Here is a 42,328-nt window from a genome sequence, read left to right on the forward strand (position 1 = left end):
GACGATCCCGGCCTCGTGCTGTCCGATGCAGAGGACGCCCGACGACACGGATTCGGAGGTAAGCTCTGCATCCACCCGGCTCAGCTCTCCACCGTGACAGAGGCTTTCAGCCCGACGGACGAGGAGCTCCGGTGGGCCCTCAGCGTTGCTTCCACCGGCGATGGCGTCAGCAGCGTAGACGGGATCATGGTGGATGCACCCGTCAAGGCCAGAGCTGAACGCCTGCTGCTTCGCGCGGGTCTGGACATCTCTGGGCACCCTGACCCTCAGTAATTCTCCTATACTGTCCTAATGGATTTGGACGATGACACCCTTGCCACGCTCCGCACCCTGAGCGACCGCCAACAGATCATGGACTGCCTGCACCGGTACACCAGAGGTGTCGATCGGCTCGACCGGGAAATGCTGTTATCGGCCTTCCATGCGGACGCCATCGACGACCACGGGATCTTCCGCGGGACCGCAGCCGAGTTCGCCGACTGGGCGTTCGACCTTCATCGCACACGGCACCGAGGCCACCAGCACTACATCACCAATCACACCTGCGACCTCGATGGCGACACCGCGCACACGGAGACCTACTTCATGATGGTCGGCCAGAACGTCGACGGAACGCCGGTCACCTTGCACGGCGGACGTTATGTCGACCGCCTTGAGCGGCGAGCTGGACGATGGGCCATCGCCTACCGACTCTCATTGGTCGAATGGGTGGGTGGCATCACACCGCCTGATCTGCCCGCGGCGAAGCGTGTACAAGGCGGGGTGATCGCGCGTGACCGTAGCGATGTCTCCTACATTCGCCCGCTGCTGCCCTGAACGTATCGGGTCAGATGACACCCGTGGCCCTGAAGCCCTCGATGTCCTCGTCTGAGTACCCCAGTTCGACAAGGATCGCCTGCGCGTCCTCGCCGATGCTCGGCACCCTCCCCATCCGCGGTTCGACACCGCCGAGCCGCGCCGGTGGCAACAGGCTGTCGACAGTGGTCGTCGGTGTCTCGACCGGCACCCAGGCCCCTCGCTCCTCCAGGACCGGATGATCCAGGAAGTCGGTGACGGTGTTGATGGCCGAGTTCGCGATCCCCGCCGCGTCGAGTGCCACTTGGATCTCCCGGCTGGGATGCGCCGCGAAATGCCGGGCGATCACAGGATCGAGTTCCGCGCGGTGAGCCACCCGAACGCTCGACGTAGCGAAGCGAGGATCCTCCACGAGCTCGGGAGCCGCGAGGATCTGCTCGCAGAAGCCCCGCCATTCCCGATCGTTCTGGATCGAGAAGAGCACCTCGCAACCATCCGACGCCTCGTAGGCACCATAGGGAGCGATGGTTGCATGGTGAGTTCCCAGCCGCGGCGGCTGCTGCCCTGAGTACCGGGTGTAATAGGCGGGCTGGCTCATCCACTCAGACAGCGCATCGAAGAGCGAGACCTGCACTGCCCTGGCAGTTCCCGTCGTGGCCCGCGTGAACAGAGCGGCCAGTACGCCGCTGTAGGCATACATGCCGCCGGCGATGTCCGCGACCGAGATCCCCACTCGAGCGCCCGATTCCGGCGTACCGGTGATCGATACCAGACCGGTCTGGCATTGAATGAGCAGATCATAGGCCTTGCGGTCGGCCCATGCGCCGTCCGAGCCAAAGCCGGTGATCGCGCAGTCGATGAGGTCGGGGTTCAACGTCGCGAGCTCGTCCGGCCCGAACCCCAGGCGTTCGACGGCCCCCGGACCGAGGTTGTGAACGAAGACATCAGCGCTCGACAACAGACGCGCGAGCACCGTACGACCCTGAGCCGACTTCACATCGAGTGTCAAGGAGCGCTTCGAGCGGTTCAGCCAGACGAAGTAGCTCGACATGCCATCGACCACGTCGTCGTAGTCTCGCGCGAAATCGCCCTTGCCCGGCCGCTCGATCTTGATGACCTCCGCGCCGAGATCCGCGAGTTGACGCGACGCGAAAGGTGCGGCCACCGCCTGCTCCAGGCTGATCACGCGAATACCTGCGAGCGGAAGATTCTGATCCATCACTGAACTCCTCTGTCACGACTACGTTCTCCTGCCGGGCCCTCTAACCACATATGTCTCACTGACCCGGCCTGCCCAGCCTTCGTCGTTGCGCTAGCGGAGATGGTGCGTGCGGGGTCCACCGGCAGGCCGGGTTCAGCCCATTGCGCACTACGCCCGCAGGACATCGATCATCCGGAGGCTTGCTGCCGCGCACTCGATCGGCTTGTCCAGAAGCACATGATGGAAGGCGCCGGCGATAGCTTCGGAAGGAACCTCGCGTCCTAGCTCACGTTCGAGGAACCGGACCGTGTCCGGTCCTCCCAGGTCGCTCTTCGTTCCATAGATATATCCGACAGGACACCTCACCGATCGGAGGTCGGCGCTCACCTCATCGTTCAGTAAGCGCCGACGAGCGGCCGGGTCGAACTTCCAGCGCCAGCCGTCACGTGTCTCCCGCAGTCCTCTCTCGGCGATGGCTCTCAGAAGTCCCGGCTCTGCCGACGTCTGCGGTGGGGCGAGCCGGAACCGGCTGAGCGCCTCTTGCCGAGAGGCGAAGTAGCGCGGCTGCGAGGATGGCCGAGGCAGCCCCAGCAGTGGCAATCGACTGTCGATCAACACCAGCGAGGCGACCAGGTCAGGATGACGGGCTGCGAGTGTCACCCCGATCGTGCCGCCCATGCTGTGGCCCACGACGGGCACCGGAGCGTCACCGATCCGGTCCAGTACCGCGGCCAGCTCATCAGCCCAGATCGCCGCGGAGTAGGTTTCCCGATGATCGCTGTCACCGTGCCCGCTGAGATCTGGCAGGACGACACGCCGGTCAGTGGCCACCACCGGGAGCATGGCGTCCCACCATCCTGAGTGAGCCGCGCCCCCATGGACGAGCATCACCGTCGGGTCGGACCGAGGACCGATGGTCCGGTAGGAGATGCGTGCTCCTGAGACCATCACGCTCGACGTCGTGGTGTCGTCGACCATCATGGCGTCGCCCGAAGATTCGGTCGACGGCGAGACGTCCGGGCGGTGTCGGACCACATCACGCGGTCTCCAGCGCAGAGAAGACCGGCACCGCCTGGTGCTTACCCAGGGTCTGGAAGCTGGCCGACACACGAGTGCCCATGGGGTCAGCGTCCTCGGCGAAGCCGTCCAGGGTACTGAGCAGCCGAATCCCACAGTCGAGCTCGATCAACGCCACACTGTAGGGAACGCGTTCCCTGAGGTGAGGAGCGTAGGCGCGGTGGTAGACGACATAGCTCCACACGGTGCCCACGGGCTCGACGTCCTCCCAGTTGAAGCTCCGGCTCAGGCACTCCGGGCAGACTCCTGCCGCCGGCCATCGTAGATATCGGCAGTCCGAGCAGCGCTGGAAGACCAACCGGCCGTTTTCGGCCTCGGTCCAGAAGCGCACGCCATCGTGCTCCTCGGGGGTCTCGAGGGTCATGCCGCCTCCGTGGACAAGATGGTGCTGGCAGCCTTCATGAAGCCGAAGGTGGAGCAGTACTGAGCAGTGTTTAGTCCATCGATCTGGCGTGCGCCTGCTTCTCCCCGCAGCTGTCGGACCGCTTCACACAGATGCAAGAACCCCCACATATAAGCCTCCGAGAGCTGACCGCCGTTGGTGTTGAGGGGCAGCCTCCCCCCGAACCCCACATCGCCACTACGGAAGGCATCTCCCACACCGCCGGGCTCCACGAAGCCGTAATATTCGAGCATCTGCAGTACCCAGATACTCGTCGGATCCTGAATGTAGAGCGCATCGATATCGTCGCGGTCGACCCCCGCCGCCGGGTAGATGCGATCAGCCACCTGCTGGATCCACGGTCGCATCCACTGATCGGCGTTCTGCCGATCGCGAAGTCCCGTCTGTTGAGCGATGCCCATCACGCTCACGGGGCTCTGTGTGAGGTCACGCGCGCGATCGGCACGTGCAACGATCAGGCAAGCGGCCCCGTCGGAGATCATGCACAAGTCCGGGCGGCGCAGCGGGGCCACCAGATAGGGAGCGGCGAGATAGTCGTCGACCGTCAGACGGTCGCGGAAGATCGCCAGCGGATTGTCCGCGGCGTACTTGCGCTGGGAGACCGAGATCTCCGCGAGGTCGGCCTCGGTCGTGCCGTACTCGTGCTGGTGTCGGCGAAAGGCCATGGCGGCAGGACCCGCGACGTTGAGGAATCCGTAGACCGAGGCTTCGTCGACGCGTCCCAACGCATGAGAGAACGTATTCCCCGCGCTCCGCTGGTTGGTTCCGTAGACGATCGCGACCACGGAGGCCAATCCGGCGTCGATCACCGCGCACGCCAGGTGTAGCGAGAAGTTGCAGGTGCCGTAATCGAGCGTGGCGCTGTAGGCAGGATTGAGACCCGCCAGGCGTCCGATCTCGGTGTCGATCCCGAAGCCGCCGAAGGACTTGCAGGTGATGAGGCCGTCGATCTCCGACTTGGCGATTCCGGCCTCGGCGAGGGTGATACGCAGCCCCTCCACAGCTAGCTCATCCGCGGATATGCCGGGGATAGTTCCCTGTTCGGTGTTCCCCACGGCGACGATCGCGCTTCGTCCTCGGATCGCTCCGCCCAACGCCTCCGACGCCATCAGATGGCCTCTTGCTCGGCCAGATCATCGACCTCGTCGCGAGAGAGTCCCAGCAGTTCTTCGTAGACCTCGTAATTGTGCTCGCCGTAGGTCGGAGCCCCGGCATCGACTCGCCCACCGGCATGCTGGGGGGTGTCGCTCATCCGCACCGAGGGCGCGGCCACCGGCCACCGGCCGAAGTTGGTCGCATCGAGCTCGGTGAGCCAGTCAAGCTCCCGGAGTTGCGGGTCGTTCTCGACGCGATCTTGAGCGGTCTGGGCGATGCCGGCCGCGATGCCGGCTCCCTGGAGCCGGTTCATCAGGTCGAAGCCGTCGTGCTCTCGCGTCCATTCGTCGATCAGTCGGTCGAGGTCGACGCGGTGGGCATGACGGGCCTCGGCCGTGCCGAAGGCGCTGTTCTCGGCCCACTCCGGGTGCCCGGCTTCCTTGGCCAGGACGACCCAATCGTCATCGCTCTGACAGCTGATGGCGATCCATCGGTCCTCACCCTGCACACGATAAAGCCCCTCTGGGGCAGCCGTGGCGTAAGGCGAACGATTGCCCTCCCGCTGCCAGACACGTCCGTTGACCTGATAGTCCAATGTCGGCACGGTGGTCATGAAGAGCCCCACCTCGCTCTGCGAGGCATCGATGGCCTGTCCCTGGCCGGTCACCTCGAGGTGATGCAGGGAGCTGATGATCGCCAGCGCGAAGCTGTATGCGCCGTACCAGTCAAGGTAGGAGTACCCCCAACCGGCGGGCGGGAACGGATCGGGGAGCCCGCTCATCTCCGAGGTGCCCGCGAACGCCTGAGCGACCGGGCCGATGGTACGGAAGCGTCCGTAGGCACCGAAGGTACCCATGCCCGACTGCTTGGCGTAGATGATGTCGGACTTGATCGTGCGAAGATCCTCGTAACCGAGCCCCCAGCTCTCCATGACGCCAGGTGAGAAGCCCTCTGCCACCACGGTGCTTTCGGCGACCATCCGTCGGGCCAGCTCGAGCCCCTTCGGATGCTTCACATTGAGCGAGATGCCGCGCTTTCCAGGGTTCTTGTTGTTGTACTGAGCACCGACTGGTCCGCCCAGGTCGGCCGGCCACTGCGAGGGCACGGGTCCCGTTGCCTTCTCTCGTGCCTCTCGGCCGCCGACCGGATTGCCTCCGCGGCGCGGGTCGAGGTTCTTGTGCCATTCGACCTTGATGACATCGGCACCCAGAGAGGCCAGGAACCGCGTCGCTCCCGCCGACGCCAGCATCCAGCTGAAATCGAGGACACGAACGCCTTCCAGCGCCCATGGAGTGCCGTGGACCGATAGCGTCTCATCGGCCGGGATCGTCAACCGTGGTCGTTCTGCGGCGCGTGGGCTGATCGTCAGACGCAGGTTCTTGTCCTCATCCAGCTGCGGTGCGGGGCGATCATTGGCCCAGGCCGTCTCGCTGGCGATCCACTTGCTCGTGGGATAGCGCAGGGTCGTGTCGAGCTCAGGGTGCCGCACATCGCTGTACGTGCCTCGGCGCAGCCAGTGCTCGTCGTAGGCGTTCTCATGAGGCTTACGAACCGGCACCCACATGAGCCCGGCTTCCTGCGCTTCGCGCCACGGCACATCCTCGAAGAGGTAGCGTCGGATGGTGTGCTCGACCGCGTCCATATTGCGCGCCGCGCCGCCCTCCATGCCCGGCAGCACGCGCGAGTCCTTCGAGCGCTCGTCGCTACCGTCACTGATCTCGTCACCGATGCCGTATTCCTCCAAGAACGGCCCGAGGAGCTTGGCGTTCCGTGTCGAGGCGAGGATCCATCGACCATCCTTCGTCTGGAAGATCGAGCGATGAATCGAGATATCCGGAGCCGAATGCCGGCACGTCTGACGATGGAACGGGGTCCGGAGACAGACCCAGGACATCAGATCGCCTTCGGTGTTCTTGGCCAATGCCTCGTGGATCGCACAGGAAAGGTGCTGTCCCCTGCCCGTACGACGACGTCGGATGAGCGCTGCGATGAGGGTGAAGGCGAGTTGCTCTCCCGCCACCGCGTAGGCGTGGTCCAGCTGTGGGGCGATCGGCGGCAGATCGTAGCGCCGCTTCGGGTCCGGATCGTATCCGTTGTTCATCACCTGGCCGCCGAGCGCCAGATGAACCAGGTCGGTCGCCTTCCAGTCTTTACGTGGACCCTTCTCGCCGAAGGGCGTGATCCGCCCGACGATCAACGCTGGGTCGTCTTCTCGCAGTCGATCACTGCCGAGTCCGCGTTCCTCCAGATAGCCGAGTGGGCTCGCATCGAGCAACACCTCGCTCGCCCCGACCAACTGGCGCAGGCCGTCCCGTCCCTCGTCGGTATCCAGATCCAACACCACCGAGCGCTTGCCCCGGTTGTACGCCCAGAAATGCAGTGACCGCTCGGCGTCGGGCGTGTCGCCGACGAAAGGACCCATCTGCCGGCTGCTGGCGCCACCCGGCGGTTCGACCTTGATGACCTCTGCTCCCAGGCCGGCGAGCACGAGACCGCAATACTCTCCGAGCCGATCGCCGACCTCCACGACGCGGACGCCTTCCAGCGCGCCTGGCTTGGTCGCCTCTGTGCGGTCTTCGGTTCCCTTGGTGGTGGCCACAGTCCTGGTGTCAACTTTCTCGTCGGTGTATCAGGAGTCCTAGGTCGTCGACTACGTGGGGGAGCCCGCCGGGACCCCACCGCCACGGGCCGGGTAACGCTCGAAGTCGGAGAGCGACACGGCGGCGTACTGGTCGGCGTGCTCCTGCCGGCTGAAGGGCCAGATGATCGGCGTTCCCCCCTGGTCCGTGTACCAGTTGTCACACAGGGAGTAGGTCGTCTCGGGAAGGGCCTGACGAACTCCATTGCAGAAGGCCTCGGTAGCCCGCTCTGTCGGCGCCAGAGGAAGTCCGTCGGCCTTGATGGTCTCCAGCAGTCTCATCAGGAATCCGACCTCGTCGCGCAGACATGTCGGAATGGCAACGGAGTTCACCGGAGCGAATGGACCGTTGAGCAGGAAGAAGTTCGGCATACCGGGCAGGGCGACGCCCCGATAGGAGTAGACGCCCTCGCTCCACATCTTGTCGATGGTGAGACCGTCCGGACCGATGACGTCCATGGGCCGCATGTAGGCGTGAGTGTCGAACCCCGTGGCGTAGACGATGACGTCGAGCTCGTGGAGACCGCCATCGGCGTCGACCAGCCCGCCCTCCTCCGCCCGCTGGATACCGCCGAAGACCGGCTCGACGTTCGGCAGCTGCACGACCCGGTAATAGTCGGGCGACTTAGGGATGCGCTTGCATCCGAGCGGCTCCTTCGGCGTGAGCTTCTCCCGCAACTCGGGATCGGGGATCTCCTCGACCAGCTTGTCGCGGAACCGCCTGTTCATCTCGTCGCGCTCCGGCCCGGGGGACAGCTTCCAAGCCTCGGGACCGTCCGTGGCCAGCCGCAGCTCCGCCATCTTGCGGTCCCAGTGCCCCGCCAGCACCGGTACTCGCAACAGCAGCCGCTCCACCAGCGAGATCTTCGGGTTCTCCTTCACCTGGATCCACTGTGGTGTGCGGATGAAGTGTTTGACTCGGTGTCCCTGCTTGCCGAGCTCGCTGACGATCTGGATGCCGCTGGAACCGGTGCCGACGACACCGATGCGCTTGCCTGTCAGATCCAGGTCGTGATCCCACTCCGAGGAGTGGAAGCTGGCGCCGGCGAAGGTGTCGGTGCCCGGGAAGGTGGGCTGTTTGGGTACCCGCAGGAAGCCGGTCGCGGCCACGACGACATCGAACGTCTCCGTCTCACCGCCGTCGAGGGTCAAGACCCAGGACTCGCCCTCCCAGGTCGCAGCGCGGACCTCGGTAGCGAAGCGGATATTCGGGTTGATCTTCTGTTCGCGCGCGAACTCCGTCAGGTAACGCTGGACCTCCGAGCCGGGGGCGTACCGCTTCGACCAGTAGTTCTTGCGCGCGAACGGAAACTCGTAGCTTCTCGTGATGACGTCCACGTGGAGACCGGGGTAGTTGTTGTCATGCCACGTCCCACCGGGCGCCTCGCGCTTCTCGAAGATCCGGTAGGGAATCCCAGCCTCACCCAAGTGGTAGGCAAAGTAGAGTCCCGACATGCCGGCACCGATGATACCTACCCTCACTGTCCAACCTCCAAGGCTTGAAACTATGCTCGAGGACAAATCTAACATCACTGTGGATCACCCTCACAAGTGCCCCCAGCACCGGTATTTGCATGAGCCACCATCAGGCATACTATGTTGAGTACGTATTGTCAGTTGTGTTGAAATTTTTGTCGAAGCAACGAACCAACCTTTCGGATCCATGGAGGACAAGATGACCGAAGTCGCGACCCAATCAGACACGGCGCGGACGCCCGAGGTCCGTGAGTACGATGTGGTCATCATCGGCGCCGGCCTCACCGGTATGCATCAACTGCTGACGGTGCGCGAGCTCGGCTTGTCTGTCCGCGTGATCGAGGCGGGCTCAGGCGTGGGCGGCACCTGGTACTGGAACCGCTACCCAGGTGCACGCTTGGACTCCGAGAGCTACAGCTACCAGTACGCCTTCGATAAGGAGCTGCTCGACGAGTGGCAGTGGAAGGAGATGTTCGCCAGCCAACCGGAGCTGGAGGCGTACTACAACCGGGTTGCTGACAAGCACGAGATCCGCAAGGACGTCGACTTCGACACCCGGATCGCCAGTATGGTCTTCGATGAGTCGACCGACACGTGGGACCTGGTCTCGACCGAGGGCACCCGCTACCGTGCGAAAGTCGTGGTGGCTGCGACCGGCATTCTCTCTGACCCGAATTTCCCCAACATCCCGGGGTTGGAGAACTTCAAGGGCGAATGGCATCACACCGCGATGTGGCCGAAGGAGAAAGTCGACTTCACAGGCAAGCGAGTAGCCGTCATCGGCACCGGGGCCACCGGAGTCCAAGTGATCCCGGAGGTGGCCAAGACCGCTGGACATCTCACCGTCTTCCAGCGCACCGCGAACTGGGCCGTTCCCCTACGCAACCGTCCACTCTCGGATGAGGACATGTCCGAGATCCGTGACGGCTACCCGGAGATGTTCGAGAAGCTGCGCAACTCCTTCAGCGGTTTCCTGCACAGCTGGGACCCGGTGAAGTCGACCGATGTCTCGGTTGATGAGCGGGACGCGCGGTATGAGGAAGCCTGGAACTCGCCGGGCTTCACCAAGTGGATCGGCCTCTACAACGATCTCGCCTATGACGCCGAGGCCAACAAGATCTACTGCGACTTCCTCGCCAGTAAGATCCGCGAGCGGATCAACGATCCGGCTATCGCCGACAAGGTCATCCCCGATGACCACTACTTCGGCACCAAGCGAGTTCCGTGCGAGACCAACTACTACGAGACCTACAACCGCGACAATGTCGACCTCATCCTCCTCAAGGAGAATCCCATCGAGGAGTTCACCGAGAAGGGGGTCCGCACCGCTGATGGTGAGATGGAGTTCGACATCATCGTCCTGGCCACCGGATTCGACGCCTTCACCGGGGCGCTCAATCAGATCGACATCGAGGGATTGAACGGCGCCACGCTTCGCGAAAAGTGGAAGGACGGCCCGAAGACCTACCTCGGTATCCAGGTGGCCGGCTTCCCGAACTTCTTCATCATGGGAGGTCCGCACGGCAAGGGGGGCCACGGCAACGGCCCGCGCTGCGCCGAGCCGGTGATCGAATGGATGGCCACCGTGATCAACGACATCTTCACCCACCCGTGGGGCCGAATCGAGGCGGACCCCGAGGCCGAGCGGCTGTGGACCCAGGATGTCGTGGATGCGGCGGCAGGCACCCTGCAAGCCACCGCTAAGTCGATCTTCTTCGGCGACAACATCGAGGGCAAGCCGCGCGTTTACGTCGCCTACCTCGGTTCGCTGCCCGAGTTCGTGCAGCGGCTCAACGCTGTCCGCGATGAGGGCTACCGCGGCTTCATCTTGAGCTGAGATACATCCCGCCGTGGCTTCTCCGCGCACGCTTGTCCTCGTACACGGCGCTTTTCCACGGAGCCGGGTGCTGAAGCCGGGTCACCGAGCGTCTCACGACGCTCGGTGACCCGGCGCTCGCGGAGACACGCTGACGTCCTCCCACTCGCCGGCTAGGCCTCCGCTGATCATCACGCACCGACACAAAAGGACAGTGCACCATGACTCGCCACCGTGCCCGCTCGAACTCGACCTTCGACTACATCATCGTCGGCGCCGGCGCAGCCGGATGCATCCTGGCCAATCGGCTCTCGGAGGACCCCACCACATCGGTGCTGTTGATCGAGGCGGGCGGCCGAGATTCTCATGTGATGCATCTGGTGCCGAAGGGCTTCTATTTCACGCTCTCGAACCCGAACTACGCCAAGACCTTCGCTACCACCGCCTTTGCCGACGGCCATGTCGAGAGGCTCCCGCGCGGCAGGGTCCTCGGCGGCTCCACGACCATCAACGGCCTGGTGTGGAATCGTGGCTGGGCGCCGTACTACGACGCCTGGGAGAAGGCGGGCAATCCAGGTTGGAACTGGCAGCGCTTCCTCACCGCATTCCGCGAGATCGAGCGCCACCAGCTCGGGGCCAGCGATGTGCGCGGAGGCGAAGGACCCGTCGATATCGAGATCGCGAGGCCGCCCGAAGAGACCTGCGAGGCCGTCATCGCCGCCTTCGCCGGACATGGGGTCGGGTTCCGCGAAGACATGAACGACAGCGGGGAAGAGAGAGTCTCCTATGTGGCCTCGAATACCCGCCGAGGCACCCGCATGAGTGCGGCACGGGCCTTCTTGCGGCCGATTCGATCGCGCCGCAATCTCACGGTGGCGACCCACACCGAAGCCGAAGAACTCACCTGGGACGGCGATCGAGTCACCGGGGTGTCATGCCAGTTTCGGGAGTCGACAGTGCGCTACTCAGCTCGACGCGAAGTCTTGGTGTGCGGTGGCGCCTTTGACTCGCCCTTGCTGCTGGAACGCTCCGGTATCGGCAATCCCGAGGTGCTTACAGCGGCTGGAGTCCCCGTCCGAGTGGCCAGCCCTCGCGTCGGAGAGAACTTCAAGGAGCATCGCGGGATCCTGCTTCAGTACCGACTCGCCGGCGTACGCGGCTACAACAGCAGCGCGTCGTCACGGCTGCGCTATCTGTGGACGGGATTCAAGTATCTGTTCTCACGCAGAGGCGTGATCGCTCACGGTGGTTACGCCCTGAGCGCCATCTACAAGTCAGATCCCGATTCCGAGCACCCCGACACTCAGGCCTTCTTCACCCCGATCTCCACCTCCGCCGTGAATCCGATGAGCGGGCGCATGGTCGTGGACAAGGAGCCGGGAGCGAAGTTCGTGGCTCTGCCGATGTACCCGACCAGCGCGGGATCGCTGCATATCACCGGTCCGCATCTCGACGACCCGCCTCGACTCGAACCGAACTTCCTCAGCACCGACGAGGATCGACGCATGCTGGTCAAGGCGCTCCACAAGGCACGCGAGGTGATGGCCACAGGGCCGATCGCGGAGCATGTCGTGGAGGAGCTGCAGCCAGGACCACAGCTGGTCGCCGACGATGACATCATCGAGTACGGCATCAACAGCGGGAACGCCGGTGCCCACGGTCTCGGCACCTGTGCCATGGGACCGGACCCCGATGATGTCGTCGACGCGTCGCTGAAGGTGCGGGGCACCCGGGGGCTGCGCGTGGTCGATGCATCGGTGTTCCGCGATCAGCCCTCCGGCAACAACAACGCCCCCACCATGGCACTCGCCTGGATCGCCGCCGACATCATCGAAGCGGAGGCATCCGCGGCGCCCGGAGCGCGGCCATCGACCGCACGTCACTCGACATCATGAGCCCGCGGCACACCGGCGATCAGCCTGATCGCCGGCGCTAGGCGCTCCGGCTCGGCATACGCCTCGATCTTGCGCCCCTCCCAGTACCCATGGGACAAGCTGTCGTTCACCAAGGAGTTCTCCCCTAGCGCAGCCGCGCCGGAACGCAGGAGCTCCGCGAGCGACTCGCCGTGACCGAGTTCCTCGATCAGATCGATGGTGTCGAGTCCCGGCCGTCGCGCCGAGAGATAGGTCTTCTCTTCGTCCTCGGTACAGCGTCCGAAGACCGGATGGCCGATGCCCAACGCCTTGCCGAGGCCCGGGTGCTCCATGATGGTCAGCAGGCCCCGCTCGTGCGCCGATGTATCGCTGAGAAGCTCCAGGACCGGAACATAGCGATGGGCGCCGAACCCTGCTGCGACCGCTGCCTCCACGGCGTCGGCGGCTGACCAGCCGGCGAAGAAGTCCTCGAGCCGAGCGCCGAGGAGCTCGTCGTCACCCATGATGCTCTGGTCGATACCTGGGATACGTGCCAATCGGGACGCCGCATCGCCCTCGGGGCCGGCGAGATAGAACCAGCCGTCCATAGCCCGGTAGAGCCGATCGACAGGAGACCATCCGCAGGACTCCGGGCCGCTCGGCTCCTCCCAGGTACGGCCATCGAAGCCGATGGCGAACGGCAATTGGTGCAGCGTGGCGGTTCTCGAGAGCGAAGCATTGACGTCCTGCACCGCGCCGGTCCGCTGACGCTGGAGCAAGCTGAGCATCACACCGAATGCGTTCAGATGTCCGGCCGCATGGTCGTTGACGACGACGCCCAACATGCGGGGAGATCCCTCGCCGCCGGCGCGGACCCCCATACCCGTGGCCATCTGTGCCAGCGGCTCATGTCCTCGGTACTCGCCACGGAAGCCTCCGTGCGAATGCAACGACATCGTGGAGCACACTGCCGATGGTCGGATCGCGCGCACACTGTCAGGGTCTAGACCGAGCCGGCCCGCGGCATCGGGTGTGAAGTTGTGATGCACGACATCCACGCTGCGAAGAAGGTCGGCGAGCACTCCCCCGAGGTGTTCGCTCTTGAGGTCGAGAAAGGCTGTCCGCTTTCCACTGCTGACCGTCCTGTACCCGTGGAAGGCCGAGCGGTCATCGGTGAGCGGATCGCCCGCCCCCGCAGCGAGTCCGGCGTTGTCGACCTTGATCACGTCCGCGCCGTACTGTGCCAGCACTCTGGTGGTCGTGGGGCCCGCGAGAAGCGTGGCACAGTCCAAGATCCGTACACCTGCGAGTGGCGCTTCCCTCCCATCGTGCGATATCTGCCGGGGGACGAAGCCGGACGCTTCCCAGCTGATGTCGTCACCGATCAGGAAATCCCGAGCACCCCGAGCCCAGCGGACGCGGGCAGGCGACTGCGAGAGCCTGACCGCTGCCCCGGGCTGACGCGTCGTGCCGAGTTCCGGGTCGTCCACGGTCACGACGGTCTCGCTGGCCAGCGCATGCTCGTCGGCGAGCCATTCCTGGACGCTTTGACACAGACCGAGGGCGCCTTGGGCCTCCTCCTGACCGATGCGCTCCCACTCGGCGGCCGGTCGCGTCGCGATCAGCGCGCGGACGTCACTCGCCAGACGAGCCGCTCCGGCGCCGTCGAGCTCAAGCAGCCGATACTGCGGAAGATAGCGGTCGAGGAAGACCTGCAGACCCCGCAACGGGCTGTCGAAGTAGACATGGCGACCGTCGGCGGCAGGCGCGGTCTCCAGGAGTCGGTGGATCATCGCGTACGTAGGATTATCGGTCTTGCGCGATACCGGGACCTCGGCGTAGGAACCGATCGCCTGAAAGGCCGCTTCATAGAGCGAGACCTCGATCCACTCCCCCGGTCCACCCCTGGCACGCGTTAACAGGGCCCCCGCCACCCGGTGGGCGGCCATGAACGCGGCGAACGACGACGCCATCGGCAAGGCGCTGAATACAGGGCCTCCATCGATCTCGCCGTGGCGGGCGGGATAGAGGCCGGCGGCTGATGCGACGACACCCTCCCAGGCGGGCACATCAGATCGCGGATCATCACGAGGGAAGCCCGGGAGCGAGCACCAGATGAGATGCGGCTGATCGTCGAGCGCACGCTGGGGATCGATGCCCAGTCGGCTCATCACGCCGGGCCGGAAGTTCTCGATCACGACATCAGCGGACGCTGCCAGGTCGCGAGCCTGTGCGAGCCCCGTCGGCGACTTCAGGTCGAGGCGGACCCGGCGCTTGTTCCGATCCAGGGCTGCTTCGCTCACCGTGGACTCGTGGCCGGGCGCCATGACACGGATCACATCGGCACCATGATCGGCGAGGAACATGCCCAGCATGGGTCCCGCGAGATGGTGGCCGAGATCCAGGACGCGAAGGCCCGCGAGCACGTCGGTCTCATCATGTCTCTGTCTCATGTACTCCTCCTGCTGTGAGGCACTGCGATATCTCCCGAAGCGGCCTGTCGGGCCTGCACGACCCACGAGCGCGACACCCGATCCCAGGTGTGCTCGTTCAACAGCCGCGAAGCCAGCTCAAACTTCTGGATTTTCTGCGTGGGCGTCGTCGGCAACTCTGTGATGACCTCGTAGAAGCGGGGAACCATGTGACCCGGCAGACGGTCGGCCAGCCTGTCCCCGATCGCGCCGAGGTCGATATCCGTCACCCCGTCAGCGGGCACGAGGAAGGCCTTGACCTCGATGCCCACATCATCGCGAGCTTCGACGCCGACGCAGGCTGCCATGGCCACCTCGGACTCCATGAGCAGTTCCTGCTCGACCTCGTAGGCGGAGATGTTCTCGCCCCGCCGGCGGATGGTATCCCGGTCGCGACCGACCCAGAAGTACTCACCGTCGCCATTGCGACGGAAGAGATCGCCCGTATGGAACCAACCGTCGCGCCACGCCTGCGCAGTGGCCGCCTCATCCTTGAGATAGTGCCCGGCGGCAACCGCGGAGGAGGCCGGCCGTAGAAGCAGTTCTCCGACCTCACCCGCGGCGATGTCGTCTCCATGCCCGTCGACCAACCGGTACTCGCCATAGCCTCGGCGTTCTCGTCCCACCGAGCCCGGCGATGGAAGACCCCGGTGATCGCCGGTTCCCAGGGGGCCACCCGTCTCGGTGCTTCCGAAGGAGGTGATGATCCGCTCGATGCCGAAGCGCTCGACGAACCGTGATGGATCGGGCGGCAGCGGTGCCATCACCATCAGCCGGATCCGGTGATCGCGATCGGTGGGCGACTCGGGCAGCGCCATGAGCTTGGCACCCATCGAGCCCACCAGGAAGGTCGCCGTCACCTCCAGCTCACGTGCGATCTCGATGTAGCGTGACAGGGTGGGGCGTCCTCGAAGGACTGCCAACGTCCCGGAGCGCAGACATCCGGCCATGACGCCGAGGCCAGCGGTATGGAACAGCGGAAGATCGATCAGGAACCGATCCTCGTCGGTGAGATCGCCATCGCGCACATACGCACCTGTCGTCGATGCCTGTGCGACGGTCGACGACCACACCTTGGACGGCCCGGTGGTCCCCGAGGTCATCAGCACCACGTCAGGATCGGCCAGCTCGACGGGGCGTTCCAGCCGAGGCTTCGCGAAGGATCTCTCACGCAACAAGAGGGGATCCGCGGTCCGATAAGGTGCGAGCTCGGACCGGAGGGTCGCCACCTGCTCGGGTGAGATCACGATGAGATCTGGCTCCGCCAGCCTCAGCGGGTGTTCGAGAATGCGGCCCCGCAGCGCGGGATTGACGGGCATGATCGCCGCTCCCAGGCATCGGGCCCCCCACCAGGCACGAACGAAGTCCGGGCCGTTGGGCAGCATGATCGCCACACGCGAGCCTTGCCGGACGCCGAGTGAGGCCAGCACCTCGGCTGCCCCATAGGCCTCGGCCAGAGTCTCGATACTGCTCCATGTCTCGCCGCCCTCGAACACGATCACCGATCGCTCCGGATGATGATCGGCGTTCCGCTCGATCACGGAGCGGAGCACCGCCTCATCTCGATCAAGCCACATGAGCCCCTCCACGAGGACGATAGGAGTCGGGCCCGTCGAGACTGGTGGATCGCTGGAGCATACCCCGGGTGACCAGCACATCGAGATGCGCTGCGGTCTCGGTCGAGGCGAGAAGACGGTGCCAGGGATGCAGGCTCGAGAACGACCGGTCACGACGGGTCCACCGGAGACGATGCGCGACCTCGAACGGAGTCGAGCCGCGGTCGTCGACGGCGTCGAGCGTGATCGCCAGGCGGGCCTCGTGATGCTCGAGAAGCTCCCGGGCCCGGGCATGGATCGACGGAGTGACAGGCCCATGCGCGGGCAACAGCATGCCGTCGGGGCGGTGGAGCACACGCCGCAGCGACTGCAGATAGTCGGCCAATGCCATCGCCACGGGTGCCGATTCGAAGCCCACCGCAGGCGTGATCCGTGGCAGCACGTGGTCCCCGCTGAAATAGAGACCTCGGGCACTCTCGTGGAACACCAGATGACCTCGGGTATGGCCCGGGGTGGCGATCGCGGCCAAGGTGCTCGCACCGGCGTCGAACTCCTGACCATCCGCCACCCAGACATCGGGTGCCTCGACCGCACTGCCGACACCGGGCCGGGCGAGGCGCTCTGGCTCCAACTCGTCGATCAAGACGGTGCCGCCGACACGCTTCAGATCGGCGTGGATCTGGACTTCGCGCTCACCGCGGATCAACCGGTTCAGTTCGTTGATATTGGGCTGCTCCCCTTCGCCCAGGTAGACCGTGGCGCCCGACCTGCGGCGGATCAACGGAGCAAGCGTGTAGTGGTCGGGGTGACTATGCGTGACGAAGATCCGGTGCACCTCGTCGATGCCTGAGCCGAGCGAACGTAGGACCCTGTCGAGATCGTCCGGCGTCGCGGCGCTGGCGTCCCCGGCATCGATGAGGTCCATCGCTCCGTCATGGGCACGTAGCGCATACAGGTTCACGGCGTGCAGCTCCTCGACCCCGACCGCCATCGGGATCCGAACGACACCGTCGGCTACCTGCTCAGGACCGTCCGTGTACCAGGCTCGGCTGTGGCCTCCTGGGCCCGCCATCGTCAGTAGCTCCCACCCAGTCGACGGTGGTCCCAGCTTCTGATACGTCCCGGTGTGAGGTACACGACGACACGCTTGGGAGCATGGCGCGCGATATCGATCTCCGGGGTGCCCTCGTCGGACCCGCTCATCGCCCTGTGCCTCTCACGCATGCGCGTCGTCACGTCGATGACGGTCTCGGTGTCCCGGACGATCCTTGTCTCGCCTGTCAGCATCACGCCGCGGATCTCGGCATAGGGCCAGGATGTCTCGACCAGGAAACTAGCCTTGTCGGAGCGCTCGAGATTCCTGATCTTCTGCGCCGCAGCGAAGGAGCTGACGACGATCTCCCGATCTTCGACCATGAACCCCATATGGACCAGGTGAGGGGCTCCGTCGGGCCCGATGCTTCCGAACACACCGAGCATCTGACTGTCGAGGAACTCGAAGACCTCTTGTTCGGACATGGCGATCTGGGCGCGACGCGACACGAGACTACCTACCTCACCACGGGTCGAGCGCGGCACGCTCTCGACGAAGACAATAGTAAATAGATTATTAACATAATTGTGTCGGCGTGGCCACCGTCGACCTCGCGGATGGGATGTCGTCAACGCGAGATGCGTTCGTACAGTCCTCCCGAGCGGAAGGACCGGGCCATCGGGCTGGCCAGATAGTGATGCGGGTAGTCCAGCGGCACGGCGCTCGCCTCGTCTAGTCGATTCACCTGCTCATCGCTGAGACGGATCTCGATGCTGGCCAGGTTCTCATCCATCTGCGCGATCGAGGTGGCTCCCAGGATGGGTACGACGTGGATGGGGCGATGACGTAACCACGCCAATGCCAGTTGAGCGGGAGTGACGTCGAGGTCCGCCGCGGTATCGAAGAGAACTGGGAGAACCGATTCAGCGAGATCGCCCGGGGCTGCCCAGTCGAACCTCGAGGAGTTCCACATCGGCGTGGCCAGCCGTGAACCCTGACCGCTTCCCATCGCGTACTTACCGGTGAGGATTCCGTTCTTCAATGGCGACCACGCGAGCACCGACAGACCTTGATCGGCAGCCATCGGAAAGAACTCCGCCTCCGCGGCTCTTCCGAGCAGGTGGTACTCGATCTGAAGTCCGATGTGGCACGTCCACCCCCGCAGTTCCGCCAGTGTGTTCGATTTCGCGACGACCCACGCTGGGGTGTTGGAGACTCCGATGTAGAGGATCTTGCCCGCCCGGACGAGGTCGTCGAGGGCGCGCATGACCTCGTCCACCGGGGTCAGCAGATCCCAGGAATGCACGATGTAGAGATCGACGTAGTCGGTCCGGAGGCGCCGCAACGTTCCCTCGATCGACTGGACCATGTTCTTGCGGTGGTTGCCGCCGGCATTCGCGTCACCGTTGCGAGGCGCCGAGTTGGTGTACTTGGAGGCGATGACCACCTCCTCACGGTGGCCCGTCACCAGATCCGCGACGATCTCCTCGCTACGCCCACCGGCATATTGGTTCGCCGTATCGATGTAGTTGCCACCCGCCTGACGGTAGCTCTCGTAGAGACCCCGGGCGGTCTCGGCCGACACGCCCCAGCCAGTGGTGGCGCCGAAGGTCATCGTGCCGAGACCGACATCGGATACACGCAGCCCGCTACGGCCGAGCAGTCGATAGTTCATCGCGGTCATCGTGCGCTCTCCGCGTAGCGCGGTTGACGCGGCTCGGGGACCCCCGAGAGTCGATCAAGCTCATCGGAGTCCAGACGCAGTCGCCGCGAGTCGAGGTTCTCCCACAGCCGGCTGATCCGGCGGGTGCCGGGAATCGCCACGATCGCCGGGCTCTGGGCCGACAACCACGACAACGCGACCTGACCCGCCGTCACGCGCCGCCGCTCCGCGATGGCGCGCACCTCGGCGAGCAACGACTGGTTCTCGAGTATCGCCTGCGGAGCGAACATCGGCAGTCGACTTCTGAAGTCATCCTCACCGAACCGAGTCGCGGGGCTGACCGCGCCGGTCAACCATCCCCGGCCGAGGGGTGCGTAAGCCACGAAGACCAGGCCGTTCCGCTCGCACCAGGGCACCACCTCGGCCAACTGGGCGCGACGGAAGAGCGACAGCTCCGACTGCACCGCAGCGACTGGATGCACCGCTTGAGCCCGTTCCAGCTCATCGACGCCCACCTCGCTGAGTCCTAACGCGGCGATCTTGCCGGCCGTCGCCATCTCCGCCAGAGTTCCCCAGGATTCCTCGATGGGGACGCTCGGATCGACCCGGTGGAGATAGTGCAGGTCGATCCGCTCCATCCGGAGCCGCTGCAGGCTCGCGTCCACCGCCTCCCTCAGGTGTTCGGGTCGAGCATCGATCCGGGTGCGATTGCCATCGCCGGTGGCGATCAATCCCGCCTTACTGGCGACCAGCACCCGCTCGCGCTCGACATGCGACAGCACGCGGCCGAGCAGCTCCTCATTGTGGAACGGGCCATAGACATCGGCGGTATCCAGCATCATCGCGCGCTCCGCCGTCCCAGCTTGCGCCGCGATGCCGAGGACGACCCGGGGATCGTCGCTGGCAGTATCATCCCCGTAGGCGAAGCTCATGCCCATGCAGCCGAGGCCGACTCCGCTCACGGCCCGACCGGAGATCGTCACCATCGTCTCGCCCTCTCGCCGAGCATCACCGAGTAGAGACCACCGTGGTCTTCAGCTGGGTATAGTGCATCAGCGATTCGAATCCCTTCTCCCGCCCGAGACCGCTGGCCTTGTATCCGCCGAACGGGGTCTCGATTCCCGTCCGGCCGCCGTTCACCATCACCTGGCCGGCATCCAATCGTGAAGCCACGCGCAGGGCACGAGCAGAGTCGTCGGTCCAGACGCTCGCGACCAGTCCGTAATCGGAATCATTGGCAAGGCGTACCGCTTCCTCCTCACTGCTGAAGCGCGTCACCGCCAGAACCGGACCGAAGATCTCCTCACGGAAGATCCGCATGTCGGGTGTGACATCGGCATACACCGTCGCCTCGACATACCGCCCCTTCGCGAGGTCACCCTCGGCGGCACGACCCCCGGCCACGAGGCGAGCGCCGTCACGCTCGGCTATCGCGAAGTAGCCGACCACCTTCTCGAACTGGGCCTCGGTCGTCATCGGTGCCAGACGCTCGCCGGGAATCCGTTCGCTTACCGCGGTGCGCACCCGCTCGAGAAGCTCGTCATGCACATCCTCGTGAACCAAGAGCCGGCTCAGTGCCGCGCACTGCTGACCGGCGCCGACGCAGATCGTCAACGCGCTGTCGACGACTCGATCGAGATCGGCGTCGGAGAACACCACATTGGCCGACTTTCCACCGAGCTCGAGGATCGTCGGGATGAGCCGCCGAGCCGCGGCCTCCGCCACCATTCGGCCGGTCTCCACCGATCCCGTGAACGCCACCAGCCGGACATCGGGATGATCGACCAATGCCGCGCCGACCTCGGCGCCGGTACCGAGCACGACGCTGACGATGCCTGGAGGAACACCCGCGTCCTGGCATAGCCGAGCCAACATCACGGTGGTGCTGGAGGTGAACTCGGAGGGCTTGATCACCACAGCGTTACCCGCAGCGAGCGCCGCTGCCATCCCCCGCGCGGCCTGGGTGAGCGGGCCGTTCCATGGCGTGATCATCGCGACGACGCCGTAAGGCTCGCGCGTCGTGAATGCGTGGTCGCCGGCCCCCAGATCGATCGTCTGACCGAACAGAGCACGGATGACACCGCCGTAGTACTCGAAGTAGTCGGCGGCGACGCCCAACCCACCGCGCATCTCGGCGACGAGCTTCCCGGTCTCCTCGACTTCCACATCGATGAACTCGTCAGCCTGTTGGCGCAGGCGCCGGGCGACGTCGGTGAGTATCCGGCCCCTTTCGACCGGCGCCAGGTCACCCCACTCCCGTGCCGCACGCCGCGCGGCGGCCACCGCGCTGTCGACATCCGCGGAATCTCCGAGCGTCAGCCGCGCCACCGGCTCGCGTCGCAACGGCCCCTCGACGGTCAACGCGCGCCGATCACCCCGCGGTACCGCTCGTCCGTCAATCCAGTGCTCCAGCTCGCGGACCATCCACTCCTCCATCTTCGGCTCTGTCGACAGGGCGGCGACAGGCGGCATGCTACCGGTCGAAACCCGAGTACTGCTTCACATGTTGCATTTCGGTTACAAGTCACTATAGTACGACAGCAACATAACTTCTTGAATGCTGGGCGGGACGCTCATTCCTCGTCGGCGCAACGCACGTGAAAGGAACACATGATGGGACGCCGCTGTGTCTGGCTGGCACTCCCCGCCGCTGTCGCATTGACAGCGGCCTGCGGCGCGGGAGGCAGCGACGACGGGACGATCACCCTGTCCGTCGCCGACTGGCTTCCGCCCCAGCACGTCGCCGTGATCGAAGGCACTCAGCCCTGGATGGATCGCGTCACCGAGCTCACCGATGGACAGGTCACCTTCGACTATTACCCCTCCGAGCAACTCGGGGCGGCTGCCGATCTGCTTCAGCTCACACGTTCCGGCGTCGCTGATATCGCGATGATCAACGCGCCCTACACCCCAGAGCTGTTGCAGCTGTCGAGCGTGGGCGGCCTTCCCGGACTCACCGAGACCGCGTGCGAGAGCAGTTGGGGTTTCTACGCGGCCAGTCGTCCGGGATCGGCCATCTACGAGCATGAGTACAAGGAAGTAGGGCTCCACCCTCTCCTCCCGCAGGGCACACCGGCCTATGAGCTGATGACGACCGACCGGCCGGTGTCCCATCCCGATGATGCATCGGGGCTCACCCTGGCCGTCTCGGGTGGCGCGATCTCGAGTGTCGCCGAAGCCCTTGGCAGCGCTCCCGTCTCCATGGGTACGCCCAGCCGCTACGAAGGTCTGCAGCGCGGCACAGTGAACGGCACCTTGCTGGGCATGTCGACCGTCATGACCTACAGCCTCGAAGAGGTCATCGACTACTCGACTGCGGGTGCCAGTCTCGGCGGCTCGGTGGCCCCGTACGCGATGTCCATCGACACCTGGGACTCGCTGCCAGCCGACGTCCAGGATGCTTTCACCCAAGCAAGCGAGGAGAGCATCGAACGGTACTGCCAGGCCATGGACGAGCAGACGACCGCGGGCCGGGAGGCCATGGAGCAGGCCGGCGTGACGATCCATGATCTCTCCGACGATGAGAAGGGTGAGTTCGCTGAGGCAACGGCCCAGACTCGCGAGGCCTGGATCACCGAGGAGCTCCCGGAGGAGAAACGAGAGTACGGAGAGAAGGTCATCGAGGAATATCTCGAGGGAGCCGAGCGACTCGGGCCATGATCCGGCCGGTGCCGATGCCTGGCTGACGACCGCTACTCATCTCCGTGAAGAAGGACGACGCTGTGGACCGATCTACTTCCGCGCTCATCACCGCCGTGCGAGCCGTCGACCGGTGGGTGCGGCCGATCGAGCGGGCACTCGCCATGATGGCCGGACTCGGAGTCGGCATCCTGGCGTTCCTCCTTCTCGTGGATATGATCCGTCGGCGGTTCTTCAACGAGACCTTCGCGTGGCTCTATAACTTCACCGGTCTCTACGTGTTCGCGGCTGCCATCTTCCTTTCGCTCGCCTATGCGCACCGGCTCAACGCACACATCGCACTGGATGTCATCACCACGCATCTGAGCCGGCGATGGAATCGTGTCTTCGGCTTCGTCGGGGAGCTTGTGGGAATCGTCTTGTTCACGATTCTGGCGTACGCGGGACTGCGGGCGACATCGGAGGCGTTCTCTGCGGGATACACCGGCGAGAGAACGCTTCCCTGGCCGCTCTGGACGCATTACGTGCTGTTGCCCATAGGGGCGAGTCTCGCTGTCATCCGCTCGATGCTGAAGCTTCTTGCCGGCGATGCCCTCGACGATCCAGAGTCCGACGATCCGGACGCGGCCGCCTCCGTCGGCGTGAACTGACTCCTGGTCCCCTCTCCGTGACGAAAGCGAGACGATGACCGTATTCCTCGTGCTGTGCCTGCTCTTCACGCTCCTCTTGATCGGGGTGCCCGTCTCCTTCTCGATCGGAGTCGCCGCACTCGTCGGGCTCTACTCCATCGGTGGCTGGAATCTCGTCCTGACCATGTTCGAGACCGTGCCCTACACCAACGCCTCGCACGTGTCGCTCGTGGCTGTTCCTCTCTACCTGCTGATGGCGCACTTCATCGTGTTGTCGACCATCGGCGACGATCTCTTCGCCGCGATCCGCATCATCTTGGGCCGGGTGCCGGCCAGCCTGGGGATCGCGACCGTGGGGGGAGGGGCGATGTTCGGCGCCATGTCGGGGTCGACGATCGCCAGCGCGTCCGTCTTCGGCAAGAGCGCGTACCCCCCGCTCGTTGCAGCCGGCTATTCATCGCGGCTCGCCACCGGGTTGATCAGCGTCAGCGGCACACTGGCCGTCATGATCCCGCCGAGTTTGGCACTGATCTTCTACGCGTTCATGGCCGAAGTGAGTGCCGGGACCATGTTGATCGCCGGTATCGTCCCCGGGATCCTCAGCGCGCTGCTGATCGTCTGCGTGCTGCTGGTGAAGGCCTGGCGCCACCCGGACCAGCTTCCCGCAGGACAACGCTATCGGATGACCGAGAAGCTCCAGGGACTCAAGATCGCGATCCCGCTGCTGTCGCTCTTCGCCATCATCACGATCTCCATCTATAGCGGCTGGGCCACGGTCAACGAGACCGCGGCTATCGGCGCGGTCGGCGCTGCGCTCATCGCCGCCGCGCGACGGCAACTCTCCTGGTCTCGAATCCAGGAGTCGCTGACCGGCGCCGTGGTCACCACCACGATGGTCATGACCATCATCATCTTCGCCTACATGTTCGGCTACTTCCTCTCGATCAGCCGCGTCACACCGACTCTCGCATCCTGGGTCAGCGGGCTGGAGGTCCCGGCGATCGTGATCGTGGTATGTATCTGCCTGTTCTACATGCTCATGGGCACCTTCATGGACGAAGCAGCTCTGATGTTCCTGTCCGTACCCGTCCTCGTTCCGGTCGTCTCGGCGCTGGGGGTCGACCTCATCTGGTTCGGGGTGATGATCGTCCTCATGCAGCAGATCGGGCTACTCTCGCCGCCGCTGGGCTTGACAGCCTTCGTCGTCGCGCGCGTCACCTCCCGACCGACCACCGAGGTCTTCATCGGAGTGCTCCCCTTCGTGGGCGCATTGTTCGGACTCATCGTGCTCTTCTTGGCCTTCCCCCAGATCGTGCTATGGCTCCCGAATCTGATGGGCGGATGAGCTGACGCGGCCGCTCGCAGGTGTCACGGTGTCCTGACCCACACGCGCTGACCGGCAGTCCTCCTATGGCATGATGGACATTAGAAGTTAACTTGAGCATCATTGAAGAGGTTCTCGTGTCGATGCAGAATGAACGACCCGCACTCGATGATGTCCGCATCCTCGACGCCTCGCGAGGCATTGCCGGGGCCGTCGCGGGCATGGCGATGGGTGATGTCGGCGCCACCGTGATACGTCTGGAGGACCACGCGGACACCGATCTCCCAGGCGCCGTGGCGTGGCATCGCAACAAGACGATCATCCCGAGGGACGCGGGGCGCGAGCTGGTGGCCGGCTCCGATCTGATCATCACGTCGGACTCGGAGACAGCGCATTTCCTCGGGCTGGACGTGGAGGGAGAGCCATCGATCGGTCCCGTTCACCTGCATCTGCCTGAATGGTGCGAGGACCTCGACCTCGACCCTCATACCCGCGAGCGGATGGTCGCGGCCGACTACGGGGTGGCCCGGCGGCAGACCTCCTTCGGAGGCGGGCCGGTCGATGGCGTCTATCCGTTCCTCGCCTATATGCACGGCACGTGGGGGGCGACGGCAGGCATCGCCGCGCTCATCGGTCGAGCCACGACGGCGCGCGGGCAGCGCGTCGTCGTCGACTCTCTACATGGCTCCATGGTGGCAGCGATCACGACGATGCTCGTCACCCCCGGCGAGCCCCTTCCCGACACCAGCGTCGGTCCGGGTGGGCCGAACCCGACCTTCGGAACGTACCGGTGCGCGGACGACGAGTGGCTCTTCCTCGGCGCGCTCGGTGCCAAGTTCCAGGACATCGCCTTCGACCACCTCGGCACGCTCGATATCTTGACCGACGCTCGGATCGACGGCGTCCGCGAGAACCTCTACCACCCCGATCATCGAGACTGGGTCCGCAGCCGTCTCGCCGAGGCATTCCTCCAACAGCCGCGGGCCGCGTGGCTGGCAGAGCTCACGGAAGCGGGATGCCCCGTGAGCCCGGTCGGCGATCGCGATGATTGGCTCGACCATCCTCAGGTCGCTGCGCTGGGTCTGCGCCTGGAGTTCGATGACCCCCTTGTCGGTCCCGCGGTCATCGGCGGCCCCGGAGTCGACTTGTCACGCGGAGGCCTCGGGACACCGAGGCCCAGGCGCCTCGTCGAATCCGCCGCGTGGCCGGAACGGGATGAGCCCAGCGCCCCACCAGCTCTGCACTCGATCACCGGGACCGGACCCCTGGACGGGATCAGAGTCCTCGACCTCGGCACGGTGCTGGCCGGTCCCTATGCGGGAATGCTGCTCAGCGCGCTCGGCGCGGATGTGCTGAAGGTCGAGACCACTAAGGGCGATGAGATGCGACTGCGCGGCTACGGTATCGCGCGCGGCCAGCGCGGGCTGGGCATCGACCTTCGCGACCCGGACGGATATACGGCATTCTTGCGTCTGGTCGAGGGCAGTGACGTCGTCCTCGACAACTACCGACCGGGAGTCCTGGAGCGGCTTCGTATCGACGACGCCACCTTGCGGCAGACCAACCCCGATATCGTCACGACCTCGATCACCGGCTACGGCGCCGGCGGACCTCTGGGCGGGTCACCTGGCTATGACCCGGTCGTCCAAGCGTTGACCGGGATCATGAAGGCGCAAGGCGGCGAAGCTGAGCCGGTCTTCTCCACCCTCGCAATCAATGACGTTGCCGTGGCCTGCCTAGCCGCCTACGGCACCGTCGCGGCGCTGTACCAGCGCGCAGTGGGCAGAGGCGGCCAACATGTCGAGTCGACCTTGGCGACGGCCGCGACCTACATGCAGAGCGGCGAACTCGTGCGCTATGCCGATCGACCACCAGCGGAGGTGGGCGGGCGCGACTACCCCGGTCCACATCCGCTCTCTCGGTTCTACCGATGCGCAGACGGGTGGGTGCGCCTCCATCTGCGTTCCTCCGAGAGCGCCGCCAGAGCCGGACTCATCGCCGACGCCGATGACGACCGGCTCGTTGCCCAGCTCGAGACGACGCTGGCGGGTCTCACCACCGCGCAGGCTGCGGATCGGGCCGCAGCCGTCAACGGGGTGGCGACGAGAGCGCGAGACTTCCGAGAAGTCGTCAACGACGCAGAACACCTCGCCAGCGGCCATGTCGTCGAGCTGGTCTGGCCCGACGGCAATTCCACCCAGCTCCCCCATCGGTTGGCCTCGTTCAGCGAGCACCAGCCGCACGATGTCCTCCGTGCCACAGGCCATGGCGAGTACACCCGTGAGATCCTCTCCGAGGCCGGCTTGTCCACAGAGGAGATCGAGAAACTGGTCGAGAGCGGGGCCGTGGTGGTCGGTGAGCCCATGTACTCGGTGGCAGGAGTCGGCTACCGCTGACAAGGAGCGTCAGGGGAGAACCACGCTCGCTCGGCCCGGAGCGAGCACGGTCCCCGCTTCGTCTTCGATCCAGACGTCCAGATCGACGACCTCTTCGCCTGCGGCGCTCCGCAAACCGGTGACACGTGCTCTCACGTCGAACAGCCCGTCGCGCACGAGCGGCCGGCGAAACTGCAGGGATACCGAGAGGATGCGGCATCCGGGCTGCCAGTCACGCAGCAGCCGATGAGCATATGACCACAGCAGACGACCCATCGCGATCGCTGACGGATAGCCCGCCCTGCGACCTTCCTCGTCGTCCATGTGGATCGGCACGAACTCATCGTTCACCGCTGCGAAACGATTCCACTCCGCGAAGCCGCTGCGCCGCGGACCGGCGGAAAGCTCGTCACCGATGCTCACCGTCATCACCTGTCTCCTGTCTCTAATCGGCTCGGCGCCGCTCAGTAGCGAATCGACGTGGTGCGTTCGATCCGGACCATCTCGCGGTCCTGGTTGGTCCATACCGACTCATAGACCGTGACGAGCATCGGCCCCATCCGACCTGCCGTCCGACGGTAATCGTGAAGGCGCGTCTCAGACCGGATGACATCGCCCACTCTCATCACCGCACCGTAAGAGGTCTCGCATCCGCCGTTGAGCTGATGCCGCAGCTGGGGTCCCGCCAAGCCGATCGCCTTCTCCCAGCGGTCCGGATCACGCGGCAGAGGATCGATCATCGGCACCATCTGCTCGGCCACCTGCCACGCGAAAGGGTTGAACTCCTCAGGCGCAACGAGAACCCGCGAACCTGGAGCCGCCTCTCCGTCTCGATATCGCGGTGGCGGTCTGTCGGGGTAATACACGGCTACCGCCCAACGACGAATGTCCGACGCCGAGACGGGATAGGAGATCTTCCAGTCGACGACCTCGCCGAGCACAGCGCGCAGCTCCTCGATCGTCGACGGACGCTGCAGATTCATCGGCCACGACGGTCGCGCTGCCCGGCGGCCTCGGGATGAGGATACGGGTGAGCAGCCGCTTCCAGACGTGCCTGTCGCGAACGCAGCTCATCGGTCGCCCGTCGAAAGGACGTGATCACCCGATCCTCCTCGGCGTAGTCGAAACGGTCGAGCAGCGCGCCCGCCGTATCCTGCGGAGGGTGCTGAAGGTACCAGGCGACGGTCTCCGACAGAGCCCGTTCAGCCGGCACCGGCTCGACATAGTCGAGCACGTCGACAGCCTTCCGCGCATCGACGATCACGTGGTCGTCATGGGCGATCGGATAGAGAGCGCGCCCCGGTCCGGCGAGATCGAAAGGAAGCGAGACCGGGTGCAGAATCCCGCCTGCGGCAGCCGCGACGATCTCGACCCACTGACGGACCGTGAACTGGTCCCGATCGGCCACGTTGAACACCTCACCCGCGGCCGCGTCCGGACGATCCACGGCCGCGAGGAGATGAGCGGCGGCGTTCGCCGCCGCGCAACGAGTGGTGATGGTCAGACCCCCATCGGGCAGGATGACCCGGTCCCGTCCGTCCAGAACACGTCGAACGATGGACCACTCTCGTGGATACACCTGACGCGGTCCGTAGATCGAGGGATATCGGAAGACCGACGCGCTGAACCTGCCTTCCGCGTGCATGTCGAGCATCCGCTCTTCCCCGGACCGCACCTTACGCGCGAACGCCTCGCCGGCAGTCTCCTCCCCGGCGGGAGCGCGACGGCGGCCGACAACCTCCTCGTCGGCGAACACGGGCATCCCATGGGGAACCTGCCGGTGGGGCTCGTGATAACCCGCGTACACGGGCACGCCGCTCACGGCCACGAGTGCCTCACATCTGTCCGCAAGCGCTTCGGCGACGACACGTGACCGGCCGTAGGTCGCGACCACCACATCGAAGGTCCGTCCGGTGAGCGCCTGGTCCAGAGACTCCCTGAAGTGCGGGTCGGCGTGGAGATGCTCATAGGCCTCGAGACCGGGTGCCTCGTGATGTCCGCGGTGCAGAAGAGTCACGCGGTGACCGCGTCGGCTCAGGCCTGCCGCGATGTGCGGTCCGGTGGGCCCGCCGCCCCCGATGAGCAGCGCGGTTCGCTCGACCATGGGGCATCACATCGAGATGATCGGGGCCAACCCTCTGCCGGCCGCGAAGCTACTCCTGCGAAAGACGTGAACCATCACGCCTCGCTCCCCGCCCGAAACTCGCGGACAGTCTCAGGAGACGGCAGTGCGATCAGCTCGACCTGATTGCCGTCAGGATCCTCGCAGAGGAACAGAGTCACCGGACCGTAGTTCTTGACGATCGTCGTGGTGGGATCGGAGTAGACCTCGTAGCCCATCTCGAGCAAGCGGCCATGCACTTCCTCGATGTGCTCAGGGTCCACCGGGAAGGACAGCTGGCCCATGCCGATGTCGCCTGGCCGTTTGGGGCTTCCGCCGTCTGTCTCGGGAAGGTTCCACTTCACCAGCTCCAACTGCCCGATGCGGGAATCACCCTGCACGAACACGGTCGTCCCGACGGTGCCTTCGGGGAGTCGCATCAGCGCTGGAGTAAGATCACTGGTCTTCTTCTCCAGGGTCTTACGCATACCGAGGCCCTCGACATAGAAGCGCAACGACGCCTGCAGATCACGGACCCCGATGGCGACGTGATTCAAGCTCTTGACAGCAGCCCTGCTCATAGAATGAACCCCTCGTCCTGAAAGGCACCGTCACGCCACTTGAGGGCCGACTTCAGACCCTCTGCGGCGGCCTTCGTCTGAAACTCGCCGGCACCCGGCCGGAAGCTCCTGGCCAGGACGTACCACGGCACGACCGACTGCAGAGCCGCACGGAAGCCCATCGCCTCGTAGCTTTGATTCAGCGCCTGCTTGTTGGCGGCCAACATGGCGGGGTGCAGCTGGGCCATCGGCCGGAGCTCACGCATCACCTGCTCGTCGAGTTCATCGGATGGAAAGCTCTTCGCGATCCAGCCAAGCTCCTCAGCCCGCTTCCCCGTCACCGAGTTGCCGGTGAGCTGGAGATACTTGGCCTGAGCCATCGACATCTTCCAGGGGAAGTACTCGACATCCGGGGTGGCCTGAGCACGAGTGGGCGGATATCCCATGACCGTGTCCTCGGCGGCGAAGACGATATCGCACATGGACATCAATTCCGATCCCCCGGCGAGAGCGTAGCCATGCACCTTCGCGACGACCGGCTTGAGGAGGTCCCAGATGGCCAGCCAGTCGCGGAGACAACTGCGGGGGAACTGGCCGGTCCAATTCTCGAAGAGCTCGGAGTGATTCCAGCCATCAGGACGCTCGGGATGCTCCTCGCCCCCGGCATAGCTGTTCATGTCATAACCCGCGCAGAAAGCCGGTCCAGCGCCCTGAATCAGGATCACGCTGACATCGTCGTCGGCTTCGGCGTTCCTCAAGGCCGCGATCAGCTCGCGCCGCAACGCGGGGCTGAGTGCGTTGCGCTTCTCCGGGCGGTTCAGCGTGATAGTGGCGATCTTGTCCTCGACGCCATACAGGATGTTCTCGTATTCCACGGTCTCTCTTCTCTGTGCGGGAACTATTCGATGGAACTGCCTCGACGGGCTCAGACGTGGGCGCTTCGATCCGCGCCCAGCGGACGGGGAGCGGTCCGTATGGACCCCGGAGTCCGGCCCAAGTGCACCGGGATGCCGAGCACCCGGAGGCCCCCGATATCCACACCCATGCCGCGATCCACCAGATCGGGGTCGTCGAGCACCTCCGCTACCGGACGGACCGGGCTGGCAGGAACTCCTCGTTCGATCATGATGCGAGCGAGGCCAGCACTGGCCTCGCAATGAGCAACGAGCTCGGCGAGTCTGGCGTTGAGCTCATGACGATGCTGAAGACGGTCGGCATTGGTGCGGAACCGCGGATCCGCCGCCATCTCTGGAGCGTTCAGGAACTCGACAAGTGTCGCGAACTGCTGGTCGTTCCCCGCGGCGAGGTAGATCTGGCCATCCGCGGTGTCGAAGATCTCGCACGGCGCGATACTCGGGTGCGCCGAACCGAGCCGCCGCGGCTCGACTCCGGTCATGAAGTAGGTAGCAGCTGCCGGGTGAAGGAGACTCAGGGCAGCGTCGTACAGGCTGACGCTGACCAGTTGCCCGCGCCCCGACCGCTCCCTCTCTTGGAGCGCCAACAAGACTCCGGCGAAGGCCTGCAACCCGGTGGTCAGATCGGTGATCGGCATCGGCAGGCGCAGCGGTCCGCGATCTGGCTCGCCGTTGAGATACATCAGGCCGGAGTAGGCCTGGACGACAGCGTCATAACCGGGGAGGCCCGCCATCGGGCCCTGCCCGAAGGCAGAGATCTGACAGTAGACCAGTCGAGGGAACCGATCGAGCAGATAGTCCACGTCCAGGTCCCATGCGGCCATGGTCCCGGGTTTGAAGTTCTCGACGAGCACATCTGCGCTCTCCAGTTGGTCGAGAAGCAGGCCGCGGCCTCGAGGCGAGGTCAGGTCCGCGACGAGATGCTCTTTGTTGCGGTTGAGGCCGGCGTAGTAGGCGCTGACACCGTCTGCGCGGGTCGGACCCCACTGCCGCGTGCCGTCGCCGCCTGGAGGCTCGATCTTGACGACGTCGGCTCCATGGTCGCCCAGCATCTGAGCGCAGTAGGGACCGGCGAGGACGCGCGAGATGTCAACCACCCGCTGCCCAGCGAGGGCGCCGCCGCTCACTGAGCGCCCCTGAGGAGGTCTGCCGCATCGGGCGCCCCCGGCATCCGGCGCCTACGCATCTGGATCAACCAACGACCGTTCTCGCGACGGAACGCCCATTCGTTCAGCGAGGCGCTGAGCAGTTTCAGGCTCGGACCATCTTGGTGGAGCACGAAGGAGTAGCCCCTCGCGATGGCAGCGTCTCCCGTGATGTCGATCGTCACGTTGTTGCCCTGCATATGCATGCTGCGGCCGTAGAAGCCATCGTCCTGCTCCGCCGTGCGCTCACGCAGGAAGTCCCGCATCGCGTCACGTCCTTCCCACCGCACGATCGCGTAGGGGTCCTCCCCACGGCCGGAGGAGACATCCATGACACAGTCCTCGGTGAACAGCGCGAAGTACTCGTCATCGAGGGGCGCATCGGCGTAGTGACCGTAGCGCGAGAGCAATTCGTGGATGGACTTCTCGTCCTCCAACAGCGAGAGTCGCTCCTCCAGCGCCACGAGTCGATCGTCCATGTACTATCGCCCTCCTTGGCACATCACAGGAACATGTCTTATATCATAAGTGTATCATCACTGCCGGACCGACGCGGATGTCAGGCATGCACACGCTCATCGAACTGCAGGATCGTGCCGTCAGGATCCTTGACGAACATCGCACGCATCTTCTGATCGGCGCTCTCGCCATAGCCGGTGCCGACGGTGTCCTTCACCGATACCACCTCGGCACCACCGGCGCGTAGCCGATCGGCGAGTCTCACGACGTCATCGACCCAGAAGCCGACATGGTGGATACCGATCTGGCCGAGATCCAAGGGTGCGTTGTCAGCGAGCTCATCGGACTGAGAGATCGCGATGAAGAGCTGATCGTTGTTCTGGTCGTCGGCCAACCGCAGCATGATCTCGCGGCGCCGCGTCGATCCGACACCTGGCGCATACAGCTCGTTGGCAGGTGGCTCATTGGTAGCGTCTCGGATCACGGTCATACCGAGCAGATCGCGGTAGAACACCAGCGAGCGGTCCAGGTCACGAACGCCGATGGCGATGTGCGATGCGAACTTCATGGGTACGTCCTCTCATAGATCGAGCACCAGCACCGGGGTCAGCGACCTCGAGCAGCAGATCATCATCGTGTCGTTGGCAGCCTTCTCTTCTTCGCTCAACAAGGAGTCGCGATGGTCGGGGACTCCCTCGAGAACGGCGGTCTCACACGTGCCGCAGGTGCCCTCCCGGCACGAGGTCATGGTCTCGAGTCCAGCGTCTTCCATCGCCTCGGCGATGGTCTGCCCCTCAGCGACGGCGACCGTGAGATCGGAGTACTCGAGGCGCACCTGGAACGATCCTGTGCGCGCGCCCAGGGCACCCTCTTGGGCTCGGAATCGCTCGACGTGCAGCACCCCCGGCGTCCCCACACATCGCTGCTCTATCGCATCGATCAGCGCCCCCGGCCCACAGCAATAGACCTTGGTGGTCGCGGGAAGGTCTCGCAGCAGTACGTCAACATCGATCAGACCGCACTCGTCCTGCGGCCACAGCGTGATCCGGTCCTCCTCATCGGCGAACTCCTCGGTGAATGCCATGGACGACATCCGCTGGCCCCCATATACCAGCCGCCAGTCGCCACCGGAGGCGCGCAACGACCTGATCATCGGCAGCAATGGCGTGATCCCGATGCCACCGGCGATGAACAGATAGGAGTCAGCTGCGACGAGAGGAAACTGGTTGCGAGGACCACGCACGGTCAACTCGCTTCCCACGGCGACCTCATCGTGGAGCTGGATCGAGCCGCCCCGGCTCTCCGGCTCGCGAAGGACGGCGATACTCCAGCTGTCTCGGTCGGCGGGGTCGCCGCACAGTGAGTATTGACGTTCCATCGAGGGCGAGAGCACGACATCGATGTGGGCACCCGGTTCCCAGGTGGGAAACGATCCGCCGTCACGCAGACGCAGCCTGAACAGGCTGACGTGATCGGTCAGGCGACGTTTGTCATCGACCACGACGCGAAACGCGGGTACGAACGCACCGGGACCGGCCGACCTCGTGACTCCTTCTGTCATCGTCATGGCAAGCACACTCCTCAGAGGACGATCCGATAGGACAACCGCCTGTTCACCGATGGATGTCTACGGCACCGCGTAACCGCGTCCGGGCAACAGATCGATCCCGTACAGTTCGCTGGCGACGCCCCCCAGAATGCCTGCGCGCCGCTGAACCGACAGGCCTCGCGGGAGAGCGTCGGGCTCGTCGAAGTCCCAGTGGGGATAGTCGGACGAGTACATCAGGTGATCGCCATAGCCCGCGTCGTAGAACACGTCGAACAGCTCACCGAGGTGAGCATCATCCTCGGGCTCTTCCATCGGCTGGGTGCTGTAGTAGAAGTGCTCGCGCAGGTACTCGGACGGCTTTCGTTCAAGGTGGGGCACTTCGTCACCCATTACTCGATAGGCCGCGTCAAGGCGCCAGGCGAGAGGCGTGACCCACGACCAGCCGAGTTCGACCAGGACCACCTTGAGGTCGGGGAAGCGCTCGAAGACTCCCTCGAAGATGTAGCTGGCGACGAGCGGGAAGTTCATCGCCGCGTAATCGCTGTGCTCCTCCAGATAGTAGCTCGGTCCTCCGGAGGGCGTGGGGCGATTCCCCGTCTGCACGTGGAACGTCACCGGCAGACCGTACTCGACGCATGCCTCGTAGATCGGCCAGTAGGTCGGGTGGCCGGGGGGCCGCAGGTTATCGGGGGCCAACATGATCTGCTTGAAGCGAGCAGAGTAGTCGCCGAACTGCGTCATGCCGTGCTCGATCTCCTTGACGGCCAGATCGGGAAGCTCGTAGGGCACATTCAGCGACGCATACCACCGCGGGTCCTGAGCGAGCCAGGTGTCGACGCGGTGCTCATTGAGCGCGCGGCAGTAGGCGGCCGAGAATCCGCTCGGCTGTCCTTTGAGCCCGGCCGAGGCGAACGCGCCGAGATCGTTCAGCAGCCCGGCGGACATCTCGTATCTGTCGAGAAGCTGCTCTGCCGCGAACGCCGGGTCGCTCCCCGGGGGCCCGCCATCGGGCGTCTCGGTATCCCAACGCTGTCCATACTCGCGTGGGCGCGGCCGGTCTCCACCTGGCCAGCCTCCCCGTGTCACGCCGACATCGGCGGCGTGACGCTGCCAACGTTCGGGGAGGTAGGACAACACGCCGGCACCGCGCTGCTGGTGCTCCCGAAGCCGTAGCGGGTGGACATCACAGTCGATGATCCCGAGCTTCTGGGGACCTTCGATGGCGGCCGCGGGGTCGTTCAGCGTGAGCGTCATTGTTCTCTCCTTGCTTCCGGTCCATCCACGTTAGCGGACTTCAGCATAAAAGTAACCATAATAGAAGAATGTCAAGAACACGAGGTTTAATCTTCGTCACAATTATGCTTGTATGTCATCCACACAAGGAGGCAAAGCATGGCTAGCAGACGATTCGTCGTCGGGCGCGTGAGAGACCTCGCCGACGGAGAGAAGATGGCCGTCGAGGTCAACGGCAGGTCGATCGCGATCTTCAACGTCGGGGGGAGATTCTATGGCCTTCTCAACCGCTGCCCGCATCGTGGCGCTGACCTGTGCGCGGGACGATTCCTCCCGTTGATCTCGGCTGAGAAGCCCGGCGAGTACGTCTATGACACCGAGCGTCAGCTACTCGCGTGTCCCTGGCACGGCTGGGAATTCGACGTCACCACGGGGCAGTCCTACTTCGATCCGATCAGGATGCGAGGTCGCCCCTACAGCGTCGAGGTGGAGAAGGGCGATCTGATCGCCAGCGAACTGGAGAACGGCGAGGTCGATCTGACGCCCGCGCAGTACGCTGCGACCATCGCCAGCGATGACGAGACCGCCGACGGCCGACAACCGGGGCCCTATATGGCCGAGACGGTGGAGATCTCGGTCGAGGAAGACTACCTGGTCGTCGACCTCCGTCCCCCACGACCAGCTCGGGCGGCGCGCCCGGAAAGGAAACTGGCACGATGACAACCTCGTTCCTTGGAGCCACCCCCCGGGCATCGGTCTGGACCGGCGATCTCGTCGATGTCGACGTTCACGCGCAGGTCCCCTCCGCCGAGGCGCTCTTCCCCTATCTCGCCCAGCAGTGGATCGACTGGTGCACTGAACGCAACTGGAAGGCACCTGCCGGCGTCGCTCAGCACTTTCCTGCGAACTCCCCCCGCACGTGCCGACCCCAATGGCGGCCCGCCGACGGCGGGCCGCCGGCATCGTCGTTGGCACTCCTTCAAGAACACATTCTGAACCCCTGGGAAGTCGACACCGCGATCCTCAACTGCTACTACGGCATCGACAGCATCCGTCAGCCGGACTGGTCGAACGCCATGGCGAGCGCGGTCAACGACTGGCTGGTCGCCGAGTGGCTGGAACGAGACGAACGTCTACGAGGCTCACTCGTTCTCCCGGTTCGCGATCCAGAGGCGATGGTCAGGGAGATCCACCGGCTCGGCGACCATCCCGGTATCGTGCAGGTGCTGCTCCCGAGCCGCTCGGACCTGCTGTGGGGACGGCGTCTGTATCTGCCGGTCTTCCGCGCAATCGCCGAACACGAGCTCGTCGTCGGACTGCACTACGGCGGTACGGCCGACGGCGTGCCGTCGACCACTGGTTACCCCTCGTACTACATCGAGGAGTACGCCGCGGAGTGGCAGTCCTTCGCCACTCAGGTCACCAGCATGATCATCGAGGGTCTCTTCCAGGAGATCCCTGAGCTCAGAGTCTCGGTACTCGAGGGCGGCTTCCTCTGGCTACCCGCCTGGGGCTGGCGGATGAACAAGGACTGGAAGGGTCTACGCCGCGAGGTCCCCTGGCTCAAGGAGCCCCCGTTCGACCTGATCCGCAGGCATATGCGCTTCTCGGTGGCACCTGCCGAGCTAGGCCCTCGAGAGCAGCTCGAAACCACGCTCAGTTGGCTGAGAAGCGATGACCTGCTGATGTTCGCCACCGACTACCCGCGTGGTCACGATGACGATGTCACCGATCTCCTTCAGGCGCTGCCGGAAGAGGCCCGGCCGCGGCTGATGTCGCAAAACGCGCGCGACTGGTACCGGCTCTAGCCGAACGGCTGCACCCCTCCGATCACCCGGGGAGGTGCAGCCGTGGACCGACCCTGTCTTAGGGATGGGGAACGTCCACGTTGAAGACCGTGCTGTTTCCCCCGTCGACGATGATCGATTGACCTGTCACGTGCCCAGCCAACTGGGAAGAGAGGAACAGCAGCACGCCGGCCACGTCGGACGGATAAGCGAGCTTGCGTAGTGGAGTCTTGCTGATATTGGATTCCAGCAGCTCCCCGGTCCACTTCGGGTTGTCCTGCTGCCGCGGGGTCCGTACCACCCCGGGCGCCACGGCATTCACCCGGATCCCGTCGGGACCCAGTTCGACCGCGGCCGTCCGTACCAGAGACATCAGCGCCGCCTTGTAGGCACCATAGGCGCTGGTCTTCGGCGAGCTCGTCATCCCCGCCACCGAGGCGACGAACGTGACCGAACCGCTCGTACCGGTCCGCTGCCAGTAGCGCGCCGAGTACTCCAGCGCGAGGTAGGCGTGCCTGATCACCATCTGCTCGTGAAAGTCCCAGTCATCGTCGGTGAGATCGATCATCGCCTTGTAGCGCGCGAGACCGACGATATCGACGACGCCGTCGAGGCGACCGCACCGTTCGTCGATGAACTCGAACAGACCTCGCATCGTCGATCGATCAGTGATGTCTCCCGTCCAAGCGATACCGTCGATCTCCGCCGCTACCTTCTCGGCACGGTCGGCATCCCGATCGACACACACGACAGTCGCTCCGACACTCGCCAATGCTTGTGAGATCTGATAGCCGATGCCGAATCCGGCTCCGAGAACTACGTGGACCCCGCCATCCAGACGTAGCATCGACGAGTAATCGGGTACCTCAGCGGCATCCCGGTCGGTCCAATTCGCGGTCACACTCTTCCTTTCGGTCGCCCGGTCCAAGAGGCCCGGTAGCCGTCATCCCACGGCCGAGATCTATGTCGTTGAGATCGCCCGCTATGACGTGGCGATCAACAGTTGTTGGGGCCCCCTGAACTGGTACTCCTTGCGATAGCTGAAGGGCGCCGCGATGCGCAGATCGGGATAACGCTCGTAGAGAAGGGTGAGCCCCACCTCGATATCGAGGCGAGCGAGCCACTGCCCGAGGCACGTGTGAATGCCGTACCCGAAATCCAGATGCTGCCGAGCGTCCTTGCGCGTGACATCCAGCCGATCCGGTTCGGTGAACTTCCGCGGATCACGGTTGCCCGAGGCGACGACCAGACGCACGGTCTCCCCTGCCCGAACGGGGAACCCAGCGATCTCACCGTCGGCGACCGCTACGCGATGCACCCCGAGGGCAGACGGGCAGTAGCGAAGGAACTCTTCGATCGCACCCCGCAAGAGGTCGGGATTCTCCTTCAGAAGCGCGCGTTGATCGGGCCACTCCTCAAGAGCGATCACGGCATTCGAGATCATGTCGTTGGCATTGCCCGTGGTCAACATGACGGCGAACATCGTGACCAGTTCTTCGTCACTCAACACCGTCCCTCCCACGTCAGTGGCGAGGAGATTGCTGACGAGGTCGTCGCCCGCCTCGCTCGTCTCGTGGCGACGTCCCTTGATCAGATCGAGAACGTACTCCTCCAGGTTCTTGGTCGCCTCATAAGCCGCGTCCAGGTTGTCATAGTTCGTGCCGAGACCACGACGGATCTCCAGCGCCCAGCTGCGGAAGGTCGACACATCGGCGTCTGGCACCTGCAACATGGAACACACGACCAGGAAAGGCAGCCGCCACGACAGCGTCGCGAGATCGAAAGGATCGTCCCCGCTCTCGTCGATCTCATCGAGCAAGGAGTTGCCGATCGCCGTCACCCGTTCACGCATCGCCTCCACCGCACGACTCGAGAACGCCTGGTTGACGAAGCGCCGAAGCCGCGTGTGATCCGGCGGATCGTTTTGCCCGATGTGGTTGACGTCGAGATGGATCAAGTAGTCGTAGCGCTCCACCTCCGACGAGGAGAGCGCTGCCCGGCGCTCCGTGACCCGTGTGCCCGTGTAGCGCTTGTTCGAGAAGTTCTCGGTGTCGCGAAAGACGTTCTTGATATCGTCGTAGCGGGTCACCACCACTGCGGGCCCCACACGCATCACTGGCTGTTGATCGCGCATGTCGCGGTACAGCGTCCAGGGATCCTTGAGCAGTTCGTCGTCGAGTTCGAAGAACCTTCTCGCGCGCTCCTCGAGGGGCAGGGATCCCACACCTGTCGTCGTCTCAGTCATCGTCTCTCCATTCTTGATCTAGGCAACTAGATCAGCGGTCAAGTAGTGACTCCAAGTCGAAATCCGGGTCTTCGATCTGCTCCGGGGTCGCAGCCACCCGCGCGGCGGCGAGCCGCTTGACGGTCGCGAAGAAACGCAGATCGCCCAGGACGTCGGCCGCGCGTATCTGCCCCTCTTTGAGGTGAAGCACAGCGAGCCGGCCTTCGCCTTGACTCCGCATCACCGACGTGTCACATCCAGCGGACAGACCGACCGAGCGCAATTTCAGCTCTCCTTGGTCCGACCAGAACCACGGCAATGCCGCATAGGGTGTCGTCCCGCCGATGAGGGCATCGGCTACCGTCCGCGCTTGCTCGGTGGCGTTCGACACCGACTCGAGTCGACGCAGGCCACCATGCTCCGAACAAGGATGCCGCGAGCAGTCGCCGACCGCGAAGATCTTCGTGTCGCTCGTGCGGCAGAACTGGTCGACGACGATGCCATCAGCCACTTCCAGCCCGCACTCTTCCGCCAGCTGATCGTTGGGGATCAAGCCGATACCGGCGACGACGACATCGGCCGGCACCTTCGTGCCATCCCCGAGGCGTACGTAGGTGATCCGTCCAGACTCGTCCACATCGAATCGAGTCACCTCAGTACCGAGAAGCAGCTCGATACCGTCATCGCGATGACGCTTCTCAACGACATGTGACACGTCGGCACCAACCACTCGCATCAGCAGACGATCGGCGGCCTCGATCACCGTCACATCGATGCCCAGACGTCGCACCGAAGCCGCGACCTCCAATCCCACATAGCCGCCTCCGATGACCACCGTTCTCGTCGCCGCAGCTAGATCCGCCCGCAGCGCTTCCACGTCCGCGACCGTGCGGACGTAGTGGAGGTTGGTCGGCGCCATGTCGGCATCGGGGATCAAGGAGGCGGGCAGACGCCGTGGCGACCCCCCGGTGGCGATGACCAGCGCTTCATAGGAAAGCGAGGTTCCGTCACCGAGAAGGACTCGGGAGGCCCCGCGATCGATGCGTGTCACCATGGTCGAGGTCCGTGTACGAATGTCGAACTTCTCGTAGAAGCTCGCGGGACGCAGGAGAATCCGATCGGCTGACAATTCACCCGATAGGAACTGCTTGGACAGCGGTGGTCGTGAATAAGGGAGCACCGGCTCGCCACAGATCAACGTCACCGCACCGTCGTATCCCTTGCCGCGCAACGCAGCTGCGATCTCACAGCCGGCATGTCCGCCACCGACCACCACCACGGAGGACACCATCGTCAGGTCTCACTCCTGGCACTCTGGAACGTGCACAACGAGACCGTCAACAGTGTCATCGAGCACGATCTGACAGCCCAATCGGCTTTGCCCGGTCGATGTCACCGCTGTCGTCTCCAGCATGCCGTCCTCGTCACCCTCACGGGGGCCGACGGAGTCCAGCCATTGATCGTCGACGAAGACATGGCACGTGGCGCAACTCATTCCTCCACCACAGTCGCCGATGATGCCGGGAACCAGATTGCCGGTCGCCGCAGTCATGACGGTGTCGCCAGCTTCCGCATCGATCTCGCGCCGGGTGCCGTCCGGCTGCACGTAGATCACTGTGACCATCACGTCTCCCTCGACATACTTAACATCATTAGACCTTGCTTTAAAAGCATAGTATCATCAATTGAAACAGGGATCACGATCCACAGAACCTAGAACGAGACTGAGCCCGGAGTTAGCGTCCGAGGCGAGAGGAGGCCTGTTTCATGGCGGCCGAGTTCACCCGGAATGCCCTTCAGCGAAAGCTGCTGTACTGGGGACACACCCTCGGTGAGCGGTTCTACCCCGTGGCGCGAAAGACGCTTCCTTACAGGCCGAAGATGTGGTGGATACCACGGCTGCCTGTCTGGATGCATCCGCGTCGCGCCCCGCATGCGGGGCCGTGGACTACCCCGATCCCCGCGCCCGCCGATGAGCTACGCACGGGGCCGGGTATCAAGTTGCTGCCCGAGCGGCAACAGGAAGCATACGACGAAGCACCGTTGCACGACTTCATCCGCCTGCACCCGGAGATGCGAGGCGAGAACAGTCCCACGGGGCACATGTGGGCGTCGCTGCTCTCAACCTCACCTCGCGTCCAGTCAGCGGTCCGTCGTCGCACCAAGGCCAATCGACAAGCCAAGTCGTCGCCGGAACCAGCTAAGGCGACGCCCGAGCAACTGACCGAAGCGATGAAGCTCGAAGCAGCGAGGCTCGGCCTGTCGGCCGTCGGTGTGACGGCCTACGACATCAAGTACAACTACGCCGAGTACCAAGGTCTCGCGGTCGGCGACACCATCATCGTGGGGATCATCGAGCAGAACTTCGATTCGACCCAGATGTCTCCAAGCGTGCGAGCAGAGAAGGCGGCGCTCACTGCGTACGCGGGACTCGAGGATCGAATGAGCGCACTCGCGGACTGGATCAGGGATCAGGGCTATGCTGCTCGCCCCGAGGGGTTCGTCGGCGAGTCGATGGTCATCCCCTACGCCGTCGCCGCGGGATTGGGACAGCTCGGTCTCAATGGCCAGCTTCTTACGCCGCACGCGGGATCGCGTTGCCGGATTCACGTCATGTCCACCGATGCACCCTTCGTACACGACCAACCGGTCGACTACGGCATCGAGGGCATCTGCGACAAATGCCAGGTCTGCGTCCGTCGCTGCCCGCCGGGGGCGATTCCAGCCAATCGCAAGGACAGCCGCGGCGTGGTCAAGGCCAAGCTGAACACCAAGCGCTGTCTTCCGGTCATGGGCAAGGCCGCCGGATGCTCGGTGTGCATGAAGGTCTGCCCCGTGCAGCGCTACGGGCTGGCGGCGGTCCTCGAAGAGTTCGAGAGCACGGGAGAGATCCTCGGCAAGGGGAGCGATGACCTCGAGGGCTTCGACTGGCCCTTGGACGGCAAGCACTACGGTCCTGGTGAGCGGCCGAGGCTCGGACGGGATGTTTTCGAGACTCCTGGGTTCACCTTCGACCCCGATCGCAAACGCCCTCTCGACTGGAAGGACAGTTCGGACAGCGACGATGGAGGCCGCGCGGAGGCGCTCGGCTATTAGCACAGCATCGCTGGACGACTTCTCTGCGCATATCGGCATCGGTCCCGGTTATCGCTCGAGGGCAGGCACCACTGGCACTTGCACGAGACATCGGATCGGCGTCGCCGGCCGATGGCAGAGCATCTACCTACAGCCGGAAACGATGAGGTGGGGGGGGGGCGCGCGGCGCCCACCCCCCAACGGGGTCGGATAATAATTGAGGTCGGATTAGCCCCC

Annotated in this window: 38 protein-coding genes (1 of these 38 only partly in view); 11 read left to right on the forward strand and 27 right to left on the reverse strand. The window is 64.5% G+C overall.

All coding sequences use genetic code 11. The features are described from left to right. A protein-coding gene (locus JL108_RS11290; protein ID WP_205198372.1) for a CoA ester lyase crosses the window boundary here: on the forward strand, positions 1–273 show its final stretch. The gene continues 558 nt to the left of window position 1, outside the view; the window shows 273 of its 831 coding nt (coding positions 559–831); its start codon lies beyond the left edge, outside the window; the stop codon is at positions 271–273. A gap of 18 nt (positions 274–291) precedes the next feature. After that, on the forward strand, positions 292–816 hold the full coding sequence (locus JL108_RS11295; protein ID WP_205198373.1) for a nuclear transport factor 2 family protein: 525 nt from the start codon (positions 292–294) through the stop codon (positions 814–816). A 10-nt stretch (positions 817–826) separates the two neighbouring features. Here JL108_RS11295 and JL108_RS11300 read toward each other — a convergent pair whose 3' ends face one another. The 6 genes from JL108_RS11300 to JL108_RS11325 all read right to left on the reverse strand — a co-directional run bounded on the left by JL108_RS11300 (position 827) and on the right by JL108_RS11325 (position 8,691). Further along, positions 827–2,014 (reverse strand): CaiB/BaiF CoA-transferase family protein, encoded by a 1,188-nt coding sequence (locus JL108_RS11300; protein WP_205198374.1) that lies wholly within the window; start codon positions 2,012–2,014, stop codon positions 827–829. A 150-nt stretch (positions 2,015–2,164) separates the two neighbouring features. Further along, complete coding sequence (locus JL108_RS11305; RefSeq protein WP_307837247.1) at positions 2,165–2,977, reverse strand: alpha/beta hydrolase; 813 nt, start codon at positions 2,975–2,977, stop codon at positions 2,165–2,167. Positions 2,978–3,032: 55 nt separating this feature from the next. Continuing rightward, entirely contained in the window at positions 3,033–3,437 is a 405-nt protein-coding gene (locus tag JL108_RS11310) for a Zn-ribbon domain-containing OB-fold protein (RefSeq protein ID WP_205198375.1), read from the reverse strand. Further along, on the reverse strand, positions 3,434–4,477 hold the full coding sequence (locus tag JL108_RS11315) for a thiolase family protein (RefSeq protein WP_205198376.1): 1,044 nt from the start codon (positions 4,475–4,477) through the stop codon (positions 3,434–3,436). The genes JL108_RS11310 and JL108_RS11315 overlap by 4 nt, the downstream gene beginning before the upstream one ends. 107 nt (positions 4,478–4,584) lie before the next feature. Continuing rightward, on the reverse strand, positions 4,585–7,170 hold the full coding sequence (locus JL108_RS11320; protein ID WP_205198377.1) for a CoA transferase: 2,586 nt from the start codon (positions 7,168–7,170) through the stop codon (positions 4,585–4,587). A gap of 51 nt (positions 7,171–7,221) precedes the next feature. After that, positions 7,222–8,691, reverse strand: coding sequence for an NAD(P)/FAD-dependent oxidoreductase (locus tag JL108_RS11325; protein ID WP_205198378.1), 1,470 nt, complete (start codon positions 8,689–8,691; stop codon positions 7,222–7,224). Between the two features lie 193 nt (positions 8,692–8,884). Here JL108_RS11325 and JL108_RS11330 point away from each other — a divergent pair, with 193 nt between their 5' ends. Continuing rightward, entirely contained in the window at positions 8,885–10,522 is a 1,638-nt protein-coding gene (locus JL108_RS11330; protein WP_205198379.1) for an NAD(P)/FAD-dependent oxidoreductase, read from the forward strand. A gap of 200 nt (positions 10,523–10,722) precedes the next feature. Further along, entirely contained in the window at positions 10,723–12,396 is a 1,674-nt protein-coding gene (locus tag JL108_RS11335) for a GMC family oxidoreductase (protein ID WP_205198380.1), read from the forward strand. Here JL108_RS11335 and JL108_RS11340 read toward each other — a convergent pair. The 7 genes from JL108_RS11340 to JL108_RS11370 all read right to left on the reverse strand — a co-directional run bounded on the left by JL108_RS11340 (position 12,381) and on the right by JL108_RS11370 (position 21,549). Continuing rightward, positions 12,381–14,807, reverse strand: coding sequence for a CoA transferase (locus JL108_RS11340; RefSeq protein WP_205198381.1), 2,427 nt, complete (start codon positions 14,805–14,807; stop codon positions 12,381–12,383). The genes JL108_RS11335 and JL108_RS11340 overlap by 16 nt on opposite strands. Further along, positions 14,804–16,378: an AMP-binding protein gene (locus JL108_RS11345; RefSeq protein WP_205198382.1), complete on the reverse strand. Its 1,575-nt coding sequence runs from the start codon at positions 16,376–16,378 to the stop codon at positions 14,804–14,806. The genes JL108_RS11340 and JL108_RS11345 overlap by 4 nt, the downstream gene beginning before the upstream one ends. A gap of 13 nt (positions 16,379–16,391) precedes the next feature. Next, positions 16,392–17,453, reverse strand: a complete 1,062-nt coding sequence (locus tag JL108_RS11350; protein WP_205198383.1) for an MBL fold metallo-hydrolase — start codon at positions 17,451–17,453, stop codon at positions 16,392–16,394. A 2-nt stretch (positions 17,454–17,455) separates the two neighbouring features. Then, a complete protein-coding gene (locus JL108_RS11355; protein ID WP_205198384.1) occupies positions 17,456–17,923 on the reverse strand; it encodes a pyridoxamine 5'-phosphate oxidase family protein in 468 nt (155 codons plus the stop codon). A 119-nt stretch (positions 17,924–18,042) separates the two neighbouring features. Continuing rightward, positions 18,043–19,089 (reverse strand): aldo/keto reductase, encoded by a 1,047-nt coding sequence (locus JL108_RS11360; protein WP_205198385.1) that lies wholly within the window; start codon positions 19,087–19,089, stop codon positions 18,043–18,045. 5 nt (positions 19,090–19,094) lie between these two features. After that, entirely contained in the window at positions 19,095–20,039 is a 945-nt protein-coding gene (locus JL108_RS11365) for an aldo/keto reductase (RefSeq protein WP_205198386.1), read from the reverse strand. 46 nt (positions 20,040–20,085) lie between these two features. Next, positions 20,086–21,549, reverse strand: coding sequence for an aldehyde dehydrogenase (locus tag JL108_RS11370; protein WP_205198387.1), 1,464 nt, complete (start codon positions 21,547–21,549; stop codon positions 20,086–20,088). Positions 21,550–21,690: 141 nt separating this feature from the next. Between JL108_RS11370 and dctP the strand changes: the two genes are divergently transcribed. From dctP to JL108_RS11390, 4 genes are all read left to right on the forward strand, one after another. After that, positions 21,691–22,737: a TRAP transporter substrate-binding protein DctP gene (gene dctP, locus JL108_RS11375; RefSeq protein WP_205198388.1), complete on the forward strand. Its 1,047-nt coding sequence runs from the start codon at positions 21,691–21,693 to the stop codon at positions 22,735–22,737. 62 nt (positions 22,738–22,799) lie between these two features. Next, positions 22,800–23,366: a TRAP transporter small permease gene (locus JL108_RS11380; RefSeq protein WP_205198389.1), complete on the forward strand. Its 567-nt coding sequence runs from the start codon at positions 22,800–22,802 to the stop codon at positions 23,364–23,366. Between the two features lie 34 nt (positions 23,367–23,400). Next, entirely contained in the window at positions 23,401–24,690 is a 1,290-nt protein-coding gene (locus JL108_RS11385; protein ID WP_205198390.1) for a TRAP transporter large permease, read from the forward strand. Between the two features lie 122 nt (positions 24,691–24,812). Further along, entirely contained in the window at positions 24,813–27,065 is a 2,253-nt protein-coding gene (locus JL108_RS11390) for a CoA transferase (RefSeq protein ID WP_240190970.1), read from the forward strand. A gap of 9 nt (positions 27,066–27,074) precedes the next feature. Here the strand turns inward: JL108_RS11390 and JL108_RS11395 are convergent, their stop codons facing one another. The 10 genes from JL108_RS11395 to JL108_RS11440 form a co-directional block, all read right to left on the reverse strand. Further along, the gene (locus JL108_RS11395; RefSeq protein ID WP_205198392.1) at positions 27,075–27,473 is read right to left on the reverse strand and encodes a MaoC/PaaZ C-terminal domain-containing protein; all 399 of its coding nucleotides are present in this window, start codon (positions 27,471–27,473) and stop codon (positions 27,075–27,077) included. 35 nt (positions 27,474–27,508) lie between these two features. Continuing rightward, complete coding sequence (locus JL108_RS11400; protein WP_205198393.1) at positions 27,509–28,027, reverse strand: MaoC family dehydratase N-terminal domain-containing protein; 519 nt, start codon at positions 28,025–28,027, stop codon at positions 27,509–27,511. Beyond that, complete coding sequence (locus tag JL108_RS11405; RefSeq protein WP_205198394.1) at positions 28,024–29,148, reverse strand: NAD-dependent epimerase/dehydratase family protein; 1,125 nt, start codon at positions 29,146–29,148, stop codon at positions 28,024–28,026. The genes JL108_RS11400 and JL108_RS11405 overlap by 4 nt, the downstream gene beginning before the upstream one ends. 74 nt (positions 29,149–29,222) lie before the next feature. Next, entirely contained in the window at positions 29,223–29,726 is a 504-nt protein-coding gene (locus JL108_RS11410) for a VOC family protein (RefSeq protein WP_205198395.1), read from the reverse strand. Beyond that, positions 29,723–30,580 (reverse strand): enoyl-CoA hydratase-related protein, encoded by an 858-nt coding sequence (locus JL108_RS11415; protein ID WP_205198396.1) that lies wholly within the window; start codon positions 30,578–30,580, stop codon positions 29,723–29,725. Before JL108_RS11415 ends, JL108_RS11410 begins: the two co-directional genes overlap by 4 nt. A gap of 50 nt (positions 30,581–30,630) precedes the next feature. Beyond that, positions 30,631–31,746 (reverse strand): CaiB/BaiF CoA-transferase family protein, encoded by a 1,116-nt coding sequence (locus JL108_RS11420; RefSeq protein ID WP_205198397.1) that lies wholly within the window; start codon positions 31,744–31,746, stop codon positions 30,631–30,633. Next, on the reverse strand, positions 31,743–32,243 hold the full coding sequence (locus tag JL108_RS11425) for a nuclear transport factor 2 family protein (RefSeq protein WP_205198398.1): 501 nt from the start codon (positions 32,241–32,243) through the stop codon (positions 31,743–31,745). The genes JL108_RS11420 and JL108_RS11425 overlap by 4 nt, the downstream gene beginning before the upstream one ends. An 80-nt stretch (positions 32,244–32,323) precedes the next feature. After that, positions 32,324–32,791, reverse strand: coding sequence for a VOC family protein (locus tag JL108_RS11430; protein ID WP_205198399.1), 468 nt, complete (start codon positions 32,789–32,791; stop codon positions 32,324–32,326). Positions 32,792–32,803: 12 nt separating this feature from the next. Further along, complete coding sequence (locus JL108_RS11435) at positions 32,804–33,790, reverse strand: PDR/VanB family oxidoreductase (RefSeq protein WP_205198400.1); 987 nt, start codon at positions 33,788–33,790, stop codon at positions 32,804–32,806. A 60-nt stretch (positions 33,791–33,850) separates the two neighbouring features. After that, a complete protein-coding gene (locus JL108_RS11440; protein WP_205198401.1) occupies positions 33,851–35,026 on the reverse strand; it encodes an amidohydrolase family protein in 1,176 nt (391 codons plus the stop codon). A gap of 138 nt (positions 35,027–35,164) precedes the next feature. Between JL108_RS11440 and JL108_RS11445 the strand changes: the two genes are divergently transcribed. Together JL108_RS11445 and JL108_RS11450 are read left to right on the forward strand one after the other, a co-directional pair. After that, on the forward strand, positions 35,165–35,725 hold the full coding sequence (locus JL108_RS11445; protein ID WP_205198402.1) for a Rieske (2Fe-2S) protein: 561 nt from the start codon (positions 35,165–35,167) through the stop codon (positions 35,723–35,725). After that, positions 35,722–36,813 carry an amidohydrolase family protein gene (locus tag JL108_RS11450; RefSeq protein WP_205198403.1) on the forward strand — a complete coding sequence of 364 codons (1,092 nt, stop codon included), beginning with the start codon at positions 35,722–35,724 and terminating at the stop codon, positions 36,811–36,813. Before JL108_RS11445 ends, JL108_RS11450 begins: the two co-directional genes overlap by 4 nt. 58 nt (positions 36,814–36,871) lie before the next feature. On the opposite strand, the gene JL108_RS11455 is transcribed toward JL108_RS11450, so the two are convergent. From JL108_RS11455 to JL108_RS11470, 4 genes are all read right to left on the reverse strand, one after another. Beyond that, positions 36,872–37,639 (reverse strand): SDR family NAD(P)-dependent oxidoreductase, encoded by a 768-nt coding sequence (locus tag JL108_RS11455; protein ID WP_205198404.1) that lies wholly within the window; start codon positions 37,637–37,639, stop codon positions 36,872–36,874. Positions 37,640–37,774: 135 nt separating this feature from the next. After that, on the reverse strand, positions 37,775–39,037 hold the full coding sequence (locus JL108_RS11460; RefSeq protein ID WP_205198405.1) for a cytochrome P450: 1,263 nt from the start codon (positions 39,035–39,037) through the stop codon (positions 37,775–37,777). Between the two features lie 31 nt (positions 39,038–39,068). Next, on the reverse strand, positions 39,069–40,307 hold the full coding sequence (locus tag JL108_RS11465) for an NAD(P)/FAD-dependent oxidoreductase (protein WP_205198406.1): 1,239 nt from the start codon (positions 40,305–40,307) through the stop codon (positions 39,069–39,071). 9 nt (positions 40,308–40,316) lie between these two features. After that, positions 40,317–40,640 carry a 2Fe-2S iron-sulfur cluster-binding protein gene (locus JL108_RS11470; protein WP_275888645.1) on the reverse strand — a complete coding sequence of 108 codons (324 nt, stop codon included), beginning with the start codon at positions 40,638–40,640 and terminating at the stop codon, positions 40,317–40,319. A 608-nt stretch (positions 40,641–41,248) separates the two neighbouring features. Here JL108_RS11470 and JL108_RS11475 point away from each other — a divergent pair. After that, positions 41,249–42,112 (forward strand): 4Fe-4S dicluster domain-containing protein, encoded by an 864-nt coding sequence (locus JL108_RS11475; RefSeq protein ID WP_205198408.1) that lies wholly within the window; start codon positions 41,249–41,251, stop codon positions 42,110–42,112. Positions 42,113–42,328 lie beyond the last annotated feature (216 nt).

The sequence above is a fragment of the Aeromicrobium sp. YIM 150415 genome (assembly GCF_016918125.1).
Lineage (GTDB): Bacteria > Actinomycetota > Actinomycetes > Propionibacteriales > Nocardioidaceae > Aeromicrobium > Aeromicrobium piscarium.

What these genes read in the sequence shown, in the direction of transcription:
- JL108_RS11445 (WP_205198402.1), top strand. Translation starts at nt 35,165, where the DNA reads ATGGCTAGCAGACGATTCGTCGTCGGGCGCGTGAGAGACCTCGCCGAC.
- JL108_RS11370 (WP_205198387.1), bottom strand. Translation starts at nt 21,549, where the DNA reads ATGCCGCCTGTCGCCGCCCTGTCGACAGAGCCGAAGATGGAGGAGTGG.
- dctP (WP_205198388.1), top strand. Translation starts at nt 21,691, where the DNA reads ATGGGACGCCGCTGTGTCTGGCTGGCACTCCCCGCCGCTGTCGCATTG.
- JL108_RS11390 (WP_240190970.1), top strand. Translation starts at nt 24,813, where the DNA reads ATGCAGAATGAACGACCCGCACTCGATGATGTCCGCATCCTCGACGCC.
- JL108_RS11305 (WP_307837247.1), bottom strand. Translation starts at nt 2,977, where the DNA reads ATGATGGTCGACGACACCACGACGTCGAGCGTGATGGTCTCAGGAGCA.
- JL108_RS11475 (WP_205198408.1), top strand. Translation starts at nt 41,249, where the DNA reads ATGAAGCTCGAAGCAGCGAGGCTCGGCCTGTCGGCCGTCGGTGTGACG.
- JL108_RS11430 (WP_205198399.1), bottom strand. Translation starts at nt 32,791, where the DNA reads ATGAAGTTCGCATCGCACATCGCCATCGGCGTTCGTGACCTGGACCGC.
- JL108_RS11440 (WP_205198401.1), bottom strand. Translation starts at nt 35,026, where the DNA reads ATGACGCTCACGCTGAACGACCCCGCGGCCGCCATCGAAGGTCCCCAG.
- JL108_RS11395 (WP_205198392.1), bottom strand. Translation starts at nt 27,473, where the DNA reads ATGACGGTGAGCATCGGTGACGAGCTTTCCGCCGGTCCGCGGCGCAGC.
- JL108_RS11295 (WP_205198373.1), top strand. Translation starts at nt 292, where the DNA reads ATGGATTTGGACGATGACACCCTTGCCACGCTCCGCACCCTGAGCGAC.
- JL108_RS11425 (WP_205198398.1), bottom strand. Translation starts at nt 32,243, where the DNA reads ATGGACGATCGACTCGTGGCGCTGGAGGAGCGACTCTCGCTGTTGGAG.
- JL108_RS11330 (WP_205198379.1), top strand. Translation starts at nt 8,885, where the DNA reads ATGACCGAAGTCGCGACCCAATCAGACACGGCGCGGACGCCCGAGGTC.
- JL108_RS11350 (WP_205198383.1), bottom strand. Translation starts at nt 17,453, where the DNA reads ATGGCGGGCCCAGGAGGCCACAGCCGAGCCTGGTACACGGACGGTCCT.
- JL108_RS11435 (WP_205198400.1), bottom strand. Translation starts at nt 33,790, where the DNA reads ATGACGATGACAGAAGGAGTCACGAGGTCGGCCGGTCCCGGTGCGTTC.
- JL108_RS11340 (WP_205198381.1), bottom strand. Translation starts at nt 14,807, where the DNA reads ATGAGACAGAGACATGATGAGACCGACGTGCTCGCGGGCCTTCGCGTC.
- JL108_RS11300 (WP_205198374.1), bottom strand. Translation starts at nt 2,014, where the DNA reads ATGGATCAGAATCTTCCGCTCGCAGGTATTCGCGTGATCAGCCTGGAG.
- JL108_RS11460 (WP_205198405.1), bottom strand. Translation starts at nt 39,037, where the DNA reads ATGACTGAGACGACGACAGGTGTGGGATCCCTGCCCCTCGAGGAGCGC.
- JL108_RS11335 (WP_205198380.1), top strand. Translation starts at nt 10,723, where the DNA reads ATGACTCGCCACCGTGCCCGCTCGAACTCGACCTTCGACTACATCATC.
- JL108_RS11410 (WP_205198395.1), bottom strand. Translation starts at nt 29,726, where the DNA reads ATGAGCAGGGCTGCTGTCAAGAGCTTGAATCACGTCGCCATCGGGGTC.
- JL108_RS11400 (WP_205198393.1), bottom strand. Translation starts at nt 28,027, where the DNA reads ATGAATCTGCAGCGTCCGTCGACGATCGAGGAGCTGCGCGCTGTGCTC.
- JL108_RS11470 (WP_275888645.1), bottom strand. Translation starts at nt 40,640, where the DNA reads ATGGTCACAGTGATCTACGTGCAGCCGGACGGCACCCGGCGCGAGATC.
- JL108_RS11455 (WP_205198404.1), bottom strand. Translation starts at nt 37,639, where the DNA reads ATGCTACGTCTGGATGGCGGGGTCCACGTAGTTCTCGGAGCCGGATTC.
- JL108_RS11450 (WP_205198403.1), top strand. Translation starts at nt 35,722, where the DNA reads ATGACAACCTCGTTCCTTGGAGCCACCCCCCGGGCATCGGTCTGGACC.
- JL108_RS11405 (WP_205198394.1), bottom strand. Translation starts at nt 29,148, where the DNA reads ATGGTCGAGCGAACCGCGCTGCTCATCGGGGGCGGCGGGCCCACCGGA.
- JL108_RS11310 (WP_205198375.1), bottom strand. Translation starts at nt 3,437, where the DNA reads ATGACCCTCGAGACCCCCGAGGAGCACGATGGCGTGCGCTTCTGGACC.
- JL108_RS11360 (WP_205198385.1), bottom strand. Translation starts at nt 19,089, where the DNA reads ATGAACTATCGACTGCTCGGCCGTAGCGGGCTGCGTGTATCCGATGTC.
- JL108_RS11465 (WP_205198406.1), bottom strand. Translation starts at nt 40,307, where the DNA reads ATGGTGTCCTCCGTGGTGGTGGTCGGTGGCGGACATGCCGGCTGTGAG.
- JL108_RS11385 (WP_205198390.1), top strand. Translation starts at nt 23,401, where the DNA reads ATGACCGTATTCCTCGTGCTGTGCCTGCTCTTCACGCTCCTCTTGATC.